Below are 57671 nucleotides of genomic sequence, written 5' to 3' on the forward strand. Positions count from 1 at the left end.
AATTAGCTGGATACGAGGCATTGTGCCGTATCTAGGCGCCTTATAAAATTTTATTTCATTCAAAATTTATCTTATTTTGTTAGAATCATTCTTATTTTTAAGGAGAGAAAATGAAAAAACTATTAGTTTACGCCACCAAAGGCGGCGATACGAAGGTCGTGAGCGAATACATCGCTTCAAAGCTCGGCTTTGAGATCAAGGAGGCCAAAGAGCTAAATGAGGAGGATTTGGCAGGAGCGGGCGCGTTTATTTTTGCGGCTTCGACGCACGGCGACGGACAGATCCAGGCTAAATTTGACGACAAATTGGAGCTTTTGAATAAAACTGATTTTGACGGAAGGAAGGTCGCGCTCGTCGGCGTTGGCAACGTCGAGCGCCACGGCAACGATTTTTGCAGCGGTATGAGTGCGTTTTTGCCGGTGCTTAAAAAGGCCGATCTCATCGGCGCTTGGGGCGCAGAGGGATATAAATTTAAACATTCGCGCGCCTTCATAAACGGCAAATTCGTGGGTCTTACGATCGATTTTAAAGGCGATGACCACTGGCAGGCGAGGGCTGATAAATGGATCGCCGCGGTTAAAGGCGAGTTTTAAATATTTCAGCTTTTGCGCGACCGAGCGAGATTTGGGCTCATCGAGCCTAAAGCTCGTTAAATTTCCCCATTAAATTTTACGCTCTGCTTGAAAGCGAAGCCCTCTTAAATTTTACTCGCCACAGCGTTAGAATTTCCGCCGCATTCAAGCGCCGCCTGCTCATGCTACGTAAATTTTATCGCTAGCGGGAGCCGTAAATTCCAACTCTCCGCGCAGATAGCTATAGGTGCCGCGATAAAATTTAGTTCGCGGCAACTTGCGCACTATTCGTGTAATAAACGATAAATTCCGCCTGCGATGCTTGTATGCCGCTGGTGCGATAAAATTTCGCTTTCGCGACAAAATTCCGCCCGCAGTGCTAGTACGGTGCCCGTACGTTAAAATTCCGCGCTCCGCTTGAAAGCGGAGCCTCCTCATTAAAATTTTAAAATTTTTAGTTTAAAAAGTCACGATATTTTACAAGCCGTACCGCTTAAAATCGCGCAGATAGGCTAAAATTTTTATCCGCCCAAGCTTCAATTTCGCTCGCGCGGCGGTCAATTCAATACGGCAAATTTAATGAGATGGGTTTATAAAATCATCGCCCGAGCCTCAAATATCAGCGCCGCATTAGAAAAGTTATTTTATAATAACCGCATATCAAAATTTAAGGCGATCTATGAAAAGGCTTCTATTTTTCGTCGTTTTTGCGCTGGCCGCCCTCGCCGCGGCGATCTACTTCAATCTCGATAGGCGCGAAGAGGTCGCGCACAAGGCCTACGGCATCATCGACATCAGGCAGAGCTCGCTTAGCTTCGAGCGCAGCGGCCGCATTAGCGCGCTTTATCGCGACGAGGGCGATTTCGTGCAGGCTGGCGACGTCTTGGCGGCTCTGGATACGGCGGATCTGAGTTTTCAAAGACAGGTTCAGATCGCGAGGTGCGACGGGCTTAAATTTAGCTTGCAAAAGCTGCAAAGCGGCTTTCGTAGCGAGGAGATCGAGATGGCGGCGGCGAACGTAAGCGCGCTGCAAAACGCCCTACAGCTCGCTACTTTGACGAACGAGCGCCTCAAGAGCCTAGGCAAAAGCAACTCCGCGTCCAAGCAGCAGATCGACGAGGCGTTTTACTCGATGAAGCGCACGCAAGCCCAGCTGCAAAGCGCACAGGCCAATCTGCGCCAGCTTCAAAGCGGCTACCGCGGCGAGGATGTCGGCGCCGCCCGCGCAAATTTAGCAAGCTGCGAGGAAAATCTAAAATATCTGAATTACCAAATCGAGACGCAAAGCGTGCTAAAAGCGCCCTTTAGCGGGCAGATCAGAGCGCGCCTTAAGGAGCTTGGCGATATCAGCATGCCAAGCGTGGGCGTTTTTGAGCTTAGCGAAGTAAAAAATAAGCGCGCGAAATTTTATCTAAGCGAAAATCAGCTCCGCTTCCTGCGTGCCGGGCAGAGCGTGCGGATCATCGCTGCGGACGGCTCTAGCGCGAGCGCAAAGATCGCCTACGTGAGCCAAACCGCGATGTACACGCCCCGTACAGTGCAAACCGAGGAGCTGCGCGCCGATCTCGTATGGGAGGCACGCGCAGATTTCAGCGACGAGGACGGCAGCTTTCGCCTGGGACAGCCGATCAGCGTGGAATTTTGACGGGGGCAGCGCATAAGCATCGCTAGCAAGGGCGAAATTTAAAACGCGGTACGGGTAGCAGGAATACTACGGATGGAATTTTATCGCGGCACAACGCCCAAAGCTATCAGGCGCGGCGAGTTGGAATTTAAACGGCTTGCTCGGCGATAAAATTTTAGCGGCATAACGACGCGAAATTTATGAGCGATTTTGTCAGCGCCTGCGGGCGAAATTTAGATAACAAAGCTCGCTGCCCGGTAAAATTTTACGCAACGCCGCGCAAGCCGTGCATATGGCGTGAGTTTGATAAAATTTTAAAAGCGCGCTTCGAGGTAGAATTTTAACGGCGCCTGTTCGGCAGAGCAGGGCGATAAAATTTTGACACATCGTTTCGGCGCAGACGACTATAGAAATGCTGCGCGCTTAGAACGAAACTGTACAAAGGCGAAAGGCGGCGTAGAATTTATCGCGCGGGTTTTGCGCGAGCAGGCGCTTTGGGTAAAAGATCGGAATTCTGCAGCGTAGCGAGTAAAATTTTGCCGAAAGATTTGGCGCAAAACAGCGCGAGTTAAATTTTAAAATTTGCATCTCGGCGGAGAATAGGTAAAAGCCGGGCGGTAGAGCGGGAGCGGGCTTTGTTTCTAGCAGACCGTTTTGCGATAAACGAGCGATGGTTGAGTAATGACTGCGGACGGCAGTAAAATTTCGCTACGAAACAAGCGGCGCGATTAATGCCGATTGCAAACGGCGTAAAATTTTGCCCAAAAGGCGCGGTAGCTAAAGTCGGTACTATGTAAAGAAAACCGAAACTAGGTATAAAATTTCGCCAAAAGATATAGCGGCGGTAAATTTCACCTCAAAGGGCGGGCGGCGGTAAAATTTCACTGCAAGAGGCGCGGCGCAGATAGAGCTCGGCGCTCACGGGTCGCCAGGCGTTTGAAAACCCGTTTGCGTTTTGAAGCGAGTTTATCGCGGATACTCACGGGCTGCTTCACGTTTTGGAGACCGCCCCGCTCATGCGCATCGTTAGCGGCGCGGCTAGCCGATGCGATATGCACGCGCTCAAGACGGATCGGGCGGCGCGCGGAATATTCGGCGCGAGCCGTAAGCAACGCCGATCGTGCGGGTACTCGAATTCGAGCGGGCGATTGCAGGGCGCCCAGACGCGATAGGGCTTAGTTTCGCGCGCTTGCGGTAAGTTGCGTCGAATTTATGCGAGGTTTGGGCGAAATTGTTTGACGCGCGTCGGTTGTAAAACCAAGATGCCGCGGCTGTCACAAAACTAAGACGCCGTAGCGGCTGCGAAATCAAGACGTCTCGGCGGCTGCAGAAGCAAGGCGTCGCGATAAAGAACGCCTTTTCGGCGTGCATAGGTCTCGTTCGTCGCGCCAAGCGTCGGGGCGAGTAAATAAAATTTGGAGCTAGGCTTGGATCTACTAAATATCGTAAATTTAAAGAAATTTTACCTGCGAGAGGATCGCAGCAAAAACGTCGTTTTTGAAAATTTCGATCTGCGAATTGGCGCCTCGCCGCGGCTCATCAGCCTCACGGGCCCCGACGGCGCGGGCAAATCCACGCTTTTAAAGCTCATCTGCGGCATCATCGCGCCCGATTGCGGCGAGATAAAATTTGCCGGCTTCACCCCTAGCGGCGAAAATAAAGAATTCGTCCGCGCAAACGGCTATATGTCGCAGAGCTTGGGGCTTTACGAGGAGCTTAGCGTCTGGCAAAATTTAAACATCTTCGCGGGCCTAAAAGGGCTCGATCTAAAAGACGGCGAGGAGTATCTGCGCGGGCTTTTGCGCCGCGTGGGGCTTTTGAAATTTAAAGATTACGCCGTGGATTCGCTCTCCGGCGGAATGAAACAAAAGCTTGGCGTTGCGTGCGCTATCGCAGCTCGGCCGCGGCTTTTGGTGCTCGATGAGCCCACCGTCGGCGTCGATCCGCTCTCACGCAGCGAGCTGTGGGCGATCGTGCGCGAGTATCTGGATCAAAGCGGCGCGAAATGCATATTTTCGACGGCGTATTTCGACGAGGCGGCGGATGCCGATCTGACGCTGATCTTACTCGGCGGCAAGATCATAGCGCAGGAGCGCGCTGCAAAGATCACCGCGGCGCTGCGGGATCGCACCTTTCGCATATGCAGCGAGGATTATCAGAGCCTGGCGCGCCGCTTGATGTTTAAGACGCAAAGATTTTTAAAAAATTCCCCGCTCATCGACATCTGCCCCAGAGACGGCAGCGTCGATCTGCTAAGCGAAGAGCCGATAAGCCTGCGCGATCTGCAGGAGTTTTTAAACGCGAGCCTAAGCGGTAGCGACGAAAACAGCGGCGGCGAAAATACAGAGCGCGAAAATGTAGGCGACAAAGGCACGTATCCCGAAAACGGGCGCGGCGAAAATTTTAAAATTTCAAACGAAAGCGGAGACGTTAAATTTAACGAAAGCGGAGACGCTAAAGTTAAAGAAAACGGGGGCGCGAAATTTAAACTGAGCCCGCGCGAGGCGAGCCTAGAGGATGCGTATATTTTTCTAAACAAAGCAGAGATCGGCGCAGCAAATTTCGGCTACGAAAAAAGGAGCTTCGATGCGGCGCAAACCGTCATCAAAGTGCGCGACGTGAGTAAAAAATTCGGCTCATTCACCGCCGTGGAAAATACGAGTTTCGAGGTCAAAAAGGGCGAGATTTTCGGCCTTCTGGGCCCAAACGGCGCGGGCAAAACGACGACCTTTCGCATGATCTGCGCGCTTTTGGGGATGAGCGGGGGCGAGATCTCGGTCATGGGTGAGGATCTGCGCTACGCCAAATCATCGATTAGATCGCGCATCGGCTACGTCTCGCAGAAATTTTCGCTTTATAAAAAGCTAAGCTGCTATCAAAATTTAGAGTATTTCGGCCGCAGCTACGGCATCGGCGGCATGGCGCTGAAGCGGCGCATAGAGGAGCTTTTGAGCGAGTTTGGCTTGCAGCGGCTGCGAAACGAGACGTGGCAAAACCTGCCCTTTGGCGCGGGGCGCAACCTTTCGATGGCGTGCGCGCTCATCCACCGCCCCGAGATTTTGTTTCTCGACGAGGCCACCAGCGGCGCCGATCCACTCTCGCGCAGGCTCTTTTGGAACCGCATAAATGCGCTGGCGCGCACCGGCGTGAGCGTGGTCGTGACGACGCATTTTATGGAGGAGGCGGAGTATTGCGATCGGTTTTTGATCCAAGATCGCGGCAAAATCCTGGCGCTAGGTAGCCCCGACGAGGTCTGCGTACAGCACGGGCGGCGGCTTAGCGTGCAGCAAGCCTTCATAAACGAGGTGCAAAAATTTAGAAGCGAGGCGGGCGATGAGGGCTTTTGATCTAAATTTCGCGCGAGCGGCGAAGATTTTTGATCCGAATTTTATGCGGACCTGGCGAAAAGCTGCGCGCCTGCGCGATAAAATTTCAAGCGGCGAAAAGCTCTTGCGGGGCGATGAAATTTCAAACGACGGCGGAATTTTGAGCGACCGGGCTTTGGGCGTCGGTAAAATTCTAAGCGGCGGAATTTTAAACGGCGGCAAATTTTGGATCGATAATAAAATTTTGAAAGGTTGCGAAATTTTAAAGGGTGTAGGAATTTTAAACGATCGTAAAATTTTGCGCGGCGCCGAGGTTCTAAACCGAATGTCGCGCGGCGGGACAGGGCGCCGATTTAGTAGACGGGTACTGTGCGAGCTCTACACAGAAGCAAGCTCACTTTGTCTGCTCCATAAATTTCAAAGCACGAGCGGCTCGCAAGCGGATTATAAATTTAAAAGGGCGACCGCTCTGCAAACAGATCGCAAATTTAAAATAGCGGTCAGTCTGCGAGTGGCTTGTAAATTTAAAACCCCGATGCGAGAATTTCATCGCGGGTCCGCTGCCGTAGAGCTTTTGCGTCAAAAATCTCGCGGCGAGACCGTGCCGCGCAACCGCTTAAAATTTCAAAGCCCGCCGTATGCGATCAAGCGATTAAAATTTGTGGGCGCGATGAGCGAAATAGGCACGAGCAGTCCGTCTGCACTGCTAAAATTTCAAATCTCGGTTGCCGCGCTTTTGCAATTAAAATTTAGGGGCTCGCCAAATGCGTTCACGCGGTTAAAATTTCAAAATGCGGTCGCTGAATTTGCGCGATTAAAATTCGGGAGCTCGTCGCGAGCGGCGCAGTGTCGTAAAATCCGAGCACAGGGGCAGGGCGGATGAACTTTACCTTTTTAAAAATCCTCGTAAAAAAGGAGTTCGCGCAGATCGCAAAGGACCGATCGGCGCTTGTGATCGCGTTTTTGATGCCGTTAATTTTGGTCGTGATCTACGGATACGCGATGCGGATGGACATAAAGCCCGTCAAAGTGGGCTTCGTAAGCGATCTGGGCTCCAAAATCGAGCGGGATCTGCTCGGCGGATTTTTGGGCTCAAAATACCTGCAAACCCGCGTCTATACGGATTTAGAGAGCGCGAGGAGAGATTTTAAGGCGCACGAGATCGAGAGCATTTTGTATTTTGATCCGCGCTTTGCGGCGAAATTTCAAAGCACTTTGGGCGGACTCGGCGGCGCGGGCGGCGGCGTAAATTTAAACCTTTCTAGCGACGAAAGCTCCTCCGCGGGCGGCGCAAGCGGTATCCAAAATACGAGCGGCGCCGAAAATATCCGTCCGCTTGAGGACAGCGGCGCGGGCACCGGCAGGGAAAGCGGCATAAACGCCTCTGTGGGCGGCGCAAGCGGCGAGGGTTCATACGGCAACGGCGCAGGCGGTAACGCGTACTCTTTTGGCGACGGCAGTGGAGTAGATTCCGGCGGCAGTGCAGGCGACATAGACGTAAATCAAGGCAGCGTAAATTTAATCGGCGGCGTGGGCGATACGAATGCTGGTTTTATCGACGGCGCAGGCGATATTCAAAATACGGGCGGCGGCGTCAATGCGAGCCCCTCCGCTAACGGCGCGGATAGTGCAAGCGACGCTGCAAATAACGGCGGCGGAGTAAGTGGTACAGGCGGCAGCTCAAGTAGTGCAGGCGGCGCGAGCAACTCAGACAAAGACGGTGCCGAAATTTTTCTTATCCAAAACGCCACGCAGTCGCAGCTCGCGCTTCTTAGCTATGTTTACGTTGCAGGCGTAATCGAGCAGGTTTTGGCGCAAGATTACGGCTTTTTAAACGCAAATTTAAACGCCGCAGCAAAGCCCGTCAGCGTGAATTATCGCAGCTGGTTCAACGAAGCCAACGAATCGACGTGGTATCTCGTATCTGCCGAGTACGTGGGGATTTTGGGGCTCATCTGCCTATTTATGGTCGCGGTCGTGATCTCGCGCGAATGGGACCGCGGCACGATCGCCTCGCTTTACAACTCCAACGCAAGCGCGCTTGAGATCGTCACTGCCAAGGTCGGCGCGTATTATTTCCTAGCGCTTTTGGGCGGCGCGATGACGCTCGTTTACGGGCAGGTGCTTTTGGGCATCCCGATCCGCGGCAGCGTAGCGATGCTGCTGGCGACGCTTTGCGTCTTCGTGCTGGAGATGACCTGCCTAGGCATGCTGATATCGGCGATCTGCAAAAATCAATTCCTAGCGCAGGAATACGCCATCGTCATCGGCTACCTGCCCGTTACGCTACTTAGCGGCATGATATTTGATCTGCGCGGACTGCCCGCGGCGGTCAACTTCATCGGGCACCTGCTGCCGCCCACATACGCGGTCGAGTCCTTTCGCATCTGCTTCCTCTCGGGCGGACAGAGCGCGACGCTGTGGGTAAACCTCGCCATTCAGGCGCTCGGAGCGGTTTTGTTTTTCAGCTTGTGCGTGCTTAGCGTAAAAAGGGGCGCACGATGAAATTTTTAGAATTTCTAGGCGCGAGACGCTTTGGTTTGCGGGCGGCGGAGCGTAGATTTGAAATTTTAAAATTTCTTAGCGTGAGGCATTTTGGCTCGCATAAACAGGCAGCGGAGCTTTTAAATTTAACGCCCGCGCCGCCGCGCAATGGATCTGAAATTTTAAAATTTACGCTTGCTTTAACGCGTCTTGCGGATACAGCGCAAAATTTCATATCGCGGAATGGATTTAAAATTTTAAAGCTTGTTTGTGAGCCGCTGCGTGCTCCGCGTCGTACTTTGCCGAGCGCAGATAAAGCCGAAGCGGGGCGTGCGGCACGGCTTATTTCGCAGCATACGCACGACGCGACAGAAAAACGGCGCGCGGTTAAGTTTGATCATGTGAGCAGTTTGGATTCCGCGCAGCGCCGCATAGTGCGACTTCGTAGCGCAGCCGTACGGCACGGCTACAAAACGGCGCGCGCGGAAAATTTTAGTAAATTTAGCCTCACGAGCGCACTTTTAAATTTTAAATCGCGCTTTACGATGCAGCTTTGCAGCGCAGCTGCACGGCGTAACTACGAAGCGTGGAGTAGCGAAATTTACGCCGTTTGCTTGCATAAATACCCCGCTTTGATCCGAGCCACAAGCGGTAAAATTTCGCGCTATGAAGTAGGGCGAGCGACGAATACTTTGATTTCACAGGGAGTGAAAAGAATGAAATTTTGCGCCCAAAAGAGGCATGCGATGAAATTTTTAAAATTTCTAGGCACGAGACGCTTCGGCTTGCAAGCGGCGGTTGGGCGCGGGTTTGAAATTTTAAAATTTAGCGCCGCAGAGCGCTTAAAACGCCGCTTCGAGTCGCAAAAGCAAGCGGCAGAGCTTTTAAATTCTAGCTCCTTGTCGCCACGTAAATTTAAACTCACGCTTTTAAAATTTTCGCCCGAGCTGCCACGCAATAGATCTGAAATTTTAAAATTTACGCCCGCGCCACGCAAAATTAAATCGGCGCCCGCAGTGCGTTTAAATTTCGCTTTAAATTCCGCGCCGCACGCACGCGCTGCTAAATTTGAAAATGGCGCTAAATTTAAAGGTGCCGCTAAATTTGAAAGGAGCGCGCGATGAACGCTCTGCGAAAATCCCTGCTTCGAATTCGCGCGCTGATAAAAAAGGAATTTTTGGCGATGTTTCGCGACAAGGGCACGCGAATGGTGTTGATCGTGCCGGTGCTAGTGCAGGCGATCATATTCGGCTACGGCGCGAATTTCACCCCCGAGCAGGTGCGCTACGCGATTTTGGACGATGCCCGCGATGCGACGTCCACCGCGCTGGTGCAGAGCATCGCCGCTACGCCGATGTTTAAGACCGAACTTGGCTGCAAAGACCTAACCTGCCTGCGCCGCGCGGTAAGCGAGGGCGAGGCGATCATCGGGATCTATTTCGGCGGCGATTTTGCGAGCACGCATGAGCTTTTGATCATCGCAGATTCGCGCAATACGACCTTGGCAAACACCGTCATCGGCTTCGTGCAGGCCATAGCGGGGGAATACAACTCGCAGCATTTTGTTAATTTAATCAGCATAAATCCGCGCTATGTTTTTAACGAAAACACGATCACGCGCTACACGATCATGACGGGGATGATTTTGGGGCTTTCGATGATTCAGGTGCTGATGCTATCGGCGTTTAGCGTCTCCCGCGAGCGCGAGGAGGGCAGCTTTGATATGATGCTGATGACGCCTGCAAACCCGCTTGAGATGCTAATCGGCAAAGCAGTGCCGCCCGTGCTGATCGCGATCGCGCAGGGGCTCGCGCTGTTTTTGATCTGCGTATTTTACTTTGAAATTCCGTTTCGAGGGCGCTTTGCAGATCTTTTTGCGATCATTGCGATCTTTAGCGCTTGCAACGTAGGCATCGGCCTCGTGATCTCGACCGTCTGCAAAACCTCGCTGCAATCGGTCGTTAGCTCGTTTTTGTTCCTGCTGCCGTGCATTATGATAAGCGGGCTGATAACGCCTGCGGACGCGATGCCGCGGTGGTTTTACTACATCGCGCACCTCGATCCGATGTATTATGCCAACAACTGCATGTGGCGGATCTATCTGGAGGGCGCGAGCCTAGGCGAGCTGTGGCATCTCATCGTGCCGCTGCTGCTGATCGGGCTTGGCACGTTGAGCTTTGCGGCGTCGCTTTTTAGAAATAAGCTGGATTAGGGATTTAGATCGGAATTTTAGTTTAGAATTTTGGCTGGAATTTCGGCTTGGATTTTGCTTCGTCGTGAACTTCTGCTTAAAATTTTAAATTGATCGCGGAATTTCGGCTTGGAATTTTGCCCTAAATTTTGCGCGTTCGTAGCGGATAAAATTAAATCAAAATTCCGCGTTTCCGCTCGATGCGCCGCGCGTCGCGATAAAATTCCGCGCCTTAAATTTTAAAAATTTTGCGAAATTCTATCTTGCGAATAGAGTTAGAATTTAAATCCGGGGTTGCCCGGGCGTCTTGCGGCAGTCGTATCATCTGCGCTCACTGCTGAAGCAGGCATTTTTGCGGTATCTGCACTCGCCTTGGAAGCGGGCTTTTTCGTATCATCCGCGTCCGATTTCTTAAAAGTGGCGAGTTTGCTGTAAATGCTCAGTTTTTTGCCGTCCGCGCCTAGCTTGGCGCCGTCAAGCTCGCTAGAATTTTCCGCGCCGCATAACCTTGCGGGGTTGAATTTTATCCACGCTATGATTAGCAAAATCCCCGAAAACGCCGTTACCAGCGACGCTGCGATTAGATACGGCAGAGCGAGGATTACGCCTATTTTAGCTAGCGCGCCCAATACCGCTTCGCAGGGCCATGCCACGGACACCACTATGCCGTAGATTTTAAATAAATCCACGCCGCTAAGTGTGGCTAGGCGGCAGTTTAATACGCCCCAGATTATCACTGCCGCGCACGTCGAAAGGACGTAGAGCAGGGTGTAGAGTAGACCTAGCATCGCGCCCTCTTTTAGCGCTATTACCATGGCGCAGTAGCACAAAATAGCGACGATTGGGATGCTTTCTATTAGCCTATAGGTCTTAACGAAGCGCACGCCTAGCGCCTTTTCTAGGCAAACGAAGCAGTCGTAAAATATCGCTAGCGTCGCTAGTAGCGCTAAAACTCTAAAAATCGCGACCGCGTCCTCGTCTATGCTGCTTACGCCCACCGTGCCGCTTACGCCGATGCCTAGCAAAATCACGGCACCTAAAACTCCGCGGAATTTCGCTTTGCGAAGCAGACCTTGCTTTGAAATTTCTTTCATTTTTATCCTTTGAATTTTCTAAATTTACGCGCTATCTTGCGGCTTTGCTGCGTGCGGCGACGCTGTGCCGGATGGCGCGGCTTGGACGTTGCGGTTTAGACTTGCAAAAGCGCGCGATCGCTGCAAAACGAAAGCCGCTCCTACTTAGGCGAGCTTTTCTATCTTGCTCCAGGCTAGCAGGTGCACGATGCTAGTTATTATCAAGGCAGCAAACGGTAAAAATTCCTTCAATGACGCGATAATTAAAACCGCATCGGAATCGCCAATTTGCGGCTTGGAGGCAGCCAAACCGAAGGGCCCTGCGCCACATAGCCAATTTAGCGCGAAAAAGAAGATGCAGAGCCACACGTAGATCCGAAATATCATCACGCCGCTTATGCGCGCAAGCGAAAAATTTATGCGAAGCCACGCTACGATTATGTAGATTGCGGCTGCGGGCACCGCTAAATTCCATATAGTTTCTTCTATCATCTCTTTCATCGTTGCTTCTCTATAACAACCTGCTGGATAAAATAATAAAAGCGCCACGAAGCAGATGCAGAGAATTACGCAGTTGCGGTAAAGCGCCGCCGCTTTTATGCCGCTAAGCTTTGAAATTTTGCGGAGCGCTCTTAGCCTATAAATCACCGAGAAACAGATAAGAGCGATAAAAATTCCGCTGACTATCAAGAACATTCCGCCGGAAGCAAGACCTATTGCTTTAAAAACCGCGAGCGCCACCGCCAAAAGCAGATCAATGCCGGTGCTGATCATCCCATTTTTTCTTGCCTGAGATACGGTGTCTTGCACGTCGTATAACTCCTTTTAAAAATTTATTTCAATATGCAAAAAGCAGATGTAAAACGCTAATCAAACCGAAAAGAGCGAAATTTTATCATGACAAGAGGTTTGCTAAATTTTAAACCTCTGCGCTTATCTTTTCTATCTTGCTCCAGGCTAGCAGGTGCACGATGCTAGTTATCACAAGAGCGACAAACGGCAGGAACAGTTTAAGCATTACGACGGCAATAGCCAAAGCTGAAACCTGCTCGGTCCGTGGCTCGGAAATGGCTATAGCAAGAATCGCTGCGTTACATAGTATGTTTAGCACAAAAAGCCCCACACAGAGCCACACATAAGTCCGAAAGGTACTTACGCCGCTTACGCGTGCAAGCGAAAAATTTATGCGAAACCATGCGACGATTATGTAAATAACGCCTACGAAAAGCGCTAGTCCAAATATCGCCGCAAATGGACTATCACTCTGCCCGCCGTCTGCGTCAGGCTCCTTCGGATAAAGGTAATTAAGCACAAGCGCTAGCGCAAAAAAGCAGACGCAGATTATTATGCAGTTGCGGTAAAGCGTCGCTGCTTTTATGCCGCTAAGCGCTGAAATTTTTTGGAGTGCCTGCAATCTGAGAAATGCTGAAACACAAATAAAAGCGATCAAAATTCCGCTAGCGATATAATTTATTTCGTCACCCACAAACTTGGGCTCGTTATAAGAGATATATCCTACTACGATAAAAACCGCTGGTAGCGCCGCCAAAAACAGATCGATGCCGGTGCTGATCATCCCCTCTTTTCTTGCTTGAGATACAATGAATTGCATATATAAACCCTTTTTAAAAATTTGACCCGAAGTATATATAAACAAACATAAAACACGGATTAAATCGCAAAAATCGGAATTCTATCGCGACAAGATATTCGCGACAAGATATTTGCGAAATTTTAAACGTTTACGCTTATGTTTTCTATCTTGCTCCAGGCTAGCAGGTGCACGATGCTAGTTATTGTGAGGGTTATGGGGAATATCAAATGGTATAGTGCATTTAACGAAAAAAGGATGACGCAGAGCCACACATATGTCTCAAAGATCCCCACGCCGCTTACGCGCGCTAGAGCAAAATTTATGCAAAACCACGCTACTATTATGTAGATTGCGCCTGCAAACGCTATCAAAATGCACAATATCATTGCCAAATGCTTGTATGAGATCGATAAAGGAATCGATAAAAAGATGCTTGTTATGGCAATGACACAGATACAGACAATTACGCAGTTGCGGTAAAGCACCATCGCTTTTATGCCGCTAAGCGCCGAAATTTTGCGGAGCGCTCTTAGCCTGAAAAATACCGAAACACAAAAAATAGCAAAAATAATTCCGCCAGTGATATAGGTAGCCGTCTTGTTGGTGCTAAGCCCTAGCATATCGCCCGTAGCAATATCTAGCGCAACTAAAGTCGCAGGCACCGCCGCTAAAAACAGATCGATGCCGGTGCTAATCATTCCCTCTTTTCTTGCTTGAGATACGAGATTTTGCATAATAAGCCTTTTTAAAATTTATCCCGAAGTATACATAAATCGATGTAAAGCAGGAATTAAATAGCTAAATTTAAAATTTTAAAATTTCGTTGCGGTAAGCTTGCAGACTGCGGAATTTCGGAATTCCAGGAATTCTACCAGAGCGAGAATAAAATTCCGCCACGGGATTTTAAACGGAATTTTGGCTACGGGTTTGCAGGTAGAATTTCTCGGCGGAATTTCAAATTTCAAGCGATAGCATACTTTCATAGCAGGATTTAAAAATTAGCGCGATGTCGAATAGAATTCGCCGTGAAATTCTAGAGCAAAATTTTGCAAATTTGCAAGGCAGAATTCCGCCATGAAATCCCAGGCAGGAATTCTAAAACAAAACTTTATTACGAAATTTTAAAGCGAAATTCCGTTATGAAATTTAGATCCAAATTTTAAAGCGACATTTCAAGACAAAATCCCGCGATTTAAAATTTCTCGACGATTGATGAATTGCTTTGTCGCGCCGCTCGCACCTATCTCACCTGCGCGCTGAAAATTTGCGTGATGCTGGGGATTTGCTCGCCTGCAACGTCAAATTCCGCCGTTTTGATCTGTACGCCGTAGAGCGAGCTAAGCGCGGCTTCGGTTAAAATTTCGTTGCTTGCGCCGTAGTTGTAGCTAAGATCATTTCGCAAGATCAGTGTGCGATCGGCGACTGCGAGGGCGTGGTTAGGCTGGTGGGTGGTAAAAACTATGCTCGCATCGCTATTTGAGCGTAGATTTGCGATGAGGCTTAGCACGCGGTCTTGGTTTTTGATATCAAGCGCGCTGGCAGGCTCGTCCAAAAACAGCACGTCGCTGCCGCTAGCTAGGGCTCTAGCAAAGAGCACGAGCTGCCTCTGCCCGCCGCTAAGGGCGTTAAAGCTGCGCTTTTGCAGATGGGCGACGCCTAGCGTTTCCAGAGCATCAAGGCAGATTTGAATATCCTTTTTGCCCGGTTTTGAAAAGAGCGAGATCTCGCGTACCCGCCCCATCAGTACGATGTCAAGCACGCTGTAATCAAACGCGACGTTAAAGCTTTGAGGCAAGAAAGCAAATTTTGCCTTGCGTACGATCTCGCCTTCTTTAGGCTGCAAAATCCCCATCATACACGACATTAGCGTACTTTTGCCTTGCCCGTTTAAGCCCAAAATCGCTAATGTTTGAGAGCTGGCAAGCTCGAAGTTTAAGTTGCGAAAGCAGAATTTTTCCGCCTCGTAGTAAAAGCCAGCATTTTTTACCTCAATTAGATTTTGCATTTTTGGCACTCCTTTTTAGAAGTAGGGCAAAGATCGGGCTTCCGATGAGAGCGGATAGAATTCCTAAAGGAATTTCGGCGCTACTTAGCGAGCGAGATAGATCGTCGATTGCCAGCATAAAGATCGCTCCTGCAATGAAGCAGGCAGGCATTAACTTCACGTGGTCGCTGCCCGCGATGAGCCTGGTAGCGTGCGGCACTACAAGACCTACCCAGCCGATATTTCCGCTGACGCTAACTTGTACGGCGATCAGAGCAGTGCAAAGCGCTAGGATCGTGCAGCGCAGAAACTTAACATCCACGCCTAGCACGCGCAAATCATCATCATTTAGGCTGAGTAGATTAAACCGCCATCTCAGCGCGATTAAGACTGCAGAAGCGGGCAGGGCGATCGCGCACATCAAAATTACTTTATCATATCCTGCGCTTACGAAGCTTCCTAACAGCCAAAAAACGATATTAGGCAGCACTTCCTCATCGTCTGCTAGATACTGCACCAAGCTCGTAAGTGCGGCAAATACGCCGTTAATGACTATACCTGCTAAAATGAGTGAGAAAATATCAGCGCGTGCTACGAATTTTGCCAAAAGATAGAGTAAAAATAGCGCCGCAAGTCCGAAGCAAAATGCAAACCCCGCAAGCCATAAGCCGCTCAATCCTATCAAAATACAAAGCGCGCCGCCGAATGCCGCTGCGGTGCTAACGCCTACGATGTGCGGGCCAACGAGCGGGTTTTTAAATACCGCCTGTAAGCTCAAACCCGCGATAGCAAGCGCTCCACCGCAAAGGCTGGAGAGTAGAATGCGCGGAATTCTAACATCCATCATCACACTTTTGGCGGCTTCATCGCCGCCTCCGCTAAAGAGAATTTTAAAAATTTCTTCTAACGGTATATGAAACTGCCCACTAGCGAGCGAGATTAACGCCAGCACTACCCAAAAAAGAAGCAGGATTACGTTTAGCATTATTTTTGATATTTGACGCGGTAAAATTTCTCGTAGAATTCCTCTACTTTTTTATCAAAGTTTGCGTCCTTAAAATTTTGCGGATAAAGTTTCATCGCAAGCCATTCCTCACCAAGCGCCATTGCTTCGGCAGTCGGATGACCCCAGGCTTTAACGAATTCGGGCATTAGATAAATTCTATCCTCTTTCACGGCGCTAAGACCTTTTAGCGCAGGGTTTGCTTTAAGCTCAGCAGGTACTTGAGGATAGCGGTTTTGCACTAAGATAATCTGCGGATTCCATGCTAAAATTTGCTCCGGCGAAACCTGCTTGTAGCCCTTTATATCCGCAGCGGCGACGTTCGTCGCGCCCGCTCTTGCTAACATTACGCCAGTATATTTGCCGCTACCGTAGGTCGTAAGATCGGGATTTGCCATATAAACTCTAGGTCTTTTATCTACGATAAAATTGCTAAATTTGGCATTTAAATCAGCTTGCGATTTTTTAACGAAATCTATCAGCTCAGCGGCATCTTTTTCGTGATTGCTTAGTTCGCCTAGAATTTTAACCCCCTCGTAAAAGCCTTCATCGTAAGCAGCGAAGCTATCGCGCTCATCTTTAAAGGTCGGATTTAGTTTAGCTTTTTCCTCTTGTGCAGAGCTAAAAAATGAAATGCCTACGACCGGGATTTTCAACTCCTCCATTTTAGCGATATATTCTTTAGGAAAGTAGTTTACCACTACGACCGCATCGGGCTTTAGACTAAGCAGAGCTTCGTAATTGACATCTTTGATATCGCCCGGATTAGGTAGATTTTTAAAATTCGGCGCCAAACGATTATACTCTTTGCCTAGGCGTTGCTCCCAGCTTTTTAGGATGCCTACGACCTTATCTTGGGCGTTGATTTCGTTTAAGACATTGAGCGCTTCGTGGTGTAGCACGACGATACGATTTACTTGATCCGGGATCGTGACCTTGCGACCGAGCTGATCGGTAATCGTGCGATCTGCAAAAGCCAGGCTAGCGCAAAGCGCTGCACCAAGAAGGATTGAGTGAAGTTTAAGCATTTTTTCTCCTTGAAAATTCCGCAAAATATGCGGGGTTAGAATAGCGGAATTATAGCCGATCGGCATAAAATCCAGATAAATTTTTATATAAATTTCATTTTGTCGCGGGGGATTACAGATGCTTTAGTAGGGCAGAATTTTGTGATTTTACGCAGAATTTTGCTAGTAAAAATTTTTGCCCTTCTCCTCTAGGCTAACCGGATACTGCCCGATGCCCAGCGATACCGCAAACAGCAGGACCCAGAGCAGCAGCAGGGCGGAAAATTTCATTTATAGCTCGTGCGGTAGAATTTTTGATAAAATTCCTCTACTTTTTTGTCAAACTCCGCCTCGTCAAAGTGCGTTGGATAGAGCTTCATCGCTAGCCACCACTCGCCAAGCGCCATGGCTTCGGCAGTCGGATAGCCCCACGCTTTGGCGTATTCGGGCATCATGTAAATTTTATCCTCTTTAACGGCGCTTAAATTTGCAAGCTGAGGGTTGGATTTAAGCTCGGTGGGCACCTGAGGGTAGCGATCCTGCACGAAGATCATCTGCGGCGCCCACGCTAAAACTTGCTCTGCAGATACTTGCTTGTAGCCCTTGATACTCTCTGCTGCGACGTTTTGCGCGCCGGCTCGCATAAACATTATGCCCGTGTATTTGCCGCTACCGTAGGTCGTGAGATCGGGATTTGCCATGTAAATTTTAGGCCTTTTATCCACGATAAAGTCGCTAAATTTAGCCTTTAGCTGCTCTTGCGAGGTTTTGACGAAGCTTATGAGCTCGGCGGCCTCTTTCTCGCGGTTTGCGACCTTGCCAAGAAGCTCGATCCCGTCGTAAAAGCCCTCGGTGTAGGCGGCCTCGTCGTCTTTGAAGGTCGGATTTAGCTTGCCCTTATCAGCGGCATCACTGCGCTGAAAGCTAACGGCGACGACTGGGATTTTGAGCTCCGTCATTTTGTCGATGTATTCTTGCGGGATGTAGTTCGTGACGATCACGACGTCGGGCTTTAGCTTAAGCACCGCCTCGTAGTTGATGACCTTTAGATCGCCCGGTGTGGGCATATCTTTTAGGCTCGGCGCTAGGCGGATGTAGTTTTTGCCGAGCGATTTCTCCCACGACTCCTGCACGCCGACGACCTTATCCAGCGTGTTTAGCTCATTTAGCGCATTTAGGCTTTGGTGCTGAAGCACGACTATGCGTTTAACTTCGTCTGGTAACGTAACGTCTCGGCCTAGCTGATCGGTTACGACGCGATCGGCAAAAAGCGAACTCGCGCACAGCGCAAGAGCTAGCGCAAAAGAGTGAGGCTTACTCATGTTTTTTCCTTTAATTTAGATTATATACTTCTTAATACGCCCGATTCTACGTGCTTTTCAGGCAGTTGCGTTTAGAAAATATACTTTGAAATATTATAGATTTTTAATGATAAATTTTAGGTAAAAGATGAAATTTTAAAGTAGGGCGAATTTGAAAATTTACATCGGCATATGAATTTCGCATAGAATTTGCGGTGCGATATGGAATTTGTAAAATTTCAAGCGCTCGCACGTAATTTTAGATTGGATTTTATGATCTATTTTGCGGTGTCGTCCATAAATTCTTATTCCAAAGCTCCGCGCCTGAAATTCCTTTAATCCTAATCCAGGCGATAAATTCTAAAATTTCAGATAAAATGATTACCGTAAGTGCGGCATAGCGGGCAGGCGCGCTGCTATACCACGACTTATCGACATCGAGCATTTTAAGAAGTTTAAGAAGCGCTTCCCATGTTAAAGTTATCACGGCGCAAAGATAGAAAATTTTGCTTCCGCTTGCCTTGCCGAGCAAGTATAGCGTGGCGACCCGCTTCCAAAGAACGATGAGTGTCAGCATAATATTTGCGGTGCTCCAAAGAGCTATGATTTGAGATTTTCCGATCTCGGATATATGCTCCAAGCCTACATAAAGCGCACCCATTGCGCAATAAAAGGCTCCTTCGAAGGAGCTGCCGTTTTGCTGCAGAGCGTAATCCCAGATATCAAGACCGATATAATTTAGCGAATAGCATAGCATCGCGCCCAGCAAGGCGGCATATATCACGTAGGCAAAAAACATAGCGCGATACGCGTTAAAGACTTTGCTAGCGGAGATATCTGAGATCATTTTGGTCGCGGAGAGCCTAAAGCTCATCGAAGTAAAAATCACGGCGACGATTGCGGTCGCGGCGGCGAAAAATCCTCTCATCGTAATATCGTGCAAAAGCTCACAACAAGCCCAAATGATCAGGTAGCAGCAGATCGATAAAACGCTAGAGGCTATGCCGCGGAATTTTATGGCGCTTAAAGTACCGCGCTTCATTTTTTACCTTTGGATTTTTAAAATTTATGGCGGATTATACTTGCGGGGTTTGAAATTTAGATAAATTTAAAAACCCCGCGTTACTGAATTTTAAAATTTCGCGTCGATTTTAGAATTTTGCGACATTTAGACGGCAGTTTTAAAGGACGCGGAGTGCAGAGATTAAATACAGCGCGCATAAAAAAGGTGTGGCGCGATCAAATAAATTCCTGCTTGTTGATAGCTCAAAAAGCCGCGCAGAGGGGAGGGCGCGTGCGGAATTTGACAGAATTTGATCCGTTTTTGTCATAAAGGCTATAGCTCTCAAAGGGCAAATTTAACAATCTGCGGACCGACGCAAAACAGAGCATAATAAAAATTGTAGTGCGAAGTAGTTTTAAAATTTCAATTCAACAAGCAAATTTATTAATTGTTAATCAACACATCACATAGAAAACTCGCATTGCCAAATCGATAAGCTTTATATATTATGCGACAAACAATGATGAAAAATACTACGATCCCAATAATCTTAGATATTTTATATTGAAAACTATAATTTTCAAGTAAAAATCTAATACGAAATTAACGTATAATTATATGAATAATTTCATGTATTTTTAACGCATTTGGTGTTTTTATTAGTGATTTTTTATTAGAAGAATTTTTACATTTCATAATTTTGTGATTTCAAATGAAATCAACAGGATAATGGATAGTATTTATTGCAAGAATGAAATAGGGATAAAATATCTAAATTGGGCGGAAATGAAATTTTGCTTATAGCAAGGAGTTAAAATTAAAATATAGGAAGTTTTCGCCTAAAACGCCCTCTTTTATTCAATAACCAGGCGCATTAGATACATATCTTCGCCGTCGATTACGCTGATTTCGGAGCTTTTGCAGCGCGGGCAAGAGAAGTCGTTTTGCGTCAAATCTCCGCTAAAACCGCAGTTTTTGCATTTTACGACGATCTCTTGGGTATGGATGACGAGATCAGCATTTTCGCAGACGGTGCCTGCGCGAAAGACTTCATAGCAGTTTTGCAAATAATGCGCTTCCACGCCGCTTAGCCGCCCTATTTTTACGTGCAGTTCCCTTATCTGCGGACTTTTTAAACCAAATGTATCGTAAGATGCCTCCGGATTTGCATCCAAATTTTTATAAAAATCACCGTTTTTTCCGTTCGAGTCCGTATCCGCAACACCCGTATTTTCGGTATTCTCGGTGTCCATGTGAGTATTCGCGGAATTCGTATTTTCATTGGCAGTATCGGCGATGTCGCAGCTATTTTTATCGCCCTGCTCGGCCGCGCCTTTTTTCTTCGCTTTTTCGGCGTTTAGCGCCTTTTCACATAACGCCACAAGATCTGCTACGATCGATAGTTCATGCATTTTTTCCTCTAAATTTTACGGTCGCGCCGTATTTATACGAAATTGTATTGTAAATTTAAAAATACGCTTGAAATTTAGGCTTAAATTTGCCAAATTTGCACGCAAATTTAACAAATCCGCGGCAGCAGCTCGCCTTTTGGAAGCTCCAGAAATCGCTGCGAGCCGTAGGCGTTTTGCAAAATCACTCGCCCTTTTGCCGCATGCGGAGTTTGAAATTGCCCCGCCCTATTTTCTGATACCGCGCCCGCGTCGCTCGCGCCCGTAGATTCATCCCGCGTGCCAAGTTTAGGCGTCAAAGCGCCCTTAAATTCGCCTTTGTCGTGTCCTACTTCGCGTACCTCGCCGATGATTGCGGCGTTCGCGTCAAATTCGCGCAGTATCTCAAGCGCCCTATCCGCCTCGGCGTCATCTTCTACGATCGCTACGAACGTGCCTTCGTTTGCAAGCTCATACGGCTCGAAGCCTAGCAGTTCGCACACACCCACTACTTCGTCGCTGATTTTGATATCTTCTTCGCGAACCAAAAATTCAAGCCCGCTGGAGCTTGCAAATTCGTTCAAAACTGCGCTGAGCCCGCCGCGCGTCGCATCTCGCATCGCCTGGATCTTCACGCCTTGCAAGATCAGCTTTTCGACCGCGCTACAAAGCGGTTTGCAGTCGCTTTGTAGCTCGCTACTTAGCGCGATCTCGTCGCGCGCTGCGAGTATCACCGCCCCGTGCCGCCCGATGTCGCCGCTAAGTAAGATTTTTGCGCCCGCTTTGATGTTTTGCACGCGCGCAGGTCGTAAAACACGGCCGATGCCGCTAGTGTTGATGAAAATTTTATCGCATTTGCCGCGCGGCACGACCTTTGTGTCGCCGCAAACGATACGAACGCCGCAGCTTCGCGCAGTGCTTGCCATCGAGTCCAGGATGCGTCGCAGCTCGCTCAGGCTAAGCCCCTCCTCGATGATGAGCGCGCAGCTTAAAAACAGCGGCTTCGCGCCCACCATCGCAAGGTCGTTGACAGTACCGCAAACGGCGATCTTACCGATATCGCCGCCGTTAAAAAACAGAGGCGTGACGACGAAACTATCGGTGCTGAAAGCTAGCTCACCGTCGAAACTAGCCGCCGAATTCAGAGCAGAGCTCGGCGTCACGCGGTCAAAATCCGCCCCGGCGTCTAAATTTAGTATAGCGCTATCGTTGTTGGCGCGTAAAATTTCATTATCAAACGCCGTAAAGATCGTCTCGTTGATGAGCTTATTCATCTCCTCGCCGCCGCCGCCGTGGCTTAAAAGTATAGTTTCGTTCAAATTTCTCCCTTTCGCTCGATTTTAAATTTATAAGCCCGTATTCCGCAGCCGAACAAGCCGTGCCGCTACGGCGCCGCGCAAAATTTTAAAGCAAATTTAGTGCAACGTTTTTCTTCGATTAAAATTTTAAAGTACGACTTATTTTTAAAATTTACGCTCTGCGATACCGCGCGCAAAATTTAGCCCGCGTTTTTGACGTCGCCGTATTTATAGTACGCCGCGCATGCGCCTTCGCTTGAGACCATGCACGATCCTATCGGGTTTTGAGGCGTGCAGTGCTTGCCGAAAACCTTGCAATCATAGGGACTTTTTTTGCCGCGCAAAATTTCGCCGCAGATACAGGCCTTGCTCTCGGGAGCGCTCTGTACGCTGCAATCAAACTGTACCCTGGCATCCAGTGCCGCGTACTGGGGGCGCAACTTCATGCCGCTTTTTGGAATTTCGCCGAGCCCTCGCCACGGAAAATCGCAAATTTCAAAATATTTATCTATCAAATTTTGCGCTTTTTGGTTGCCGCCCTCTTTTACGACGCGCTCGTATTCATTGAAAACCTCGTAAGTACCGGCGTTTTGCTGTTCGACCAAATTTAACACGCCCGCCATTATGTCAAGCGGCTCAAATCCGCTTACGGCGATCGGTTTTTTGTAATCCCGCGCGATGCTCTCGTAGGCCTTCGCGCCGGTGATCACGCTTACGTGGCTAGGTCCTAAAAACGCATCGATCTGCACATCCGCGTCGTCTAAGATTGCTCGCACGGGCGCTGGCACTGTTACGTGGTTGATGTGAAAAAAGAGATTTTTTAGCCCCAAGCCTAGCGCTTTATCGATCAGCACGGCGCTCATCGGCGTCGTCGTCTCAAAGCCGATCGCAAAAAATATCACCGTTTTTTGCGGATTTTCCTGCGCGATCTTTATGCAATCAAGCGGGCTATAAAGCGCTCTGATGTCGCGCCCCTCGCTGCGCAGCTTCTGTAAGCTCGTGCGAGAGCCGGGCACGCGCAGCATGTCTGCTAGAGTGCAAAAAATACTCTGCGGCATCGCGGCGAGCTTGATCGCCTCGTCGATGCGACTGCGCGGCATCACGCACACCGGACAGCCGGGGCCGTGGATAAATTTGATATTTTCGCCGACCAGACTCGGAAGGCCGAATTTCATGATCGAGTGCGTGTGCCCGCCGCAAATCTCCATAATGTTTAACGGCTTTTTGCTTTTGGAAATTATCAGCTTGCTAAGCGCTAAAATCAGCTCCTTATCCCTAAAATCCTTGATTAGATCCATTATTTACCTTAAATTTTACGGGTTTGCAAGCCGTTTTAATTCTCTGCGCCGGCTCTCGGCTCCATGCTTTCATACACAGAGCCCTCTTCCGCCCTCATCTGCTTTGCGATCTGCTCGTAAATTTCGATACTCTCCTTCGCTCGCTGCGTATCGATCTTCTCCATCGCAAAGCCTACGTGGATCAGCACGTACTCCCCGACCGCCGCGGGCTCAGGGAGCAGATCCAAGCTCACGCCGCGGCGCACGCCCAAAGTCTCTACGGTGGCGAAATTATTTTCGTCGATCGAGATGATTTTTGAAGGGATTGAAAGGCACATTAACGAAATTCCTTCTTGTATTGTAGGAATTTCAGCCATTTCTCCACGCCCTCGCCGCTTTTGCTATCAAGCGCGATGACGTCGGCTTTCGGATTGAGTTTGTGCACTTCGCGCGCCACCTCCTCCATATCGAAGTCAAAATGCGGTAGCAGCGCGGTTTTAGTGATTACGACGCAGTCTGCGCGGCGAAATATCACCGGGTATTTTGCGATCTTATCGCTGCCCTCGGGCACGCTTAGAAGCACCACGTTCAGGTGCGCGCCCACGTCAAATGCCGCCGGGCAGACGAGATTTCCGACGTTTTCTATGAAAACCAGATCTAAATTTTTAGTATCGATATGATGAAGCCCCTCGTGAACCATAAAGGCGTCCAGATGGCAGGTCTCGCCGGTGCTGATCTGATGGGCCTGCGCGCCAGCTTTTATGATGCGATCGGCGTCGCGGTTAGTCTCCAAATCGCCCTCAATGACGCCGATTTTAAATTTGCCGCTTTTGATAGTGGCCTCAAGTAGCGTCGTCTTGCCGCTACCGGGGCTGCTCATCAAATTTAAGCATAAAATTTTATCCTCGTCAAAATGAGCTCTGTTGTGAGCGGCCTCCTCGTCGTTGGCGCTTAAAATTTTACTCATCACCTCGATCGTCTTGGCGTCATTAATAGCGGCATTTGCGTGGATGTGATCGTGCGCGTCGTGCTCGTGATCGATCCCCGCTTCGTGCATATGAGCGTGGGAGTGGACGGTGCCGTCCGCGTGGGTATGGACATGCTCGTGTGTCATATCTGCGTGCGAATGGGCGCCCGCTTCGTGAGTGTGGCCTATGGAACAGCCGCAATCTTTACACATTTTTTCTCCTTGGATAATAAATTTTGCGCGTAAAATACCACGTTTTTGCTTTAAACGGCGTAAATTTGATAAATTTTATATCGAAGTGCGAAATTTTATGAAATTTAATGAGGATTGAAATTTACGCGCTCCGTTTTCGTCTAAATTTCGTGCGCTGTTTGCGAAGACTCGACGCAAAATTTAAAGCTAGCGAGCAAAGACGCTGTTTTAAATTTAATCGCCTGCTTGTAGACTACAAAGCCGCACGGCGTAAATTTAGGTATTGCGCGGCTTTGCAGCGACTCAAAACAATACAAAGTTGCCGCAAGATTAAATGCGGAATTTAGGGCTTGCGAGCGGATTTTACCGGCGCTCTACAATCTCGCGCGTGCTCTCCGGCGTGCCAAATATCAATGCGGCGACCATTTTAATATCGATTTTGCGCTAGCTCGGCTTTGAAAATGCGGCACGAAAGCGGCGCCTATAAAATTTAGTCGCGAGCTGCTGCGCCGGTTTCGTGCCTGTTTGTAAATTTAAACCCGCGGCAAGAATGCTTTTTGATTAAAATTTCTAAAATTTTGCGCTTTCGTTTGCCGCGTAAATTTAAACAAATTTTATTTGTCGCGCCGCGCAGCCGCGCCGCCCGAATTCGCTACTCGATCGAGAATCGCGATGCACAACTCGCAAAAGTCGTGCCGCAGCTGCGTTTAAATTTAAAGGCGCATAAATTTAGCACGACGCGCTGTTTTTTAAAAACGTGCAAAAGCCCTACGCTTCGGTGATGACCGCCTTTACGAGCTTGGAAAATTTCACCCCTTTTAGCGCGCCGATTTTGGCGCTAAGCCGCTCGATCTTTGAAATTTTATCCCGCATCGTGATTTCCTCGAAGCAGTGGCGCTCGTCGATGTGGAAGTGGCTGGTGCTGACGATGGTGACGTTTGCGTGGTGCTCGATCTCTACGAGCTGCTCGATCAGATCGCTTTGGTGATGATCGTAAGCGATGCAAAGCACGCCCACGCAGTCATCCTCGCCATCTCCGTGAAGTACGCCCTCGACCATCTTTTCGCGTATGAGATCGCGGATAAACTCGCTGCGGCTTAGGTATTGCTTGGCGCGCACCATCTCGTCGAGATCCTCAAAAAGCTTCGTCGGCAGCGAAATGCTAAATCTTACGGCGCTCTCTTTTTCCTCTTTTTTCATAGCTCCCCATATTTCGCGTATTTTGAACGTAATTTTACCGAAATTTCGCTCAAATAGTAAGAATTTTGCGCTAATTTGGCTTATTCTTTAAAATTTAAAGCTCCAAGGCATCTGCGTATTTTGAAATTTTGCTCGCGATTTCGCGTTGCATTTTAGTGCTAGCGCGATGAAATTTACCGGTGCTACGTTATTAAAATTCTATTGCTATGCGCTCAAATTTTAAGAATCAGGCGCTAAATAGCGTCTTAGCTTGGGATTTATGCAGTATCTCGCTGCGCGCTGCGATGGAATTTTGCATCGGTTGCCATAGTGGTGCGCCGTGACGCTATGGCAGGAAACGGCGCGCCATTAAATTTTAAAATTTTAACGTTTCGGCTATGACATATGAAGACGGCAAGGCGCAAATTTGTTCGCTGATTTTGCGATTTTAGAAAGCTAGCCGCGGTGGATTTTATCGCCCGTAGCGTTAGAATTTGCGCAAAGAGCAGGCAGGGCGTAAAGCCATTAAATTTAGCGGCGAATGAGACTAATAAATTTTACAAAGAGCGAGCTTAACGGCTATAATTGCGTTTTTTGTGGACGAGCTTAGCGCGAAATTTCGCTTAGATACGCCGCGAGCTGCCCGTATGCGATGCCGCTGTCGTTGCAAGGAACGGCGCGGTTTAGATGAAATTTGATGCCCCGCGCGCGCAGCTTTGCGCATGTAAGATTTAGAAGCGTCGCGTTTTGAAAGACCCCGCCGCTTAGCGCGACCTCGAGCCCAAAGCTCTCTGCAAACTCCGCGATGAAGTTTGCCAAGCCGTTGATGAATTTCGTCGCAGCCAAGCGCGGCTCATCGCTCAAAGCCTGCAAAAACGCCTCTTCGTAATCGATCACGTAGCATTCGCCCTCAAGGCTCGGCGCGCAAGCTCCGTTTTGCAGGATTTGATCCGCATCAGCGGCGTTTTTGCTTTCAAAATTTATTAAATTCAGGGTAGACGCTTGCTTTATAGAATTTACGGCGACGTTTGTATTCTTTTCACCGCCGCCAGCGATGTTTCGAGCCGCCCACTCAAGCTCATTTTTGCTCGCCATATCGCCCTCAAGCTTTTTAAAACCGCCTTGCAACGCGCAGCTATCTTTCACGCCGCTATGATTTTGCACATTCAAACCGCCCTGCTCCGCTTCGCTTGCCAAATCATTGGCGCTTCGTTGCTGCAAAGCGGATTGCGGCGCGTTCTGGATAAAATTTTCGCCCTCCTTTCGCAGCGTAAATTCGTAACTCTGCTCGCAGCCATCGATATATAGGTTCTCAAGTCGCATGCCCGCCTCGCCGTCGAAGCTGACGGCTCGTAGATCGCAAATGACCGCAGCAAACGCGTCAAACAGCCGCCCTAGCGAGCTTGAGCGGACGGCACGTGGCGAGATTTTTTCTAAATTTGCTACTTCGCTCGCATTAAATTTTGCCAAAAACTCGCGCGCAACGTCCTTTGCATTAAATTTAAATATGAGCGCGAGCACAAGCTTGTAGATGTTTTTTATCGCATTCTCACCGCCGATAAGCGCGATCTCGTCAAATTTTGCGACGCGATTAAAGCCGAACTCGTTAAAAATCATCACCTCGCCTCCCCAGATCGTGCCGTCCGTGCCATAGCCGGTACCGTCGAAGCAGAAGCCGAGGTATTTTTTGCCGCTAAAAAGCAGCTCATTTTGCGCCAGATTCGACACCAGATGCGCGAAATGGTGCTGGTAGCGGATCATGGGGTATCCGCGCTGCTCAAAAAATCGCGTGTGTGAAAACTGCGGGTGCAAATCCGCGATGACGGCGTCGAACTTCAGCTCGTAGGCGTGCACGAACATATCCAAAAGCGCGAAAAATCGCTCATTCGTGGCGACGTTTTTAAGATCGCCGATGTAGGGCGAGATGAAAATTTGCCCGTCTTTGTAGATCGCAAACTCATTTTTAAGCTCCGCTCCGAGCGCCAGGAAAGTGCCTTTTAGCCGGAATTTGCTAGGGAAAATTTTTGGATTTATTCCGCGAGATGTTCGCAAAAACAGCGCGCGATTTAGAGCGTCCGCTTCGGCGACAGAATTTGCGTCATCTTGGTTTTTTTGAGGCACCGAATTTGCGGAGTCGCGGCTGTTTTTTGAAGTGAAATCTGCGACGTCGCAACTTGTATCCGTATCGGAAGGTCTTTGCGAGTTCTCGAAATTTCGCCTATCTGCGAAATTTTCCTTAAAATTTTGCGAAGTAGTAAGAGTTTGGATAGACACGGAATTCGTCGCAGAATTCTGTGCTAAGGTTGAATTTTTTACGGAATTTTCGGTCTTGGCGCAAGTCGGAAGCGACTCGGAAATTTTGCTCGAATTGTAAGCCGTTTTTGAACCGGGCGCCGAAGCTCGCGCTTCAAACTGCGGTAAAAAGGCGATACTATCGTCGCTCGGCGTTAAAATTTCGCGGTCGTTATCCAGATAAAACGAAATTACGCCGCCCAGCTTCGCGCGCAACTCCTCGCCGCTAAAAATAATGGGCTCGCCGCTAATGTTGGCGCTTGTGGCGACGATCGGGCGATCAAAGTATTCAAAAAGCAGCAGATGCACGCCAGTGTTGGCTAGGAAAATGCCGATTTTATTAAGGTTTGGTGCCACGCTTGGAGCGATAAAAATCATGCCTGCCCTAAAAATCGCCGAAAAGCTCGCAGGTAAACTCACGAAATCGCCCATGTTATCGGAATATGCGCCGTGCGCGTCCGCTACACACGCCTGCGCAGAGCATGAGTCTTGCGAATTTATCGTCTGTTGCGGACTTGGCTCGCATGCCACGCGCTGCAAGTCTACTCCATCCTCAACATGTAGCAAGCTCTGAATATTTGCTAAATTTTGCGAAATAGACTCGTCCGTCGCAAGCCGAGAATCAAGCTCATTCGCCGCGCATTGCGAGTCTTGGCTATCCACTGCGGACTGTAAATTTAACTCATTAGTCGTATATCGCAGCTCTAGCCCGCCTTCTGCTTGCAGCGAGCTCAAATTTTTAGCCGCGCACTGCAAATCAGACCCATCGTATGCGTACTCTAGCTTGTTTGCCGCACACTGCGAGTCGTTTGCCGTTAGCGTATCGCAGGCGAAATTACGGCGCGCCGTTTTGATAAAAATTTGCGCACTATGTAACCCGCCCTGCTCCGCGAAAACTTCAGCATTTTGCGTGATAAAATTTTGCGCTACGGAATTTCGTAAATTTTGTAGCTCAGAGTCCTGCTCTTGCGCCGATTTTTCTTGGTCGCTCGCAAATTTCGGCGATATATGATTTTTGCCTTGCGCCTTTAAATTTTGCGTGCCGAAATCCGCTGCCGTGCGCCAAGAAAACTCGCGCTTTTTTAAAATCACGATCGGCTTGACGTTACAGTCTATCAGTGCCTCTTCCTCTGCGCTTAAGCTCGCCGTGCGCCCTGCCTGCGCTGCGTCGCGACACATGATCGCAAAGGGCTTGTTCGGACGCTTTTTGAGCGTTCGTAGCATGCGTACCGCGCGCTCGTTCGTCGCATCGCAGACGATGTGAAAGCCGCCCATCCCTTTGATCGCGCCGATCTGTCCGCGCCGCAAAAGCTCCGCCGTGCGCGCTATCGCCTCCTCGCCGCTTGATAAAATTTCACCGCTCACGCCGCATAAAAACAGCTGCGGACCGCAGTGCGGGCAGGAGATCGGCTCGGCGTGATAGCGGCGCGTGAGTGGGTCCGTGTATTCGCCGCGGCAGAACTCGCACATCTCAAACGCCCTCATCGTGGTATTTGCGCGGTCATACGGCAGCGCGGCGATGATGCTAAGGCGCGGGCCGCAATCCGTGCAGTTGATAAATGGGTAGTGAAAGCGCGGATTTTGCGGGTCGTAAAACTCTTTTTTGCACTGATCGCAGATCGCAAAATCGGGCAAAATCGGATTAAATTTACGCCCCTCTTTGGATTGTGTGATCTTAAAATCAGTAAAATTCTGCGTAAAATCTTGTGTATTTAGATCGGTGCGGATAATTTTATCGATACGACAAAGCGGCGGCGCTTCGCTGCAAAGGCGCTGCTTGAAAATTTTTAAAATTTCTTCTTCGCGCAGATCTTGCTCGACGCTTTGCGGATCGTGTTTAAAGCCCCGTAAATCACCCTTCGCGCCTTGTAAGTCGCGCTTAGTATTTTGCGAGCCTTGCGGCAATTCATTCTGCGACGTACCGCGCTGCTGCGACAAATTTTGCACGACGAAATTTTGATCCGACAAAGCGGGCAAAATGGAGCCCTGCTCGTTTAGATCGGTCTCGAATAAGTTTGGTAAAAATTTCTCGCTCTCTGCAGCTTGCAAATTGCTCGTCAAATCATGCGGCAAGCTCGTCAAATCTGAATCAGGCAGGCTTGCTAAATCATTCAATAAATCGCGCGGCAAGCCGGTCAAATCACTTGGCGAGTTCGGTGCGTTCTGCTGTGAAAAGGAGCTCTCATTTAAATTTGAACTTGCAAAATTTTGTGATGAGTTGGCGGCCTTGTTAGAATCCGACTCGGCAGAATTTAAAGACCGAGCAGCTGATGACGATACTTTCTGCGCTTGAATTTCGTTAGAATTTGGCTCATCTAAATTTAAAGGGGCGGAATTTTTATCAATAGAGCCTTTTTGTGGCTCGGAAAGATCTGCGCAAACGATGATTTTAACGCCCTCGCCGTCATTATAAACTTCGCCTTTTAGCCCCAAATCCACGGCTAGCTTGTAGACGAACGGGCGAAACCCGACCCCCTGCACTGCTCCGAAAACCTCAAATTTAGCCGCTTTCATGCACGTGCTTTCATAAATTGTGCGCTGCAGTAGCTGTTTTGCAAGCAATTTGCGCTCGCAGCAGGCGGACAAAACGTACCGGGCGCCTCAAAATATGCTCTAAATTTAATAAAATTTGTTCCTTCACGCCCGCGCCCTTTGCCGTTTTTTTGAAATTTCGCGCGATCTCGTTTGCGCTAAGCTTACCAGCATGACGCAGCTATCGGCGCCGCAATGTCCGCGCAACTCGCTGTTTTGCGGATAAGACTTAGGAGCTTTGCCAAAAATTCGCATATACGCCCGATCTAGCGAGCTTCAAGCGCGAAGCTATCGCTAAAGCTCGCGTCAAAATTTTTGCAAAGCTTAAGCATCAAATCCGCAAATTTGCGCCCGCTAAACATCGCGCCACCGAAAATCAAAACGTCAAAATCCTCTTTGCGCTCATCCGCCAGATCGCTTAAAAAATAGCCCAAACTATCGAAAAATCCGAACGCAAACAGCTTTTCATTGGCGCCTGCGAGCGCATAGCTCATCGCCGAGCGCAAAATTTTATCCGCTTGCACGTAGCCGCTCTCATCGGTACAAAAATCGAGTCGCACCCCTTTGCCGCCCGCAAAATCCTCCGCAGCCGCCATCAAAAATGCCGTATCGCGCCCCCAGATAAGCTGTGCGGCGACGTTAAAGATGCTGTGAAATCCTGCGTTTGCGCTTTTTAAAATTTCATCGATTTTTACGGCGTTTACGTTAAATTTGGCGCTGAAATTTTCAAACAGCTTTGCGCCCGTTTCGTCCGCGCAAATTTGAGCCTTAAGCTCGTCAAAACTGCGCGGCAGATCAAATTTAAGCAGAATTTTTTTAGAGCTTTCGCCATAAATTGCGATCTCGTCGTCCGCGCCCACGCCCAAAAAACAGCGCAAAACGCGTTTTTTGGAGTCGTTGAAAATCCCTTTTTCGCGGCACGTAAGCGCAAAAAGAGCGGAGTTTTTGTCGTTTGAGTTTTTAAGATAGGAGCTTGCGCTGCCGCTTAAAAAATCCTCGTTTTGCACGATCAAAAAGCCGTTTTGCAGCGGCGCGACTTTAAAAATTTTATCTTTTTGCGCCGCGCTTTCGCATTTTGCGCTTAAAAAATAGATCCCGTCGCTTGCCAAAGCGCGCCCCAGCGCAAACACGAATATGTCGCCCGCAAGCTTTACGTCAAAAAATTTAGGCGCGCCCTCGTGATTTTTTCTAAAGATCGCATTGGTTTTTAGGCTTATGAGCGGCTTTTCAAAGGCTGCGAGCGCGATTTTGCTCTTTTCGTCGCTCACAAAAATCCCATCCAGCGCCCCCACTCCTGCAGCTATCAGAAAATCGGCGCTAAAATCCACGTCCGCCTTGAGCGTGAAAGTTGCGCTGCCGCGCTTAATCTGCACCTGCTGAGCATGAAATAAGTTTATGCGGCAAAACTCCAGTAAGCCGGCGAAATTCTCCCTGCATACCGCTTCAAATTTTCCCTCATGAAGCACACTAGCACCGCTTATTATTCCAAATTTGTTTTGAGACGGCTCGGCGCGAGCGAGGTATTCTTTCATCACTCGCGGAGTAAAGTTATTAAATTTAGCCTGACTGGCCGCGTTTGAAATTTCATCCTCTAAAAATTTGCTTAAATCGCCCGAGGACGTATCTTCAAACGTGCCGTTAAATTTCAGCTCTTTCGCTTCGGCGCTGCCCTCGTCCACCACGCGCACGGAGGATTTTGCCAAAAATATGGAGTTTGGAATCAGCGGCATCGCCTCGTCGCTAAATTTTAAAATTTCATCCTCGCCGCCGCGCACGAAAAGGCTTATTAAGCTCGCCTCTTTTTTCAGACAAAACTCAAGTGCGCTTTTGCGAGCATAAAACAGCAAGAAGTGCGCTATCAGCGCGTTTTCATTAAGGTAGTTAAACTCATATGCTACTATCATCTCGCCCCTTTTTTGCAAATCGATCCGCGATATCTTGGGCGCTAAGATCGGCGATTTTTTCATGCGCAAAACCAAGATCCGATAGGTACTTAAGCGCCGTTTTTTCCATGATTTTTGAGGATTCCAATATCGCGGAGCTTAGCTTAAAGCTTGCTTCTTCGATGCGCTGCGGCACGACCGCTAGAATTTTAACGTGAGGTAGATCGCCGCAAAGATCCATCATCTGTAGGGTTTGAAGCATTTCGACCTCGTGTGCCGAGCCGCTCCAGCTGATCTGCTTGGGCATCGCGTCGTAGTCGAAAAAATATACCTCGCCGCCCTTTGCACCATCCGCGTCTATGCAATCGACGAGCAAAATTTCATCAAATTCCGCCATCGTAGGCATCAAAAAGCTAGCCAGCGTCCCGCCGTCGATAAAGCGGATCTGATCCGCGCTATTGCTCGGCGCGGCGGAATTTTCGGCAATAAGATCCGCATTGATAGAGCTTTGCGCTGCAGAATTTATTACGAAATTTTGCGAAGTAAAATTTGAAGCGGAATTCTGCTTTGCGGAATGTTCTGAAGTAGAATTTCGGTCTAAATTTGCTGTCGCGAAATTTTGCTTAAAGATAGAATTCTCATCCGCGAAATTTTGCAAGGAGTCTCGTTCTATGGAATTTTGCGAGGTAGGATTTTGTATCGCAGAGACTTGGGCGGAATTTTGCATAAAATTCTGCGCCGCAAAATTCTCGCCCGCCTTAGAATTTCGTGCGGCAGCTTTAGGATAAAATTTATAGTTCTGCGCGAGCGCGCGGACGAAGTGCACGCCTATGCCCTCGTCCGCGTAGATAACGTTGCCGATACCCAGTACCAGCACTCTCAAGCGTGCTCTTCCTTTTTAAATTTATAGCCGCTTACGATCGCATCCATCGCGCCGTCCCTGCCCTTGACGGCGTTAAAGACCGCCATATAGACGTGGATCGGCACGAAGATTATGATGATATTCATGCAAAGATGATGTATCATTCGCACTTCGCTTAGACCGCCCATCGCCGCTTCCAGCGGGCGCAAGAGCCCATATAGCGCGCCGCCGAGCCCCTCGTGATAGACGTGCACGTATAAGATCATACCCGTTAGGCAGATTACGAACAGCACTAGATAAAAGCCCAGATAGGAGATGAACTGTAGCGGGTTGTAAACGCCGCGAAGATGCGGGTGCTCGCCCAAAAAGATATAGTATTTGATCTGAGCTATCCAGACGCGCGGGCTAAAAAAATCCTTGATGCTTAAAAGCTCTTTTCTACTCTTTTTATCGAAGAAGAAAAGATAGGTTTTAAAGATCGCTGCGCCAATCATCGCAAAGCCGAAGATCAGATGCACGAATCTAAATTTAGCCTGCATGAAAAGCACCGGCTCGGGGCTTACCTCGGGCGCGGTAAAAACAAAAGCGATATAATATCCGGTGATCACCAAAATCGTAATGCAAAGCGCACGCAGCCAGTGCGTGAGCCTAAGACCGATTGAGAACTCGTATTCCGCAAATCTTTTTTTCATCGTTTATCCTTTGCTGGGATCTACCCTATAGCAGCCGAGCTCCGCCCCTTTAGCGTCCATTACGTGCACGGCGCAGGCGATACAAGGATCGAATGAATGGATACGGCGGATGATCTCTAGCGGTTTAGAAAGATCGGCAAGCTTAAGTCCGATCAAGCAGGATTCGTAAGCGCCCATAGCGCCGTCTTTATCCTTCGGCGTGGCGTTCCAAGTAGACGGCACGACCGCCTGCCAGTTTTTGATGACGCCTTTTTCGATCCTGCACCAGTGGCTAAGTGCGCCGCGCGGCACGTGACCGATATAGCGACCTTTGTACTCTTTTGAGTTATCGATTACATATTTTGCGCAGGTTTCGGTATCGCCGCTTTTGATGTTTGCGATCAAATTTTCTAGCGCAATCAGTCCGTTGTCGGCTACGACTTTAGCCTCAATCATACGGCACGCCGTTCGTCCAAGCGTCGAAAATACCGCCTCAAGCGGCAAGCCGGCGTCTTTTAGGAATTGATCCACGACTTTTACTACGCGCTCGTTTTTCTTAGCGTAATTTACCACGATATTTGCAAGCGGTCCTACCTGAAGCGGTTTGCCGTCGTATCGCGGAGCCTTGATCCAGGTGTATTTGCCCTGGGTGTCGAGCACCTTCGTATGCGCTTCTTTGCCGTGCGCGTCGATGCTCTGTTCGTCCTTAAGGCCCGTATAATTCGGCTCCTGCTCGCCGTCGTAAGGATGAAGCGCCGCATCATTTTTATACCACGCATGCGTTGCCTCCTCGGTGATCTTGTTCTCATCCAGCTCCAAAACCTTACTAATATCGCCGTCAAGGATCATGCCACTTTGAAATAGCCATTCGTTTTTTGAAAGCTGAAATTCTTGGTGAGTCCATAAATTTGCCACGCCGATATCGTTTAGCACGCTAGGCTCATTGCCGTAAGCCTTCGCAGCCATTACGAGATCAGGATAGTAGGCGCGATTTACGAAGTCCGCGACCTCTTTAAATTTAGACATATATTCGCCCAGTCTTGCAGGGCTTAGGATGTCCATTACGCAGGTGACGCCGCCTACGGTGAGGCTTTGCGGATGAGGCTGTTTCGCACCGAATATCGCCATCATCTGAGCCGCCGTGCGCTGAATGCGCAAACACTCAAGATAGTGCGAAAGAGCGATTAAATTTTGCTCCGGGCTAAGCTTATATGTTGGGTGGCCGAAGTAGGCGTTGGCAAAAGGCCCTAAAGCGCCCTTTTTAACGAAAGCGCCCACGCGATCTTGTACCTCTTTTAGTTTATCGGCACCGCACGCATAAGGGGTATCGCAGTATTTAAACGCCTCCTCGCTCGCCTTTTTAGAATCGGCGCTAAGAGCGCTTACGACATCCACGAAATCAAGCCCGTGGAGTTGATAAAAATGCACCGGGTGATCGTGTAAAAATAGCGCGTTAGCCATCAGCGTGCGCGTCAGCAAGGCATTTAGCGGCGGAGTGATGCCGAGGGCATTTTCTACCGCGACGATGCCCGCTTTGTAGTGCGAGAAGGTGCAGACGCCGCAAATTCTTTGCATAAAAAATCCCGCGTCGCGCGGATCTCTGTTTTTTACTATAGTCTCAAGCCCGCGCCATAAAGTGGAGCTACTATAAGCCTCGCGGACGACGTTTTCATCATCCACTACGACCTCTATTCTTAAATGTCCCTCAATTCTGGTTATCGGATCTATTACGATTCTTTGCGACATGATTATTCCCCTTTATCTTTCTTAAATGACGCAATCGCCGCGTGTGCCGCTACCGCAACACCCGTGATCGCTAAAATTCCGACACCTATCTTATCAGCGGTAGCATCAGCGCCGAGCCCGCCGAAAACACTTTCATAAAGGCGATCCGCCAAAGGCTCCTCAAAAGGTCCCATATGATCCCAAAAATCAGGCTCCGAGCAGCCTATGCAGCCGTGACCCGCCTGTACCGGCCAGCTAGTGTGGGAGTTGAAACGCTCGCGCGAGCAGTTGTTAAACGTATAAGGACCCTTGCAGCCTACTTTATAAAGGCAGTATCCGTCCTTCGCGCCCGCATCGCCGAAGCTTTCTACAAACTCGCCCGCGTCGAAATGTCCGCGGCGCTCGCACAGATCATGTATTCGCAGCCCGTAAGCCCATTTAGGCCTGTTATAAACGTCCAAGCTCGGAAGCGTGCCGAAAAGGATAAAATTTAGCACGTTGCCGACGATATTTTTTTCGCTAGGCGGACAGCCCGGGACGTTGATGACGGGTTTGTTTATGATTTTGTCCAAACCTACGGCGCCGGTCGGATTCGGAGCCGCGGCTTGGATGCCGCCGAAGCTCGAACAGGTGCCGATCGCAAATATTGCCGCAGCGCCTTCGGCCGCGTGTTTGCAGTGCTGAGCTCCGCTTTTGCCCTCAGGACCCACGGTTAGGAAAAATTCATTCTCGCCGCTTGGAATTCCGCCTTCGACCATTAAGATATAGCGCCCCTTGTATTTTTCGATCGCGCCCTCTAAATTTTCCTCAGCTTGCCAGCCTGCGGCAGCCATTATCGTCTCATGGTATTCGAGGCTGATGTAGTCGAATATGAGGCTGTCGATGCTAGGCGTCTCGGTGCGTAGCAAGCTCTCGCTACAGCCCGTGCACTCCGCCATATGAAGCCAGATCACTGGCAAGCGATCCGCAAGTTCTGCAGCTCGCGCCACGCTCGGTGCAAATGCGGCCGGAAGCCCAAGCATCGCGGTCATCGCCCCGCTCCATTTCATAAAATCGCGACGCGAAAAACCTTTGCTCTTAAGCCTTTCTTGTATGCTTTCCTCCGCTTTTATTTGCGGCAAACGCTCAACGGCATCAAGTCTAGCCGAAATTTGAGCTAAATCAACCATAATGTCCTCCTGAAATTTAGGATATTTTTAAATGGCATTCTATCGAAATTTAGAATTCATGCACCTTAAATTTCGTTAGATTTAATTAAAATTTTATATTTATTCATCGTCTAGCAGGTTTTAAATTTAAAAATAAAAGACAGATAGAAATTTAGCGCGGCGGACGAAACGTTAAATTACGGCGGAGAAAGCATTAAATTTTATGAAGCATTAAAATTTACGAAGCAGTGAAATTTTATCTAAGAATTTTATAACGGCGAAAAGTATTTTAGGATAAAGCAGGCGTAGGTTGGATGATTTTGTGCGATACTAGCAGGCGCACTGTTTGTGCGCCGCGGCGAAGTATTTTTGCAAAATCATCCGTTAAATCTTTAGAAAATTTCCAAAGATCAGCTTACCAGTCTCGTTGCATCTTGGATATTGATATTTAGTCCAAGCTGCTCGTTGCTTAGCCCAAGAGCAAGGCCTACCAGCTGAGATAGGTGGATGATCGGCTTTCTTGCCTTTGAGTTCATCGCTTCTTGGTATCGCTCCTGATAGATATCTAGCTGCATCTGACATAGCGGACAAGGGGTAACTACGACGTCCGCTCCATGCTCGGCAGCGTCATTTACGATCTCGCTTGACATTTTAGATACCGATTTTACCGCAGGATAGCTAGCGTGAAAGCCGCAGCAATCAAGGCGTTTTTCAAAAGGCACTATCTGAGCGCCAAGTGCGCTAACTACCGCTTCAAAGCTTTTTGGATTGGTCGAGCTTTCTTTCTTAAGCTCGCGCTCCGGTCTTAATGAGTGGCAGCCGTAAAATAGCGCTACTTTTAAATTTGTTAGCGGTCTTACGACTTTAGCTTTTAACGTGTCTAAGCTTTGATATAGCACCCAAAGCAGGCTCGTTATCTCGGTACTTCCCTGATACTGCATACCGCCCTCTTTTAAAAAGGTATTGATATAGCTTTTAGCACCCTTATCCAAGGTTAGCTTTGCTTTAGTTAGAGTTAGCATACAGGTGGAGCAGGTAGTTAGCAGAGGCATATTCATACCCTCGGCTAGCGCGATATTTCTGGCATTGGCTACTAGGCTCGCCATAGGATCGACGCATTGAGCTTGGCTAGCCCCGCAGCAGCTCCAGCCTTTTATCTCATGAAGTTTAATACCCAGCACCGGAGCGATCGCTTCAAGTGAAATTTTAGATTCCTTTGCGGCTTGACTTAAAACGCAACCCGGGAAAAATGCAAATTCGTTATTCATCCTCTCCTCCTTATTCTATCTCGCCGCTAGCCTGAGCCTTGCGTGCGGCCTCTATCATCTTAACGAGCTGCGCATGACCCTCGATCTCCTCTTCGCCGAAAGCATGAAGCGGATTCATCTTGCCCGCAGCCATTAAATTTGCCGCTACGTCCATCTTGCCCATATTTGCAAATACGCCTTCGCTTCTTAAGGCAAGCTTGATCTCGTTTAATCTTCCGCTTCCCTCTACGATGTCTAGTAGGAACGCCTCGGCATGTCCCGGACCGCTTCCTACGGTTAAGCCTTTTTTCATCGCTAGAGCGCGAAGTGCGGTGATATCGCTTTGAGCGCTTATGCCTTTAGGGCAGCGATCGGCACACTCTTGGCAGTGCACGCATAGCCATAATCCGTTTAGTACCGCAGGCTTTAGATGAGGCATAGCGTCCCTGCTTCTTGAATCAAACGCGGCGCGGTTAGCATGCGTGAAAACAAAAGGTTGCATATAATCGCTTGCATCGGCTCCAAGCTTATTGCATTCGCTAGCGCAGCAGCCGCAAAGTATACAATCCCACTGCTTTTTGACGCGCTCCATCTGCTCGGGGCTTTGCTTACAGCCCTTATCGGCGCTAAATTCTTTCTTAGGCGTAATGGTCGGTTTGATCTTTCTTAAATTCTCGATACTAGGCTCCCAGTCCACCACCAGATCCGAAATCACTCGGAAATTATTTAGCGGCGAGATCGTAAAGCTATCAGGATTTTCATACTCCGCAAGCAAAGCCTCCATCTTGGTATCGCAGGCGAGATATGAGTGTCCGTTTACCCTCACGGCACAGGCTCCGCATATCGCCATACGACACGCTGCGGTAAAATTTAAAGTGATGTCTAAATTTTGCTTAATAAATTGCAAAACTCCAAGCAGGGTCTTTCCTTTGATCTGCTCCAAACTAAGCTCATAGGCTTGCTGATAATTTTTGCTTCCGTCGAAGCGGTCTATGATAAATTTCATTGAGGTTTCCTTCCGTCAAGAGAGAATTCCGTAACGACGACCTCTTTGTAGCCCAAGTTTAGCTCGCCCGCGTCGTTCATCGTCACGATACTGTGCTTTAAGAAATTTTTATCGTCGCGCTTCGGATAGTCTTCGCGAGTGTGAGCGCCGCGGCTTTCAAGCCTCTTTTGCGCAGCCAAACACGCACAGCGCGCAAGCAGGATTAAATTTCCAAGCTCGACGTAGTCGGTAAATGCGGTATTCATAACCGGATTTACATCCGCGACGCGTAGCTCGTCGTAGCGCGCTCTGATACTCTCTAAATTTTGCGAAAGCAGATCGAGCTTCTCGCCGGTTCTAAAGATGCCCATATTATCCCAAAGCTGCGCGCCTAGCTCTTCGCGCAACTCATACATCTCGTTTGCCTTGCCCGAGCCGTTTGCGATCTGCTTAAATTTAGCCTGCCATTTTTGCGCGAGCTCGCTCGCTCTTTTACCCGAGCCGAATCCCTCCTGCTTCGCGGCATAATCCGCTGCGCCGAGTCCTGCGAGCTTACCCGTTACGACGGCGTCGGTTAAAGAATTTCCGCCCAAGCGGTTTGCGCCGTGAATCGAGATACAAGACGCCTCGCCCGCAGTGTAAAGCCCCGAAATTTTAGTGCTCATATCGTCAAATTTAGACACTTCAATGCCGCCCATCGAGTAGTGAGCGGTAGGACGAATCGGAATCGGCTGTTCGATTAGATCAATACCCTCAAACAAAATGGCGGTGTGTCTGATCTTAGGAAGGGCTTTTAAAATTTTATCTTTTCCGAGATGTCTTACGTCAAGTAGCACGTATGCGCCTAGCCCCTCGCCGTATCCCCTGCCCTCGCGGATCTCGGTTTCGATCGCGCGAGCTACGACATCGCGCGGCGCAAGCTCCATCTTTTCGTGGTAATTTTTCATAAAGCGCTCGCCTTTGTTATTGAGCAGATATCCGCCCTCGCCGCGCGCAGCTTCGGTAATGAGCGCGCCGCCGCTTTTGATACCGGTCGGATGAAACTGCACCATCTCCGGATCGCTAAATCCAAGACCTGCGCGAAGCGCCGCCGCGATGCCGTCGCCGGTAGCGATATAAGGCACCGAGGTGCGGTTGTAAAACATCCTCGTATATCCGCCCGTAGCGATTACCAAGGCTTTGCAAAGCACCGGATAAAAATCGCCGGTTTGGATATTTCGAAGCACGACGCCCTCGCATTCACCCTCAGGCGCGCTGATCTCAAGCAGCTCGTGATCGATTAAAAATTTCACGCCGTTGCTGACCGCATCGTCAAAACAGGCGTGCATCAAGATATGACCCGTCTTATCCGCGGAGTAGTTGCATCGTTTTTTAGACGCGCCGCCCATAAATCGCTGTGCTACGCCGCCCGGGACGCCGCTTTCTTTGCCATCCACGCCGCCGCTAGCGTTTCTGGAAAACAGCGTGCCGATGTAATCCATCTCGGCAATCGTAGGACCCGCAAGCTCACAAAATTTAATCGCGGCGTCCTGATCTACGAGATATGCGCCGCCCTTTACGGTGTCGTAGGCGTGGAGTTTATACGAATCGCCGCCACTGAAACTCGTAACGCCGTTGATACCGCCTTCCGCCATACAGGTGGCGTTGCGCGAAGGCATCATCTTCGTAGCTACGACTACGCTGAGATTTGGATTACTCTTTCTTACCGCTACGGCTGCACGCAGACCCGCGCCTCCCGAGCCGATAACGAGTACATCCACACTAGGAAGGCCGCCTTCGTTGCCGCCGTCTGTGCTTTTACTCTTGTCGGTATCCACACAGCCGCTAAGGCTAAGCGCGCCGACGCTGATACAGGCCGATTTCAAAAAATCGCGTCTGTTGAAATTTGATTCGCTCATTTTCCTCTCCATTTGAGAAATTCTTAGCTTAAGTTTAAAGTTCTAAACTAAAAACGTAATTTTAGTTTCATTTTTAACATAAGTCAAATATTATTTAGTGTATCATTTCATAAGAATTAAATTATCAATTGGAGAGGCTAAATGAATTTGCATCGCATGGAGCTAGTATTAAAAGTAGCAGAATTCCGTAGCTTTACTAAGGCTGCCGAGGCACTTAAAATCCCGCAGCCGTCGCTATCACAGAGCATTTTATCACTGGAACGTGAGCTTGGAGCGCAGCTTTTTAACCGCACGAGCAATCCCATTTCGCTTACGCGCGCGGGAAAAATTTACGCTAGTAAAGCAAAAGTCATTTTTGACGCCATAAACGACCTAAAAAGCGATATCTCTGAAATAAGCGGCGTAAAAAATGATAAAATTCGCATCGGCTTTTCGCAAAACGGCTATAATCTGCTACCGTCGCTACTGCCGATGTTTTGCAAGAAATTTAAGGATTCGGATCTGCAAATTACGCAATTTTCTTCTGCGCTTAGCATTCGTGAAATGCTACTTCGGGGCGATCTTGATGTCGGTATGCTGATACTGCCCATCGATATGAGCGGGCTTGATGGGGTTAAAATTCTAACGCAAAAAACCTATGTCGCTCTAAGCTCCACCCATCCGCTCTCGCTTGAGTTTAAAAACGAATCTGTTCCCAAAATTAACATTTCGCGCTTAAAAGAGGAAAGATTCATCCTGCCTAATCAAAGCCTAAGAAGCGCCGAGCAGATAGATGCGTTCTTTACCGCCGCAGGCTTTGCGCCGAAAGTGCTATGCCGTACGGAGACCTTTGATATCGCCAATGCTATCGTCGCAAGCGGCGCAGGAGCGTGCTTTAGCATACCGCAGATGATAAAAGAAGATAAGGCAAGCAGGATAAAGCTCTTTGACGTAGGCGCGCGCGAGCTCGATAATACGCTGATAATCGCCTATAAAAAAGGCAAACGTCTAAACCATCTAGCGCAGGCATTTATCAAAACTGCACGTAAAATTTCTAATGAAATTTAAAATTCATAGCTCGCAACGATAAATGAGAGATTGAGTTTTTGCAGCACTTTGCCTCTACATTAGCTTTTGCATAAAAATTTTTAGAGTAGATTTCGTTCAAGTTTAGGTAAAATTTCAAACTAAGCTTAAATTAGAATTTTGCCAATAGAATTTTTTATTGCTGAAATTTCACTCACAATTTACGACGGAATTTAGCGCGAAATTCTAATTTTTGACTTCGCTTAAAATATCCAAATCTTTGTTATACACCTTGGTATCTACTTCAAAAATTCCAAGCAGCGTGTGAAAAAGATTATCGTGCGAAAAAGCGTCATCCTTATGCGATTTAAGTACGCTCAGATCGTATCTTTCGCGCATTTTTCCCTCACCTAGCCAAACAATAGCGCCGATATGCTTTTGCGCCTCGGGAGCAAAAAGATAGGGCATACCGTGCAGATAAACGCCGCCCTCGCCGAGGCTCTCGCCGTGATCGCTCATATAGATCATCGCCGTTTCGTACGTCTTAGAATATGGTTTTAAAAATTCTACAACCTTGCTTAAAAAATAATCCGTGTATAAAATCGCGTTATCGTAGGCATTTGAAATTTCTTGCTGCGAGCAGTTCTCAAGCTCGTTATCGCGGCAAACGGGGCTAAATTTTTCAAATTCTTTCTTATAGCGCTTAAAATACGCAGGCCCGTGATTGCCCATCTGATGCAGCACGATTAATACATCTTTGCCCGCGTTTTCGGCGATAAATTTATCAAGCCCTGCAAGCATCCCCTCGTCCCTGCACTCTACGTCGCAGATCGGATTATTTTGCGGAATTTTAAAATCCTGATATTTCACGCGCAGCGCCACACCTTTGGAATCGGAATTGTTATCGCGCCACAAAATCGCCATGTCATCAGCGCGGTTTAGTATGTCTAATACGTTTTGCTCCTCCGTAGCCTTTTCGACGCTAAATTCCTCGCGATTTAGCAACGAAAACATGCACGGCACGCTTTGCGCCGTCGAAGTGCCGCAAGAATGGGTATTACTTAGGCTTACGACGCCCTGCTCTTTGGCTAGTAGCGGATTAGTATCTCGCTCGTAGCCGTTTAGCGAAAATCTATCCGCTCTCGCCGCTTCGCCCACGACTACGACGACGAGCTTTTTTGAGCTTGTAGAATTTTCATCGATATGCGCGTCCGTAGCGATTTGCATCAGAGGCTGCGAGCCTTGATTTTTAGATTTTGCGGCAAATTTAACGCCGCTGTAGATCCAATATCCGGGATTTGCGTAGCTGCGTAAAATTTTATGCTCTCTGAAAAACGACGCGTAGTATTTGCTAAATCCAAAAAGCAACGCCGCGATGATTATTATGCAAATGCCCGCTGTTTTGAGTTTGGCTAAAATTTCAAATTTAAGCGGACGGTATCTAACGCGCAAGTGAGCGATCAGCACGCAGGGCAAGACGCCCAGCACCAGCACGTAAATCGCTAGTCTCGGGCTAAAAAGATCCGCCGACTCGGCAAAGTTCGTCTGGGCTGCGTTACGGATCATCTCCGAATCGATTACGACGTTATAGCTATCCATGAAATACGCCGTAAACGACGAAATAAAAAAGCATATCATCAAAATCGGCTTGGTTGTATAACGCGAGCTAAAAATCGTAAAAAATAGTGTCAAAAAAGCGATCAAAGCCGCCATGTCACAGACAAGATAGATAAAATTTAGCCCCGAGATTCCGTAGGCATTTATGATATTTTTAAAAAACGAGAAGTTAAAAAACGCCACAAAAGCAAGCGAGCTTAGAAAAATAAGCTTCTGCTGCGACGGATTTTTAAAAAAGCTAGGCACGAAGCGTTCCTTGAGATAAAATTTCAAGTTGAAATTTTACGGCGTTTTGGTAAATACTCGGAAATTCCGCGCTTCGTATCTCACAAATCGCAGCAAAATTTTTGTGAAATTTTAAAATTCCGCGCGTATTCATCTTAGCTTCATCTTGGAATTTTAAAATTGCGCCATCCAAAATAAAATTTGGAAATAAAATTAAAAGGATTAAAGATGAAAAATCTTAATTTAGGCGCACTCGCCGCTACATTCGCCCTTGCGGGTGCATTAAACGCAGGAAGTTTTAGCGAAAAAGACGCTAAAGTTTCATTCGATCAAGCGATAGGGATCGCGCAACAAAACTTTGGTGACACAACTATAAAAAGCGTAGAAATCGACGATGAGCACGGAAGGCTCATCTATGAGATCGAGTCGTATAAAGAAGGTAGCGAAAGCGAGATCAAAATCGACGCTCAAAGCGGCGAAATTTTAAAGACTCAAACGCAAAAGAAGCTAAAGCCTAGTAAAATTGATTATTCGCAGGTCAAAATCAGTGCCGCAGACGCTCGCGCCAAAGCACTTAGCGCAAACGCCGGCTGGGATTTTCGCGAGGTTGATTTAAAAAGTAACGGCGGTAAGCCTGCATACGAAGTCAAACTGCGCCAAGGCATGAGCAAAAAAGAGGTGCTAATCGACGCCGCTACGGGCGAGCAGATCTTGCAGCGTCAAAAATAAGCAAAGGCGTGAGATGAAAAATCAAAGCTTAAAGAGCGGAGTGGACAACTCCGCCAAAACTAGCGAGGCTTTGGACGCTAGGGATTTTAGCATAAACGAAAACGCTGACTATGGCGCCCAAAATGTAGACGCGGCTAAAAATTTAGATGAAAATGCGCAGGATTTTTCGGCAAATTTAGCGAGCGAAACAAGCGAGCGGAAACCCACGTCCTGCGAGCAAAATTCTAAAGATTTTTCTAGCGTGGAATGTCGCGAAAACCGAAAGAATTCTTGGGAAGCGAAAGATTATAAGGACGAGCGGAATTCTTCGCAGACGCATGACTTATCAAGTGCGCAAAATTTCGCTAGTGAGCAAAATTTCGCCGATACGCAAAATTTTTCTGATACAAGTAATTTCGCAAGCGCGCGAGATTCTGCCAGTGCAGCAAGCTGCGCGGAGGTTTGTAATTCTTTCAAGCCGGTGCTTTGTAGCCGCTGCAAACGCGAAATCGCTAAGCAAAATTTCAAGCTTGGCTGCGTAGGATTTGGGCTTTTTGCGTTAAATATCACAGCAGGTGCGCTAAATTTTTTAGGGCGATTAGGAAGCGTAGCGGATAAAAAGGCAAGCGAGATTAGAGCTAGGCAAAAGGCGCCTGCAAATTAGTGCAACTCCCTAACGCTACTGAAATTTAACGGTGCTTAAAAGCGAGCGGGTTTACACATCCAAGGCGCCGCAAAATTTATGCGTTTTTGGCTAAAATGGCGGATTAGAATTAGCAAAATTTTAAAGGAACGCTTTGAAAATTTTACTTGTCGAGGATGAAAAAGATCTAAATCAAATCATCGCAAAATGTCTGAAAAAGGACGGCTACTACAGCGTAGATTGCGCCTTTTGCGGTAAGGAAGCGCTAGAGTTTTTGGATGTCGCAAAATATGACGCTATCGTGCTTGATGCGATGATGCCCGTGATGGACGGCTTTGAGTTTTTGAAGGCGGCGCGGGCGCGCGGACTGGGAACGCCGGTTTTATTTTTAACTGCGCGGGACGCCAAAGAAGATATCATCGCAGGGCTTGATCTGGGCGCAGACGATTATATGGTTAAGCCCTTTGATTTTCGTGAGCTTTTGGCGCGACTTCGCGCAATTATTAGGCGCAAAAACGCTACTGCGGATAACGAAATTATCATAAGGCAAGTGCGCCTAAATCTAAGCAAAAAATCGGTCGTCTGCGCGGGCGAGGTAGTGGAGCTAACGGGTAAGGAATATAGAATTTTAGAGCTTTTGATGCTAAATCGCGGTGCGATTTTAAGCCGCGAACAAATCGGCGAGAGCATTTGGGATTTTAGCGGCGAAGCAAGCTCAAATGTTATCGATGTTTTAATCAAAAATATCCGCAAAAAGCTAGGCGAGCACGGCGATATAATAGAAACGAAGCGAGGGCTTGGCTATGTCGTGGCAAAATAGCAAGATTTGGATTAAAATTTCGGCGATTACGAAGCAGATTTTTGCCGCTATGGCGCTTTTTATATTAAAATTCGTGCGAAATTTTAAACAGAATTTTACGCATAATTTTGCGTGTTTAAAGAAAAGCCGCAAGAAAAATCCCACGCAAAATATCGAGTTAAACCGGGCTCTAAATTCTACTCAAAGCCAGGCGTCAAATTTTAAACGGAATTCCACACAAAATCTGGCAGCAAATTCCACGCCAAATTTTTCTGCTACAAGCGCAACGCCTGATCTAGCGCAAAATTCTAATAGCGTCCTCGCGCAAAGTCAAGGACAAAATTTCTCGGCTAAAATCGCGATAAGAAATTTTACTCAAGCCTTATCTAGAATATTTGCAACCGCTAAGGAGAATTTTAGCTCACGCGCGCTACCTATCAGCCTACGCGTGACGCTTTATTACAGCGTATTTATTTTGGCGCTTGCAGGCGCTATTATCGGCATTTGCGGCTATATTTTAGACGAAGTATCAGGAAGCTCCGTCAGCCAAAAAAAGCTTGCCCATCTAGTGCAAAAAGCCGCGCGCGAGGGAAAATTTAAAAGCTTTGATGACGGTGTATTTTTCTACGAACATGACGGACAAAGCGGCGTGATCGCGGGGTTTGTGCCTAAAGGCTTCGATCCTGCGTTGCCGCTCTCGCGTCAAGGCGCGCGCGAGGTGGAGCTTGATGACGACGAGTTTTTCTATTACGACGCGCAGATCAAAGGGCGCAGTGCATGGATACGCGGCGTCATCGCAGTTAGCGAGTTTGAGCTTGCGATGAAGCGCGTGATGCTGATCGCTCTTATCCTATCGCCGCTATTTGTGGTGCTCGTCATCTACGGCGGCTACGCGATCATAAAAAGAGCGTTTAAGCCCGTGCGCACTATGTCGCGTACAGCTAGCGAGATCGGAGCTAGCGGCGATTTTACGCGACGAATAGAACTACCGCGAGGCAAGGATGAGCTAAGCACGCTCGCAGCTACGTTTAATGAAATGCTAGCATCACTGCAAAGCGCGTTTGAGCGCGAGCGGCAGCTAAGCGCCGACCTTTCGCATGAGCTGCGTACGCCCGCTGCCGTCATACTGGCTCAAAGCGACTACGCCATTGCCTACGAGCAAGACGCGAGTGAGGCAAAGGAGAGTTTCGCGGTCATCAACAATCAAGCGCGTAAAATTTCGGCGCTAATAGAGCAGATTTTAGAGCTTGCCCGATTGCAGCGCGGCGTGTGTTTGGCACCCGTAAGCTTAAGTAAAATCGCAAGCGAGTGCGCGCAAGACTTTCAACTTTTGTGCGCACAAAAAGGGCTAAGCTTTAGCTCACAGATAGCCGAGGGCGTGCACGTAAACGGTGATGAGTTGCTTTTGATCAGGCTGATTAACAATCTTTTAAGCAATGCTTTAAAATTTACGCGCAGCAGCGTCGTTTTAGAGCTTTGCGTCAGTGCAGACGCGTGCGAACTTAGCATAAGCGACGACGGAGAGGGCATCGAGCCTGCCTTGCAAAATAAAATTTGGGACAAGCTCTATCAAATCGAGCGTTCCAGAAATCGCGAGCAAAATAACGGCGCAGGGCTCGGGCTAGCCATCGCCTCACAAATCGCAAAGATCCATGGCACGCAGATTTTACTACGTAGCGAAGTAGGACGCGGAAGCAAATTTAGCGTAAAGTTTAAGAAGGTTTAGGCGGTTTTGTGGGCTTGGTGGCGTAAAGAAATGCTGGGCGGCGAAATTCTTAAAAATTTTATCGCCTATTGTTGCTTAAAATTTAACGACTATAGCCGTATATAGGGGTGATGGTGTAATTTTAAAATTAGGCCGGCGTCGCCAATAATATCGGATGATTTTTGTGATAGTCGTGCGCTTTTAAATTTAAATGGGCCAAATTAAATGGGCCAAATTTTAAAATTTAGTTTTACCGCGAAATTCCGCGGCAAATTAATAAGGCAAGGCGCAGCATTTTGCTCTTGGGCGAAGTGATAAGGCAAGCGCTTTAGAGCTTAAGTAGGCCGGCGCGGGTAATTTAAGAATTTTGAGATATGCGGCAAAATAAGCCTTCGCTGAAATTTCACGGCGCAGTATTACAGGATAAACCTTTGCTAAAATTCTAAGACGCCACATTAGGCTCTAGAGGATTTGAATTTAGGAGTATCTAACGACCAAGTAAAATTGAAATACGGAGCAAAAAAGACGGACTGAGATTTAAGGCCGCCTACATAAGCGAAATTTTGTCTTTTTGCCCACCTCTCTCTTGCAGCTTACGGCGATATAATCAAAGCCGTTTGCCTTACCTCTTGCTACGCAAGGCAGCCCCGCCGTTTATTAGTATGACCCTACCACGCTCGTCTGTCCCGTATCCGTAGTGGGTGCTGTAGCCAAATTTTACGAGGATCTTGCACGGCGGCAGATTAAATTTCACTATATAGCGACGGGCTACTTTTTCTGCATCGAGCTTGTCGCGAAACGTCGCGCTTTAGCCGTGCGCAGTGCTATCAAAAAGTAAAATTTCCTCGCCCGTTTTTACGCATTTGATTGATTGTTAGCTTGCGAGGTATGAGCTCGCCCTCACAAGTCCGCAGGGATGGACTTTTCTAAATTTTTCGCCCTGCCTAGGATCGTAATCGCTCTGCGCTCGCATATATTTACGCACCTGTAGCAAAGCGTGCACTCATCGCCGAATTGCGCCTTTTTGCAAGCGAGCTTTATGTTTCGCATCGGGCAGGGTTTGACGCAAGCCCCGCAGCCGCTGCATCGCGATGGATCGAGGCTCGGCTTGCGCTTAGCAAAGGGGCTTTTGTCCCAAATTTTCATCCAAAGCCGCTGTCCTAAAAACCCTGCGATACGACAAAGCGCACCTAGCCCCTCTTGCGGCGGACGGCCTGCGATAAGCGCCTTCGCAACGCGTCTGACTTTAGCGTCCGCCTCTTTGATTATGCGCTCGTTTTTCGCTTGCGAGTAGCTAAAAATCGCCACATCGAGGATGAACGCGGGCATTTTGATATGAGCGCCGCCCGTTATGTTTGCGCCGAATTGTTTTAAAACTCTAGCCGCGCACCCTGCCCCGTCGCCGCTGAAAATCTCCATCGTAGCGAGGATGAATACGTTTTTGCCGCTAAAGCTCGCGCCGTTTTGGTAGAGGAAGTCGCGCACGATACGCGGTAGGTCGCTAAAATAGACGGGATATGCCAAAATGACGTCATTGTGGTGCTTTAAAAGCTCATTGCAAGCCTTGCTCTCGATCGAGACGCAAACGCCGCCAAGATGAGCGATGAGCCTATCCACGTAGTGTTTCGTGTTGCCCGTGGCGCTAAAATAGATCGCTATCATGCCCACCCCCCAAGCGTACTTTATGTGACGAATTTTAGCGAAATTTAGCGTCGTTGATTGTTAAATAGATGAAATTTTACGCAAAATGCGCATGAAATTTTAAAATTTGATCGTGCACTCATGCCGCTACGGCGTCATAAAAGCGGCGTTTAAATTTAGCTTTTACCTAGTGTGCGCGATACGCACAAAACAGGGCTTACGCAGCGCAGACTCGGGCGACGCCGCAGAGTTTTGGCGCTACAAAATTTAAAACTTCCGCGTTATGAAATTTTAAAATTTTATGATTTGAAATTTTACCGTCGCGCCGCCGCGGGCGGCGAACGCACTCTCGTCCTTAGGCGTTACGACTTGGGCAACAAAGCCTTTTATGCTGTACGCATTTTACTGCTTCACGTACCTAGCCTTGTAAACCGCGACAGACCCTGCCGCCGCTCTACGTAGGATTTACGGATTGTGCTGTGTCCTACTTCGCGTGAGTCCTTCGTACATCAAGCGTTTCGGCGCAAAGCATGTATGGCTACTTCGTGCCGAAATTTCGCAGGCGCTAAATTTAAGCCCCGATTGTTTCGCCCGCGATCATTCCGAAAACCATACAATCAAGGATTGCGTAGGTTCCGAGCCTGCTCGCACCGTGCACGCCGCCGGTTACCTCGCCCGCAGCCCAAAGCCCCGGGATCGGCTCGTGAGTAAGGCTAGAGATGACCTGGGCTTTGGTGTTGATCTCAAGTCCGCCCATCGTATGGTGCACCTTCGGCATCGTGCGACTTGCGTAAAACGGCGGCTTGGAAACGTCGATGCCGTCCAGCTTATCGACTACTTTGCCGAATTCCGGATCTTTGCCCGCTTTGACGTAAGAGTTATAATCCGCGACGGTCTTTAAAAACGGCTCCAGCGGCAGATTGTAAGCCTTCGCAAGCTCCTCTAGCGTGTCAAATTTTTTCACGACGCCCGCTTCTAGAGGCCTTGAAGTATAAACCGGGTTACGCGCGGCGACGGCTTGGGAGTCGCAGACGTTTACTGGATAGTTATCGTTTTTCTCACTCTCGCCGATAACCTTAAAGCAAGCGTCTGCCTTGATCTTGCGCCCTGCGTGCTCGTCCATAAAGCGCTTTCCCGTCTTTGGACCGACGGTAAGACCGTAGGTGTTGCAGCAGTGGTTGGTGAAATTTACCGCAGCGCCGAAGCCCTTCTCATCTGGCGAGCAATATGGAAGGAACTGAATCCACGACGTAAGAAGGGTAAATGCGCCGATTCTGTTTGCCGCAAGCATCGCTCCTGCCGAGCTTCCCGGATGGTTGGTGCTATCTATGCTAGGCACTACGCGCGGATCTTGGATCTGGCGGTACCATAGATCGCGTCCGTATCCACCCGAAGCTAGCAAAACGCCGTCTTTGGCTTTATAGCTCTTTTTCTCGCCGCTTTTATTTTCTAAATCGTCGCTAAAGAGTTTCGGATCAAATTTATACTCTTCGCGAGCTTCTACGCCCACGACGCGGCCGCTGTCATCCACGATGAAATCGTCAAATTTCGTGCGAGTTTTGATCGTGACATTAGGATCGTTTTGAAGTTTGCCCATCATCGGCTGGATGTAGCCCGAACCTGAGCCGTTGGTCGATTGCAAGCTTCTTGCGACGCTGTGGCCGCTCTCAAAGATCAGCTTGTCGCTAAATTCCGCCCCGCAGCCCACCAAAAGATCCACCGCATCGTTGCTGCGATCAAACATCACGCCTAAAAGATCGGTGTGGTTAAGCCCGAGCCCGTCTTTTACGGCATCGGCTATAAAAAGCTCCTTGCTGTCTTTGATGCCCTGCGCTACTTGAAATTTATTCATCGGAGCCGCCATATTTCCGCCGTTGATGACGGAATTTCCGCCCGCACGACCCATCTTTTCAAGCACTAGCACCTTTTTGCCGCGCCCGCTAGCTTTAATCGCCGCGGCAAGCCCTGCAAAACCGGTGCCGATGATGACGATGTCGTATTCCTCGTCAAATTTGATGTCCTTGGCGTTTTGTGCCGCGTACGCGCTACTAGATCCCAGCGCAAGCGCCCCCGCACCCACTGCGCTAATCTTTAAAAAACTACGTCTTGATACATCATGCTTTTGCATTACAACTCCTTTAATTGAAAGTGTATATTTAAAAGAAATGATAACTCGAATTTAAATGTAAGTCAAATAGAATAACGTTATAAATAGATAGTAAAAAGCTATGAAATATGGGCGTTGATATAAAATTTTGAAATTCGGCGGGCGAGCGGGATTGAAATTTTAAAATTTTATCAGACGCTCGTTTCAAAATGCTTGTGAACGCAAAAGCGCACTCGGCGCGAAAATCGCAATTAATGCAAAATCCGCGCCGAGCTTTAAAGCCGCTACGCCTTAGCGAGCGACCTTAAATTTAAGCGTTTGCAGATCGTAGTTATTTACCTGCTCGTATTGCATATCCTCGATAGAGATCGCAGGAAGCGCGCACGAACCTGCCATAATCACGTTTATCGGAGTGTAGATGACGCCGCTGCTATTCTCTCCGTCTCGTGGATCGTAGTAAAAATAGCCGCTTTTTGGGAAGCGAAGCACTCGGTCATACAGATACTCCGTGTGTTCTAATGCCACGCTGTCTTGCATGCCCTCGACTCTAGCCTGCGCAGCCGAACCTAGGCGCTCATTGACTGCTTCAAAGCAGCTAGGCATCGCCTCATCGATTACGAAATTATAAAGATAATAATTCGCTCGCCAGCTGATCTTAGAGTAAATTTTCTGCCCTACTTTAAGCTTGTTTAGATCGACTATGTTGCCGCGAGCATCTATAAATTCACGATAAATTTCAATCCTCTTGCTATCCATAGAATGAGCGTTTAGACTCTGTATGCTCAAAGCTTCATGCTTTAAAGGCGCGCTTTCATATCCAAAGCCAAGAGCGGTAAAAAATAGCTCGCCATTGCCGCTCATCGGCGTAAATTCCATCGCGCCGTCCTTAACCGCGAGTTTGGTATCCAGCGGCGAATTGAAATTTTTCGCCTCGCCGTCGTATTTTAATGCAAAATGGGCTTCTTTTTTCGAATCCTTAAAATACGCATCAAATCCGCGTATTACGCTTGCTCGCTCCTGCGTGTTGTTTATATTTTTTAGATCGCGAATGATCGCATCGACCGTGCGAGCCGTGCTATCATCTTTGATGCCAACTTTGCCGAATGCATAGAGCTTAAAGGCAGCATCTCTTACATCGCTAGCAAATGTTAAACCTGCTCCGTTATCAGCGTAATCGTAATTCGCCTCATCTATTTTTTCGAGCATAAATTCAAACTCAGTCGTCATATTGTGCTTTTTAAGTATCGCAGCCAAGGCGATACTAGCCATCGGCGAGTCTTTATAAAGATCGTTGTCGTAAATGAAATTTATCTCATCATCATCGAGCTTGCCGTATTGATCTAGCACGAAATCCGCGTATATGCGGAGCGTATCCTGATCTTTGTAGCTTGATTTTAGCGCGCTAAAAATTAGCGATCTTTGCTTATTGCTAAGGAATTTATAGCGCGCGTCAAGCTCTAGCAAAACGTCGCTTGCGTAAATTGAAGCGTAGTAGTTAGTAACGCCGTGAGCGTTCCAGTATCCAAAATCGCCGTTAGGTTTGAGGCGAGATAGAATTCTACTCGCATACTCATTTACGCGGTTGGTTAAGGTTTTATTGGAGTCTTTGCGTGCGACATAATCAACCGCTATCATTCTTGAAGCAAGCTGTTCGGTGCAGCCGTAAGGATAGAGATATAGCTCGTCCGCTAGGCTAAAAGCATTAGGCGTAGCGCTAACGTGAGTATAAATTTCTTTATAGCTCGGATCGATTTTTAGAGTTACCGGCTTATCGCCATAGCTTACGTGAAATAGCTTCGAGCGCGGGAACTGGCTGATTACGTCAAATTCCACATCGCTACTAAATTTCTGCCCGTTTGCGTCAAGATCAAATTTAATGTTCGCATCCGCAATATCAAGCGCGCTCGCGGTGAAGTTCGTATGCTTGACCTCAAGCGGTTTGAGCGTGAAATTTGCCTCGCCGCCACTTATAGCGACCGAAGGAGATGAGCTGACCTTCAAGACCGTCTTTTGCTCCTTATCGGTGGTGTTGATGAGCGTCAGCGGCACGGAAATCTCATCGCCGCGTACCATGTAGGTTAGATCGGCGGGCTTTATGATCACGTCGTCTCGGACCTTGGCTTCGACGTTTGCCGAGCCGATCGTAGCCGCCTCTCCGATAGCCATGGCGCTTAGTCGGATCGTGGAGTTAAAATTTTTCGGCATCGCAAGCTCAAATTTCGCCTCGCCGTTTGCATCCGCTTTTGCGATCAGCATTTTGATAAATTTTTTCTGCTTTTTGTTTTCGACCGGGCTTAAATTCCGTTTAGCTTTCGCCATCACGCCGTCGCCGCCGAAGCTTAGCTCTTTAGCAGTAGTTTGATACACGCTAAGATCGTCGTAAATGTCGAAGTACCGCAGCGCAAAATACGCGCTAACGTCAAACGCCTTAAATGCATCAAGCTCCTCTTGTGAGACGATATCTAAAATTCCAAGATCGACTGCATAGAGTATGACCTTGGAATTTGGCTCGCTTTTTACGCTGATCTGCGCGTTTTGCCCGTTTTTGTAGCTTTTCTCGGCTAGGATTTGCACGTTAGCCTTGTGTGAGCTCGCATCTAGCGCCACCGGCACGTTTACATAGGCTCTAAGCGGCATCGCAGCGGGTGTCGCGGCGCGCGCGATTACAGCGTTGATGTGTCCGCCGACGAAATTCTCCGGCACGCTAAGCTCAAATTCCGCGCTACCGCCTTTTATGGATAGAATTTTATAGTCGTAAACCTGCTCGCCCACGAGCGAGATATTTAGCACGCCGCTTTCTACCGGAGAATTGATGACGCCTTTAATTTTATCTCCGGCTTTAACCTTGTCGCTTGCGAGTTTGATTTTAGCGCTTTGCACATCTTTAGCGTTTACCCGTCCATAATATCCCCAGCCGCTTACATCCACGCGCACGCCAGCACTTGCGCCGCTTGAGTAATCGTTTGCGACGATTAGATAATTGCCACCGTTTTGGAATTTGTACTCAAACTCGCGCGCATCGGTGCTAACGGCGCTTACGAGATTAAAGCTTTCTTGCTCGACGTATCTGTTGCCGTCATAAACGTAAGTAAAATCGTCTCGGTAAATTTCAACGTCGATCTTGCCTTTGACGTCGGTTTTAGTTTTGGAATCTAGTAGCGCAAAGCCGAATTTTACGCTATCGCCGCTTGATATGAAATCTTTGTTCGCGCGAATTCCTACGATACGATCATAAGGCAGATAGCTCAGGCTGCGATATGCGCTTACGTTTTTGCCCTCCTCGGTTACGCTGAAATTTAGTAGAATATTTATGGCGTTAGAGACATTTAAATCAGCTGCTGCCGGCGAGAGTGCAAGCTCTTTTTTGCCGGCGGAGCTTAGCGTAAATTCTGCCCTGCGAAGCTGCGTAGCGCCATTTTTCTTTAAGCGATCGTTTAGAAACGAAAAGCCCTCGTAGCCTTTAATTTTTAGCTCTTTTTCATAGGCGTTTGCTTCCAGCGAGCCTTTCAAATCTCCAGCCGGCGCGCCTGCAAGATAGTTTGAGCTTAGCTTTAGTGTGATGATCTCATCCGCGCCATATTCGTCTTTGGCAGTGAGAATTTCATTTTTGATGCGGTTTGGGACGAAATTTTCTACGCTGAAGCTTTTAGAAGCGATGATTTTGTCCTCATAGATGAGATCCAGGCGGTAAGTGCCGCTTTTCTCGCCCATCAGCTCGTCTATTTTAACGCTGCCGAACTCATCGGTGTTTTGCGCGCGCGTGATGACCACAGTGCCGCTAGGATCGTAAATTTTAAATTTAATCGGCGTATTTTTTAAAGAGCTAAAATCGCGATTTTTCATCACGATCGTGCCTAAAAGCCGCTCGTTCGGACTTATCAGCTCGCTTGCAAGATAAACGAACGGACGCTTTGCAGTAATCGTTTTCTCGACGCTTGCTACGGCGTTATTAAATAGCACGAACGCATGTTCATCGCCTTTACTAATCTCGATAGAGCGCGGATTTTTGGCTAGAATTTCCATATTTTCTAATCTTAAAATTCCATCTCCGTCCGTTTTATCCTCTACGATTAGCTCGTTTTTATCGCTGTAAATTTTAACCTTCGCTCTGCTTAGCTCCTCGCCATTACTAAGCCTAGAAGTATAAACGAGCGCACCGCGCTCAAGCAGCACCACTTGAGCCGTAATGTCGCTAAGATAGGCTACGCGCGAAACCTCTTGCATCTTTTCGCCCACTTTATAAAACGCCGTGATTTTATAAATTCCATCCTCGTAGCCTTTAAAATCCATCGCGATTTTATGCTCCGCAACGGCGTTTTTAGCGCCTCCTATATCAAAGCTCTTAACCGCGATCTCGCTAGCTAACCCACCTACACTATCTTCGTTGCTTTCAAAGTTTAAAAAATACCTAAAATTTTGCTCAGGGACTTTGGCAATCGAAATTTTAACCTCATTTACGTTTGAGCTTTTAAATGCCAACGAAGCGGATTTTGGGATAAAATTTTTCTCGTCGCTAAAGGCTACGAAAGGCAGCCTGTCGCCCATTTTTACGCTTTGTTTTATCTCGTCACGCAAGATATATGAGCTATCTCCGAAGCCCTTTAGCAGCCTAATCTCGTAGCTTTTATTCGGCATAAACTCGTCGCTTACTATATCTGCATAGTAGTAGCATGAAGGATCGTCGCTTTCGCCGCCCTCTTCATTTTCGTCGTAATAATAATATCGCGGCTGAGTGAGGCTAAATTTACTCACGCCTGCGATTCTTACGTATTTAGCGGACAGCTCGTCCATATAGTTAGGAAAACACACTCTAGCCGCGAGTGAGCCGTCTTTTAGAGCCGCAGGGCGGATCTGCACGCCGCTTAAATTTGAAGCGTTAATGCTGTCGTTAAAAGGCTCCTCGTCCGTGCGCAGCTCCACCGGATTTTGCAGCTTTGCGCCCGCTTTTGAGGTGAGGGATTCTATTTGCAATACGACGTTTTGCGCCTTAGGATCGAAGCTGAATAAAAAATTCCGATCATCGTGCGAGCTAAGCTCATAGGATATATCGTTTTGGGCTAAATTCTGCGCGCGGTAAATTCTAGTCGCTTGCTGTAGCGCGTCCTTGCTAACCGCATCGTTAAATTTAATTGCCACTAACCCCGGACGCAGAAGCGCGATATGCTCGGTGCTAAAAGGCTCTGTCTCGAACTCAAAGCGCACCCCGCGCACCTCGCACGAATAATTAACCCCGGCGCTAAGCATCGGCTTTGGATAAAGCCTGATTGAGCTCTCGCTCACGCTTTCGTAGGTGCCCGTGATTTTGGGAGTGCATTTTAAGATCTGCTTTTGCGTGACGCTAAATCCACTGCCGTCCACCCCGCTAATCTCGTAAGCCCCGCTAGCGTATTTGATCTCTACGCCTGCGGCAAAGCTAGCCAAAGCGCAAAATAGCGCTGCGTTTAGTAGTTTTGTCTTCATAAAATTCCTTTGCAAAAATTTTACGAAATTATATACAAATTAACCTTTTATTTTCTTTCATTTACTCTAAAATTTGCTTTAGCGAAATTTGCATTTTCGTCCAAGCAGCCAAGCTCGAAATCCCCTGCTCCAAGACTTAGCGTAAAAGCCTCACCGTTAGTGCGCGCAAAATATTCTCCCGTTTTAACTTTAGAATTTGCAGGCGCTAGGCTTTGCGTGGTGAAATCGCGTGCCACAAAATTTTGCTGCGAGGAATTTCGATCCGTAAAATTTTTCGCTGTGAAATCTTGAGCCTCCGAATTCTGCTCTGTAGAATTTTGCAAGATAGAATTTTGCGACGCCAAATTCCGTGTGGCTGGATTTTTAGCTATAAAATTCCACTCTACAGAATTTTGCTTCGTAAGATTTTGTGATTTTAAATTCTGTGGCGCTGAATTTTGTAGCATAGAATTTTGTGCTGCAAAATTTTGCTTTAAATTATCTTGCTGCGCCGCGCTAGAATGCTTGGAATCCAAATCCGCGGAATTCTCCCCCGTAAACGCAGTGGAATTTAGCGCTATAAACTCCCGCGAACCGCCGCTTAGCCTGATATATACCCGCTCGCCGAAAACCGCCGTGCACTGCACTTTAAGCCGCAAAAAGCCGTCCGCGCCGGTCTCGTAGGTTTTGGCGTTGATATCGTTTAGCACGGGCCTTACAGCGGCAAATTTAGCCGCGCACCTTCCTGTGCGCACCTTTTGCGGATCGACTAGGCCGTGTTTTAGCAGATAAAAAAGCTCGCTCGTGCCGTAAATTTCGCACTCCTCGTTGGGCTCAACTCCATCGATCGTAAGATCATCGGCGCTTTGAGCGCACTCCTTTTCGCGGTACGCGTCGGTGCACACTCGCCGAAAGCTCACGCCCGCGGGACGCGCAAACTCCGCCTCGCCCAGCATGCCCGATTTATCGAGGAAAGCAAACATATTAAACGCCACTTTTGCCGCACTCACGCCGCCGCTAAGATCCCTAGTCTTGGAGCCGTCGAAATTTCCCAGCCAGACGCCGAGGGTAAATTT

General features: G+C 48.4%; 43 protein-coding genes and 2 pseudogenes (1 of these 45 cut by a window edge). 14 read left to right on the top strand and 31 right to left on the bottom strand.

Annotated elements, in window-relative coordinates; translation table 11 throughout:
• The first annotated feature begins 110 nt into the window (after positions 1 to 110).
• The 8 genes from Q0380_RS01270 to Q0380_RS01305 all read left to right on the top strand — a co-directional run bounded on the left by Q0380_RS01270 (position 111) and on the right by Q0380_RS01305 (position 10218).
• Entirely contained in the window at positions 111 to 593 is a 483-nt protein-coding gene (locus tag Q0380_RS01270; RefSeq protein WP_298959183.1) for a flavodoxin domain-containing protein, read from the top strand.
• A gap of 658 nt (positions 594 to 1251) precedes the next feature.
• Positions 1252 to 2217: an HlyD family efflux transporter periplasmic adaptor subunit gene (locus Q0380_RS01275; RefSeq protein ID WP_298959188.1), complete on the top strand. Its 966-nt coding sequence runs from the start codon at positions 1252 to 1254 to the stop codon at positions 2215 to 2217.
• A gap of 179 nt (positions 2218 to 2396) precedes the next feature.
• Complete coding sequence (locus Q0380_RS01280) at positions 2397 to 2540, top strand: hypothetical protein (protein ID WP_298959191.1); 144 nt, start codon at positions 2397 to 2399, stop codon at positions 2538 to 2540.
• A gap of 1083 nt (positions 2541 to 3623) precedes the next feature.
• Positions 3624 to 5543 carry an ATP-binding cassette domain-containing protein gene (locus tag Q0380_RS01285; protein ID WP_298959194.1) on the top strand — a complete coding sequence of 640 codons (1920 nt, stop codon included), beginning with the start codon at positions 3624 to 3626 and terminating at the stop codon, positions 5541 to 5543.
• Positions 5530 to 6405, top strand: coding sequence for a hypothetical protein (locus Q0380_RS01290; protein ID WP_298959197.1), 876 nt, complete (start codon positions 5530 to 5532; stop codon positions 6403 to 6405). Before Q0380_RS01285 ends, Q0380_RS01290 begins: the two co-directional genes overlap by 14 nt.
• Positions 6402 to 8027: an ABC transporter permease gene (locus tag Q0380_RS01295; protein ID WP_298959200.1), complete on the top strand. Its 1626-nt coding sequence runs from the start codon at positions 6402 to 6404 to the stop codon at positions 8025 to 8027. The genes Q0380_RS01290 and Q0380_RS01295 overlap by 4 nt, the downstream gene beginning before the upstream one ends.
• A complete protein-coding gene (locus Q0380_RS01300; RefSeq protein ID WP_298959203.1) occupies positions 8024 to 9130 on the top strand; it encodes a hypothetical protein in 1107 nt (368 codons plus the stop codon). The genes Q0380_RS01295 and Q0380_RS01300 overlap by 4 nt, the downstream gene beginning before the upstream one ends.
• The gene (locus Q0380_RS01305) at positions 9127 to 10218 is read left to right on the top strand and encodes an ABC transporter permease (protein WP_298959206.1); all 1092 of its coding nucleotides are present in this window, start codon (positions 9127 to 9129) and stop codon (positions 10216 to 10218) included. The genes Q0380_RS01300 and Q0380_RS01305 overlap by 4 nt, the downstream gene beginning before the upstream one ends.
• Positions 10219 to 10472: 254 nt before the next feature.
• On the opposite strand, the gene Q0380_RS01310 is transcribed toward Q0380_RS01305, so the two are convergent.
• From Q0380_RS01310 to sdhA, 25 genes and pseudogenes are all read right to left on the bottom strand, one after another.
• Entirely contained in the window at positions 10473 to 11291 is an 819-nt protein-coding gene (locus Q0380_RS01310; protein WP_298959209.1) for a hypothetical protein, read from the bottom strand.
• A gap of 144 nt (positions 11292 to 11435) precedes the next feature.
• A complete protein-coding gene (locus tag Q0380_RS01315) occupies positions 11436 to 12080 on the bottom strand; it encodes a hypothetical protein (protein ID WP_298959212.1) in 645 nt (214 codons plus the stop codon).
• 109 nt (positions 12081 to 12189) lie between these two features.
• On the bottom strand, positions 12190 to 12882 hold the full coding sequence (locus tag Q0380_RS01320; RefSeq protein WP_298959215.1) for a hypothetical protein: 693 nt from the start codon (positions 12880 to 12882) through the stop codon (positions 12190 to 12192).
• A 122-nt stretch (positions 12883 to 13004) separates the two neighbouring features.
• The gene (locus Q0380_RS01325; protein WP_298959218.1) at positions 13005 to 13598 is read right to left on the bottom strand and encodes a hypothetical protein; all 594 of its coding nucleotides are present in this window, start codon (positions 13596 to 13598) and stop codon (positions 13005 to 13007) included.
• 506 nt (positions 13599 to 14104) lie between these two features.
• Positions 14105 to 14869: an ABC transporter ATP-binding protein gene (locus tag Q0380_RS01330; protein ID WP_298959221.1), complete on the bottom strand. Its 765-nt coding sequence runs from the start codon at positions 14867 to 14869 to the stop codon at positions 14105 to 14107.
• A complete protein-coding gene (locus tag Q0380_RS01335; RefSeq protein ID WP_298959224.1) occupies positions 14853 to 15833 on the bottom strand; it encodes an iron ABC transporter permease in 981 nt (326 codons plus the stop codon). The genes Q0380_RS01330 and Q0380_RS01335 overlap by 17 nt, the downstream gene beginning before the upstream one ends.
• Positions 15833 to 16879 carry an ABC transporter substrate-binding protein gene (locus Q0380_RS01340; RefSeq protein ID WP_298959227.1) on the bottom strand — a complete coding sequence of 349 codons (1047 nt, stop codon included), beginning with the start codon at positions 16877 to 16879 and terminating at the stop codon, positions 15833 to 15835. Before Q0380_RS01340 ends, Q0380_RS01335 begins: the two co-directional genes overlap by 1 nt.
• Positions 16880 to 17145: 266 nt before the next feature.
• Positions 17146 to 18180: an ABC transporter substrate-binding protein gene (locus Q0380_RS01345; protein ID WP_298959229.1), complete on the bottom strand. Its 1035-nt coding sequence runs from the start codon at positions 18178 to 18180 to the stop codon at positions 17146 to 17148.
• A 250-nt stretch (positions 18181 to 18430) separates the two neighbouring features.
• On the bottom strand, positions 18431 to 19201 hold the full coding sequence (locus Q0380_RS01350) for a hypothetical protein (protein ID WP_298959231.1): 771 nt from the start codon (positions 19199 to 19201) through the stop codon (positions 18431 to 18433).
• An 815-nt stretch (positions 19202 to 20016) separates the two neighbouring features.
• On the bottom strand, positions 20017 to 20574 hold the full coding sequence (locus Q0380_RS01355; protein WP_298959234.1) for a hydrogenase maturation nickel metallochaperone HypA: 558 nt from the start codon (positions 20572 to 20574) through the stop codon (positions 20017 to 20019).
• Positions 20575 to 20681: 107 nt separating this feature from the next.
• Entirely contained in the window at positions 20682 to 21869 is a 1188-nt protein-coding gene (gene hypE, locus Q0380_RS01360) for a hydrogenase expression/formation protein HypE (RefSeq protein ID WP_298959236.1), read from the bottom strand.
• A 179-nt stretch (positions 21870 to 22048) separates the two neighbouring features.
• Positions 22049 to 23146, bottom strand: coding sequence for a hydrogenase formation protein HypD (hypD, locus tag Q0380_RS01365; RefSeq protein WP_298959240.1), 1098 nt, complete (start codon positions 23144 to 23146; stop codon positions 22049 to 22051).
• A 35-nt stretch (positions 23147 to 23181) separates the two neighbouring features.
• The gene (locus Q0380_RS01370) at positions 23182 to 23463 is read right to left on the bottom strand and encodes a HypC/HybG/HupF family hydrogenase formation chaperone (protein WP_297901767.1); all 282 of its coding nucleotides are present in this window, start codon (positions 23461 to 23463) and stop codon (positions 23182 to 23184) included.
• A complete protein-coding gene (hypB, locus tag Q0380_RS01375) occupies positions 23463 to 24305 on the bottom strand; it encodes a hydrogenase nickel incorporation protein HypB (RefSeq protein ID WP_298959244.1) in 843 nt (280 codons plus the stop codon). The genes Q0380_RS01370 and hypB overlap by 1 nt, the downstream gene beginning before the upstream one ends.
• 747 nt (positions 24306 to 25052) lie before the next feature.
• Positions 25053 to 25484 carry a nickel-responsive transcriptional regulator NikR gene (gene nikR, locus Q0380_RS01380; protein WP_005870445.1) on the bottom strand — a complete coding sequence of 144 codons (432 nt, stop codon included), beginning with the start codon at positions 25482 to 25484 and terminating at the stop codon, positions 25053 to 25055.
• A gap of 1704 nt (positions 25485 to 27188) precedes the next feature.
• Positions 27189 to 30269: pseudogene (locus Q0380_RS10470) on the bottom strand (Sua5/YciO/YrdC/YwlC family protein); the annotation flags it as partial.
• A gap of 284 nt (positions 30270 to 30553) precedes the next feature.
• Positions 30554 to 32191, bottom strand: a complete 1638-nt coding sequence (locus Q0380_RS01400; RefSeq protein WP_298959246.1) for a hypothetical protein — start codon at positions 32189 to 32191, stop codon at positions 30554 to 30556.
• Complete coding sequence (locus Q0380_RS01405) at positions 32175 to 32897, bottom strand: hydrogenase maturation protease (RefSeq protein ID WP_298959495.1); 723 nt, start codon at positions 32895 to 32897, stop codon at positions 32175 to 32177. Before Q0380_RS01405 ends, Q0380_RS01400 begins: the two co-directional genes overlap by 17 nt.
• A 60-nt stretch (positions 32898 to 32957) precedes the next feature.
• Positions 32958 to 33053, bottom strand: a pseudogene (locus Q0380_RS01410) (hydrogenase expression/formation protein); the annotation flags it as partial.
• Complete coding sequence (cybH, locus tag Q0380_RS01415) at positions 33050 to 33724, bottom strand: Ni/Fe-hydrogenase, b-type cytochrome subunit (RefSeq protein ID WP_005870440.1); 675 nt, start codon at positions 33722 to 33724, stop codon at positions 33050 to 33052. The pseudogene Q0380_RS01410 and the gene cybH, both read right to left, overlap by 4 nt.
• A 3-nt stretch (positions 33725 to 33727) precedes the next feature.
• Entirely contained in the window at positions 33728 to 35449 is a 1722-nt protein-coding gene (locus tag Q0380_RS01420) for a nickel-dependent hydrogenase large subunit (RefSeq protein ID WP_298959249.1), read from the bottom strand.
• Positions 35450 to 35451: 2 nt separating this feature from the next.
• A complete protein-coding gene (locus Q0380_RS01425; RefSeq protein ID WP_298959251.1) occupies positions 35452 to 36597 on the bottom strand; it encodes a hydrogenase small subunit in 1146 nt (381 codons plus the stop codon).
• A gap of 389 nt (positions 36598 to 36986) precedes the next feature.
• Positions 36987 to 37844 carry an 8-methylmenaquinol:fumarate reductase membrane anchor subunit gene (gene sdhE, locus Q0380_RS01430; RefSeq protein ID WP_297896025.1) on the bottom strand — a complete coding sequence of 286 codons (858 nt, stop codon included), beginning with the start codon at positions 37842 to 37844 and terminating at the stop codon, positions 36987 to 36989.
• A gap of 10 nt (positions 37845 to 37854) precedes the next feature.
• Positions 37855 to 38829 (bottom strand): 8-methylmenaquinol:fumarate reductase iron-sulfur subunit, encoded by a 975-nt coding sequence (sdhB, locus tag Q0380_RS01435; protein WP_298959255.1) that lies wholly within the window; start codon positions 38827 to 38829, stop codon positions 37855 to 37857.
• A complete protein-coding gene (sdhA, locus tag Q0380_RS01440) occupies positions 38826 to 40706 on the bottom strand; it encodes an 8-methylmenaquinol:fumarate reductase flavoprotein subunit (RefSeq protein WP_298959257.1) in 1881 nt (626 codons plus the stop codon). Before sdhA ends, sdhB begins: the two co-directional genes overlap by 4 nt.
• 156 nt (positions 40707 to 40862) lie before the next feature.
• Between sdhA and Q0380_RS01445 the strand changes: the two genes are divergently transcribed.
• Positions 40863 to 41753, top strand: coding sequence for a LysR family transcriptional regulator (locus Q0380_RS01445; RefSeq protein WP_298959260.1), 891 nt, complete (start codon positions 40863 to 40865; stop codon positions 41751 to 41753).
• Between the two features lie 204 nt (positions 41754 to 41957).
• Here Q0380_RS01445 and Q0380_RS01450 read toward each other — a convergent pair whose 3' ends face one another.
• Entirely contained in the window at positions 41958 to 43574 is a 1617-nt protein-coding gene (locus Q0380_RS01450) for a phosphoethanolamine--lipid A transferase (protein WP_298959263.1), read from the bottom strand.
• 207 nt (positions 43575 to 43781) lie between these two features.
• On the opposite strand from Q0380_RS01450, the gene Q0380_RS01455 reads away from it, so the two are divergent.
• The 4 genes from Q0380_RS01455 (at position 43782) to Q0380_RS01470 (ending at position 47429) form a co-directional block, all read left to right on the top strand.
• Positions 43782 to 44282: a PepSY domain-containing protein gene (locus Q0380_RS01455; protein WP_298959265.1), complete on the top strand. Its 501-nt coding sequence runs from the start codon at positions 43782 to 43784 to the stop codon at positions 44280 to 44282.
• Positions 44283 to 44295: 13 nt separating this feature from the next.
• Positions 44296 to 44925, top strand: coding sequence for a hypothetical protein (locus tag Q0380_RS01460; protein ID WP_298959267.1), 630 nt, complete (start codon positions 44296 to 44298; stop codon positions 44923 to 44925).
• A 133-nt stretch (positions 44926 to 45058) separates the two neighbouring features.
• The gene (locus tag Q0380_RS01465) at positions 45059 to 45724 is read left to right on the top strand and encodes a response regulator transcription factor (protein WP_298959270.1); all 666 of its coding nucleotides are present in this window, start codon (positions 45059 to 45061) and stop codon (positions 45722 to 45724) included.
• Positions 45708 to 47429, top strand: coding sequence for a HAMP domain-containing sensor histidine kinase (locus Q0380_RS01470; protein WP_298959273.1), 1722 nt, complete (start codon positions 45708 to 45710; stop codon positions 47427 to 47429). Before Q0380_RS01465 ends, Q0380_RS01470 begins: the two co-directional genes overlap by 17 nt.
• A gap of 601 nt (positions 47430 to 48030) precedes the next feature.
• Here Q0380_RS01470 and Q0380_RS01475 read toward each other — a convergent pair.
• Together Q0380_RS01475 and Q0380_RS01480 are read right to left on the bottom strand one after the other, a co-directional pair.
• Entirely contained in the window at positions 48031 to 48162 is a 132-nt protein-coding gene (locus Q0380_RS01475; protein WP_298959276.1) for a hypothetical protein, read from the bottom strand.
• A 146-nt stretch (positions 48163 to 48308) separates the two neighbouring features.
• On the bottom strand, positions 48309 to 49070 hold the full coding sequence (locus Q0380_RS01480; protein WP_298959279.1) for an EFR1 family ferrodoxin: 762 nt from the start codon (positions 49068 to 49070) through the stop codon (positions 48309 to 48311).
• 171 nt (positions 49071 to 49241) lie between these two features.
• On the opposite strand from Q0380_RS01480, the gene Q0380_RS01485 reads away from it, so the two are divergent.
• Positions 49242 to 49511, top strand: a complete 270-nt coding sequence (locus Q0380_RS01485; protein ID WP_298959282.1) for a hypothetical protein — start codon at positions 49242 to 49244, stop codon at positions 49509 to 49511.
• A gap of 109 nt (positions 49512 to 49620) precedes the next feature.
• Here the strand turns inward: Q0380_RS01485 and Q0380_RS01490 are convergent, their stop codons facing one another.
• The 3 genes from Q0380_RS01490 to Q0380_RS01500 form a co-directional block, all read right to left on the bottom strand.
• Positions 49621 to 51177, bottom strand: coding sequence for a flavocytochrome c (locus Q0380_RS01490; protein WP_298959285.1), 1557 nt, complete (start codon positions 51175 to 51177; stop codon positions 49621 to 49623).
• A gap of 270 nt (positions 51178 to 51447) precedes the next feature.
• Positions 51448 to 56616, bottom strand: coding sequence for an alpha-2-macroglobulin family protein (locus Q0380_RS01495; protein WP_298959288.1), 5169 nt, complete (start codon positions 56614 to 56616; stop codon positions 51448 to 51450).
• A 47-nt stretch (positions 56617 to 56663) separates the two neighbouring features.
• Positions 56664 to 57671: the final stretch of a transglycosylase domain-containing protein gene (locus Q0380_RS01500; protein WP_298959291.1), read on the bottom strand. The gene runs 2589 nt beyond the window's last position; 1008 of the gene's 3597 nt are visible here — the last part of the coding sequence; the start codon falls outside the window, past its right edge — the gene reads right to left on this strand; the stop codon is at positions 56664 to 56666.

This window comes from uncultured Campylobacter sp. (genome assembly GCF_937959485.1).
Taxonomy (GTDB): Bacteria; Campylobacterota; Campylobacteria; order Campylobacterales; family Campylobacteraceae; genus Campylobacter_B.

What these genes read in the sequence shown, in the direction of transcription:
- Q0380_RS01270 (WP_298959183.1), top strand. Translation starts at nt 111, where the DNA reads ATGAAAAAACTATTAGTTTACGCCACCAAAGGCGGCGATACGAAGGTC.
- Q0380_RS01275 (WP_298959188.1), top strand. Translation starts at nt 1,252, where the DNA reads ATGAAAAGGCTTCTATTTTTCGTCGTTTTTGCGCTGGCCGCCCTCGCC.
- Q0380_RS01280 (WP_298959191.1), top strand. Translation starts at nt 2,397, where the DNA reads ATGAGCGATTTTGTCAGCGCCTGCGGGCGAAATTTAGATAACAAAGCT.
- Q0380_RS01290 (WP_298959197.1), top strand. Translation starts at nt 5,530, where the DNA reads ATGAGGGCTTTTGATCTAAATTTCGCGCGAGCGGCGAAGATTTTTGAT.
- Q0380_RS01295 (WP_298959200.1), top strand. Translation starts at nt 6,402, where the DNA reads ATGAACTTTACCTTTTTAAAAATCCTCGTAAAAAAGGAGTTCGCGCAG.
- Q0380_RS01300 (WP_298959203.1), top strand. Translation starts at nt 8,024, where the DNA reads ATGAAATTTTTAGAATTTCTAGGCGCGAGACGCTTTGGTTTGCGGGCG.
- Q0380_RS01305 (WP_298959206.1), top strand. Translation starts at nt 9,127, where the DNA reads ATGAACGCTCTGCGAAAATCCCTGCTTCGAATTCGCGCGCTGATAAAA.
- Q0380_RS01310 (WP_298959209.1), bottom strand. Translation starts at nt 11,291, where the DNA reads ATGAAAGAAATTTCAAAGCAAGGTCTGCTTCGCAAAGCGAAATTCCGC.
- Q0380_RS01320 (WP_298959215.1), bottom strand. Translation starts at nt 12,882, where the DNA reads ATGCAATTCATTGTATCTCAAGCAAGAAAAGAGGGGATGATCAGCACC.
- Q0380_RS01325 (WP_298959218.1), bottom strand. Translation starts at nt 13,598, where the DNA reads ATGCAAAATCTCGTATCTCAAGCAAGAAAAGAGGGAATGATTAGCACC.
- Q0380_RS01330 (WP_298959221.1), bottom strand. Translation starts at nt 14,869, where the DNA reads ATGCAAAATCTAATTGAGGTAAAAAATGCTGGCTTTTACTACGAGGCG.
- Q0380_RS01335 (WP_298959224.1), bottom strand. Translation starts at nt 15,833, where the DNA reads ATGCTAAACGTAATCCTGCTTCTTTTTTGGGTAGTGCTGGCGTTAATC.
- Q0380_RS01340 (WP_298959227.1), bottom strand. Translation starts at nt 16,879, where the DNA reads ATGCTTAAACTTCACTCAATCCTTCTTGGTGCAGCGCTTTGCGCTAGC.
- Q0380_RS01345 (WP_298959229.1), bottom strand. Translation starts at nt 18,180, where the DNA reads ATGAGTAAGCCTCACTCTTTTGCGCTAGCTCTTGCGCTGTGCGCGAGT.
- Q0380_RS01350 (WP_298959231.1), bottom strand. Translation starts at nt 19,201, where the DNA reads ATGAAGCGCGGTACTTTAAGCGCCATAAAATTCCGCGGCATAGCCTCT.
- Q0380_RS01355 (WP_298959234.1), bottom strand. Translation starts at nt 20,574, where the DNA reads ATGCATGAACTATCGATCGTAGCAGATCTTGTGGCGTTATGTGAAAAG.
- hypD (WP_298959240.1), bottom strand. Translation starts at nt 23,146, where the DNA reads ATGGATCTAATCAAGGATTTTAGGGATAAGGAGCTGATTTTAGCGCTT.
- Q0380_RS01370 (WP_297901767.1), bottom strand. Translation starts at nt 23,463, where the DNA reads ATGTGCCTTTCAATCCCTTCAAAAATCATCTCGATCGACGAAAATAAT.
- hypB (WP_298959244.1), bottom strand. Translation starts at nt 24,305, where the DNA reads ATGTGTAAAGATTGCGGCTGTTCCATAGGCCACACTCACGAAGCGGGC.
- nikR (WP_005870445.1), bottom strand. Translation starts at nt 25,484, where the DNA reads ATGAAAAAAGAGGAAAAAGAGAGCGCCGTAAGATTTAGCATTTCGCTG.
- Q0380_RS01400 (WP_298959246.1), bottom strand. Translation starts at nt 32,191, where the DNA reads ATGATAGTAGCATATGAGTTTAACTACCTTAATGAAAACGCGCTGATA.
- Q0380_RS01405 (WP_298959495.1), bottom strand. Translation starts at nt 32,897, where the DNA reads ATGCAAAATTCCGCCCAAGTCTCTGCGATACAAAATCCTACCTCGCAA.
- cybH (WP_005870440.1), bottom strand. Translation starts at nt 33,724, where the DNA reads ATGAAAAAAAGATTTGCGGAATACGAGTTCTCAATCGGTCTTAGGCTC.
- Q0380_RS01420 (WP_298959249.1), bottom strand. Translation starts at nt 35,449, where the DNA reads ATGTCGCAAAGAATCGTAATAGATCCGATAACCAGAATTGAGGGACAT.
- Q0380_RS01425 (WP_298959251.1), bottom strand. Translation starts at nt 36,597, where the DNA reads ATGGTTGATTTAGCTCAAATTTCGGCTAGACTTGATGCCGTTGAGCGT.
- sdhE (WP_297896025.1), bottom strand. Translation starts at nt 37,844, where the DNA reads ATGAATAACGAATTTGCATTTTTCCCGGGTTGCGTTTTAAGTCAAGCC.
- sdhB (WP_298959255.1), bottom strand. Translation starts at nt 38,829, where the DNA reads ATGAAATTTATCATAGACCGCTTCGACGGAAGCAAAAATTATCAGCAA.
- sdhA (WP_298959257.1), bottom strand. Translation starts at nt 40,706, where the DNA reads ATGAGCGAATCAAATTTCAACAGACGCGATTTTTTGAAATCGGCCTGT.
- Q0380_RS01445 (WP_298959260.1), top strand. Translation starts at nt 40,863, where the DNA reads ATGGAGCTAGTATTAAAAGTAGCAGAATTCCGTAGCTTTACTAAGGCT.
- Q0380_RS01455 (WP_298959265.1), top strand. Translation starts at nt 43,782, where the DNA reads ATGAAAAATCTTAATTTAGGCGCACTCGCCGCTACATTCGCCCTTGCG.
- Q0380_RS01460 (WP_298959267.1), top strand. Translation starts at nt 44,296, where the DNA reads ATGAAAAATCAAAGCTTAAAGAGCGGAGTGGACAACTCCGCCAAAACT.
- Q0380_RS01470 (WP_298959273.1), top strand. Translation starts at nt 45,708, where the DNA reads ATGTCGTGGCAAAATAGCAAGATTTGGATTAAAATTTCGGCGATTACG.
- Q0380_RS01480 (WP_298959279.1), bottom strand. Translation starts at nt 49,070, where the DNA reads ATGATAGCGATCTATTTTAGCGCCACGGGCAACACGAAACACTACGTG.
- Q0380_RS01490 (WP_298959285.1), bottom strand. Translation starts at nt 51,177, where the DNA reads ATGCAAAAGCATGATGTATCAAGACGTAGTTTTTTAAAGATTAGCGCA.
- Q0380_RS01495 (WP_298959288.1), bottom strand. Translation starts at nt 56,616, where the DNA reads ATGAAGACAAAACTACTAAACGCAGCGCTATTTTGCGCTTTGGCTAGC.